General features: G+C 65.4%; 43 protein-coding genes, 1 tRNA gene and 1 pseudogene. 18 read left to right on the top strand and 27 right to left on the bottom strand.

Annotated features, from left to right (window positions below; genetic code table 11):
* Nucleotides 1–426 (top strand): substrate-binding domain-containing protein (locus E3T43_RS10565; RefSeq protein ID WP_134472427.1); only part of this gene is annotated, 426 nt, incomplete at its 5' end.
* A 157-nt stretch (nucleotides 427–583) separates the two neighbouring features.
* Here the strand turns inward: E3T43_RS10565 and rplL are convergent.
* Nucleotides 584–967, bottom strand: a complete 384-nt coding sequence (rplL, locus tag E3T43_RS10560) for a 50S ribosomal protein L7/L12 (RefSeq protein WP_092340409.1) — start codon at nucleotides 965–967, stop codon at nucleotides 584–586.
* A gap of 54 nt (nucleotides 968–1,021) precedes the next feature.
* Entirely contained in the window at nucleotides 1,022–1,537 is a 516-nt protein-coding gene (gene rplJ, locus E3T43_RS10555; protein ID WP_092448362.1) for a 50S ribosomal protein L10, read from the bottom strand.
* A gap of 343 nt (nucleotides 1,538–1,880) precedes the next feature.
* Here rplJ and E3T43_RS10550 point away from each other — a divergent pair, with 343 nt between their 5' ends.
* Nucleotides 1,881–3,635, top strand: coding sequence for an MDR family MFS transporter (locus E3T43_RS10550; protein ID WP_134472426.1), 1,755 nt, complete (start codon nucleotides 1,881–1,883; stop codon nucleotides 3,633–3,635).
* Nucleotides 3,628–4,089: a MarR family winged helix-turn-helix transcriptional regulator gene (locus tag E3T43_RS10545; protein WP_134472425.1), complete on the top strand. Its 462-nt coding sequence runs from the start codon at nucleotides 3,628–3,630 to the stop codon at nucleotides 4,087–4,089. The genes E3T43_RS10550 and E3T43_RS10545 overlap by 8 nt, the downstream gene beginning before the upstream one ends.
* Here E3T43_RS10545 and E3T43_RS10540 read toward each other — a convergent pair.
* Both E3T43_RS10540 and E3T43_RS10535 read right to left on the bottom strand, forming a co-directional pair.
* Complete coding sequence (locus tag E3T43_RS10540; RefSeq protein WP_198414345.1) at nucleotides 4,086–5,603, bottom strand: HAMP domain-containing sensor histidine kinase; 1,518 nt, start codon at nucleotides 5,601–5,603, stop codon at nucleotides 4,086–4,088. The genes E3T43_RS10545 and E3T43_RS10540 overlap by 4 nt on opposite strands.
* On the bottom strand, nucleotides 5,600–6,349 hold the full coding sequence (locus E3T43_RS10535) for a response regulator transcription factor (protein WP_134444113.1): 750 nt from the start codon (nucleotides 6,347–6,349) through the stop codon (nucleotides 5,600–5,602). Before E3T43_RS10535 ends, E3T43_RS10540 begins: the two co-directional genes overlap by 4 nt.
* A gap of 201 nt (nucleotides 6,350–6,550) precedes the next feature.
* On the opposite strand from E3T43_RS10535, the gene E3T43_RS10530 reads away from it, so the two are divergent.
* Nucleotides 6,551–7,420, top strand: coding sequence for a hypothetical protein (locus E3T43_RS10530; RefSeq protein ID WP_134472424.1), 870 nt, complete (start codon nucleotides 6,551–6,553; stop codon nucleotides 7,418–7,420).
* A 13-nt stretch (nucleotides 7,421–7,433) separates the two neighbouring features.
* Here the strand turns inward: E3T43_RS10530 and E3T43_RS10525 are convergent, their stop codons facing one another.
* Entirely contained in the window at nucleotides 7,434–8,549 is a 1,116-nt protein-coding gene (locus E3T43_RS10525) for a hypothetical protein (protein ID WP_134472423.1), read from the bottom strand.
* 271 nt (nucleotides 8,550–8,820) lie between these two features.
* Between E3T43_RS10525 and E3T43_RS10520 the strand changes: the two genes are divergently transcribed.
* Both E3T43_RS10520 and E3T43_RS10515 read left to right on the top strand, forming a co-directional pair.
* The gene (locus E3T43_RS10520) at nucleotides 8,821–9,408 is read left to right on the top strand and encodes a YqaJ viral recombinase family protein (RefSeq protein WP_370449938.1); all 588 of its coding nucleotides are present in this window, start codon (nucleotides 8,821–8,823) and stop codon (nucleotides 9,406–9,408) included.
* A gap of 208 nt (nucleotides 9,409–9,616) precedes the next feature.
* Nucleotides 9,617–10,594, top strand: coding sequence for an NADP-dependent oxidoreductase (locus tag E3T43_RS10515; RefSeq protein WP_241978930.1), 978 nt, complete (start codon nucleotides 9,617–9,619; stop codon nucleotides 10,592–10,594).
* Nucleotides 10,595–10,714: 120 nt separating this feature from the next.
* On the opposite strand, the pseudogene E3T43_RS19240 reads toward E3T43_RS10515, so the two are convergent.
* From E3T43_RS19240 to E3T43_RS10490, 5 genes and pseudogenes are all read right to left on the bottom strand, one after another.
* Nucleotides 10,715–11,107 (bottom strand): annotated as a pseudogene (locus E3T43_RS19240) (signal peptidase I); the annotation flags it as partial.
* A 77-nt stretch (nucleotides 11,108–11,184) separates the two neighbouring features.
* Nucleotides 11,185–11,931 carry a hypothetical protein gene (locus E3T43_RS10505; protein ID WP_134472420.1) on the bottom strand — a complete coding sequence of 249 codons (747 nt, stop codon included), beginning with the start codon at nucleotides 11,929–11,931 and terminating at the stop codon, nucleotides 11,185–11,187.
* Between the two features lie 109 nt (nucleotides 11,932–12,040).
* Nucleotides 12,041–13,240, bottom strand: a complete 1,200-nt coding sequence (locus E3T43_RS10500; RefSeq protein ID WP_134472419.1) for a fibronectin type III domain-containing protein — start codon at nucleotides 13,238–13,240, stop codon at nucleotides 12,041–12,043.
* Between the two features lie 3 nt (nucleotides 13,241–13,243).
* Nucleotides 13,244–13,777, bottom strand: coding sequence for a hypothetical protein (locus E3T43_RS10495; protein WP_134472418.1), 534 nt, complete (start codon nucleotides 13,775–13,777; stop codon nucleotides 13,244–13,246).
* A gap of 91 nt (nucleotides 13,778–13,868) precedes the next feature.
* Entirely contained in the window at nucleotides 13,869–14,486 is a 618-nt protein-coding gene (locus tag E3T43_RS10490) for an alternate-type signal peptide domain-containing protein (RefSeq protein WP_134472417.1), read from the bottom strand.
* Between the two features lie 475 nt (nucleotides 14,487–14,961).
* Between E3T43_RS10490 and E3T43_RS10485 the strand changes: the two genes are divergently transcribed.
* The gene (locus E3T43_RS10485) at nucleotides 14,962–16,383 is read left to right on the top strand and encodes a deoxyribodipyrimidine photo-lyase (RefSeq protein WP_134472416.1); all 1,422 of its coding nucleotides are present in this window, start codon (nucleotides 14,962–14,964) and stop codon (nucleotides 16,381–16,383) included.
* A gap of 313 nt (nucleotides 16,384–16,696) precedes the next feature.
* Here the strand turns inward: E3T43_RS10485 and E3T43_RS10480 are convergent, their stop codons facing one another.
* The 4 genes from E3T43_RS10480 to aceB form a co-directional block, all read right to left on the bottom strand.
* Entirely contained in the window at nucleotides 16,697–17,350 is a 654-nt protein-coding gene (locus E3T43_RS10480; RefSeq protein ID WP_241978929.1) for a signal peptidase I, read from the bottom strand.
* 44 nt (nucleotides 17,351–17,394) lie between these two features.
* Entirely contained in the window at nucleotides 17,395–17,955 is a 561-nt protein-coding gene (locus E3T43_RS10475; RefSeq protein WP_134472415.1) for an alternate-type signal peptide domain-containing protein, read from the bottom strand.
* A 208-nt stretch (nucleotides 17,956–18,163) separates the two neighbouring features.
* Entirely contained in the window at nucleotides 18,164–18,748 is a 585-nt protein-coding gene (locus E3T43_RS10470; protein ID WP_241978931.1) for an alternate-type signal peptide domain-containing protein, read from the bottom strand.
* A 253-nt stretch (nucleotides 18,749–19,001) separates the two neighbouring features.
* Complete coding sequence (aceB, locus tag E3T43_RS10465; protein ID WP_134472413.1) at nucleotides 19,002–20,690, bottom strand: malate synthase A; 1,689 nt, start codon at nucleotides 20,688–20,690, stop codon at nucleotides 19,002–19,004.
* Between the two features lie 268 nt (nucleotides 20,691–20,958).
* Between aceB and E3T43_RS10460 the strand changes: the two genes are divergently transcribed.
* From E3T43_RS10460 to E3T43_RS10450, 3 genes are all read left to right on the top strand, one after another.
* A complete protein-coding gene (locus E3T43_RS10460) occupies nucleotides 20,959–22,440 on the top strand; it encodes an XRE family transcriptional regulator (RefSeq protein ID WP_134472412.1) in 1,482 nt (493 codons plus the stop codon).
* A gap of 259 nt (nucleotides 22,441–22,699) precedes the next feature.
* Nucleotides 22,700–23,677, top strand: a complete 978-nt coding sequence (locus E3T43_RS10455) for an ATP-binding cassette domain-containing protein (protein ID WP_134472411.1) — start codon at nucleotides 22,700–22,702, stop codon at nucleotides 23,675–23,677.
* Nucleotides 23,678–23,781: 104 nt separating this feature from the next.
* Entirely contained in the window at nucleotides 23,782–25,146 is a 1,365-nt protein-coding gene (locus tag E3T43_RS10450; protein WP_134472410.1) for an NAD-dependent succinate-semialdehyde dehydrogenase, read from the top strand.
* A gap of 259 nt (nucleotides 25,147–25,405) precedes the next feature.
* Here E3T43_RS10450 and rplA read toward each other — a convergent pair whose 3' ends face one another.
* The 7 genes from rplA to E3T43_RS10415 all read right to left on the bottom strand — a co-directional run bounded on the left by rplA (nucleotide 25,406) and on the right by E3T43_RS10415 (nucleotide 30,735).
* A complete protein-coding gene (rplA, locus tag E3T43_RS10445) occupies nucleotides 25,406–26,095 on the bottom strand; it encodes a 50S ribosomal protein L1 (protein WP_092448383.1) in 690 nt (229 codons plus the stop codon).
* A 123-nt stretch (nucleotides 26,096–26,218) separates the two neighbouring features.
* A complete protein-coding gene (gene rplK, locus E3T43_RS10440; protein ID WP_092106326.1) occupies nucleotides 26,219–26,650 on the bottom strand; it encodes a 50S ribosomal protein L11 in 432 nt (143 codons plus the stop codon).
* 135 nt (nucleotides 26,651–26,785) lie between these two features.
* Nucleotides 26,786–27,739, bottom strand: a complete 954-nt coding sequence (nusG, locus tag E3T43_RS10435; RefSeq protein ID WP_134472409.1) for a transcription termination/antitermination protein NusG — start codon at nucleotides 27,737–27,739, stop codon at nucleotides 26,786–26,788.
* A gap of 98 nt (nucleotides 27,740–27,837) precedes the next feature.
* A complete protein-coding gene (gene secE / locus E3T43_RS10430; protein WP_092448385.1) occupies nucleotides 27,838–28,110 on the bottom strand; it encodes a preprotein translocase subunit SecE in 273 nt (90 codons plus the stop codon).
* A 42-nt stretch (nucleotides 28,111–28,152) separates the two neighbouring features.
* Nucleotides 28,153–28,225 (bottom strand) — tRNA-Trp (locus E3T43_RS10425).
* Nucleotides 28,226–28,441: 216 nt separating this feature from the next.
* A complete protein-coding gene (locus E3T43_RS10420) occupies nucleotides 28,442–29,896 on the bottom strand; it encodes an NAD(P)/FAD-dependent oxidoreductase (protein ID WP_241978928.1) in 1,455 nt (484 codons plus the stop codon).
* Complete coding sequence (locus tag E3T43_RS10415) at nucleotides 29,893–30,735, bottom strand: UbiA family prenyltransferase (protein ID WP_134444144.1); 843 nt, start codon at nucleotides 30,733–30,735, stop codon at nucleotides 29,893–29,895. The genes E3T43_RS10420 and E3T43_RS10415 overlap by 4 nt, the downstream gene beginning before the upstream one ends.
* A gap of 173 nt (nucleotides 30,736–30,908) precedes the next feature.
* Between E3T43_RS10415 and E3T43_RS10410 the strand changes: the two genes are divergently transcribed.
* From E3T43_RS10410 to E3T43_RS10400, 3 genes are all read left to right on the top strand, one after another.
* Nucleotides 30,909–32,111 carry a pyridoxal phosphate-dependent aminotransferase gene (locus tag E3T43_RS10410; RefSeq protein ID WP_134466977.1) on the top strand — a complete coding sequence of 401 codons (1,203 nt, stop codon included), beginning with the start codon at nucleotides 30,909–30,911 and terminating at the stop codon, nucleotides 32,109–32,111.
* A 79-nt stretch (nucleotides 32,112–32,190) separates the two neighbouring features.
* Nucleotides 32,191–33,135, top strand: a complete 945-nt coding sequence (locus E3T43_RS10405; protein ID WP_134472408.1) for an ABC transporter ATP-binding protein — start codon at nucleotides 32,191–32,193, stop codon at nucleotides 33,133–33,135.
* Nucleotides 33,132–33,986 (top strand): ABC transporter permease, encoded by an 855-nt coding sequence (locus E3T43_RS10400; protein WP_134472407.1) that lies wholly within the window; start codon nucleotides 33,132–33,134, stop codon nucleotides 33,984–33,986. Before E3T43_RS10405 ends, E3T43_RS10400 begins: the two co-directional genes overlap by 4 nt.
* 21 nt (nucleotides 33,987–34,007) lie before the next feature.
* Here the strand turns inward: E3T43_RS10400 and E3T43_RS10395 are convergent, their stop codons facing one another.
* Complete coding sequence (locus tag E3T43_RS10395; protein ID WP_134472406.1) at nucleotides 34,008–34,718, bottom strand: response regulator transcription factor; 711 nt, start codon at nucleotides 34,716–34,718, stop codon at nucleotides 34,008–34,010.
* Nucleotides 34,715–36,157: an ATP-binding protein gene (locus tag E3T43_RS10390; RefSeq protein ID WP_134472405.1), complete on the bottom strand. Its 1,443-nt coding sequence runs from the start codon at nucleotides 36,155–36,157 to the stop codon at nucleotides 34,715–34,717. Before E3T43_RS10390 ends, E3T43_RS10395 begins: the two co-directional genes overlap by 4 nt.
* A 113-nt stretch (nucleotides 36,158–36,270) precedes the next feature.
* Between E3T43_RS10390 and E3T43_RS10385 the strand changes: the two genes are divergently transcribed.
* Together E3T43_RS10385 and E3T43_RS10380 are read left to right on the top strand one after the other, a co-directional pair.
* Nucleotides 36,271–37,803, top strand: a complete 1,533-nt coding sequence (locus E3T43_RS10385) for a PspC domain-containing protein (protein ID WP_166791304.1) — start codon at nucleotides 36,271–36,273, stop codon at nucleotides 37,801–37,803.
* A gap of 9 nt (nucleotides 37,804–37,812) precedes the next feature.
* Nucleotides 37,813–38,226, top strand: coding sequence for a hypothetical protein (locus E3T43_RS10380; RefSeq protein WP_134472403.1), 414 nt, complete (start codon nucleotides 37,813–37,815; stop codon nucleotides 38,224–38,226).
* Nucleotides 38,227–38,368: 142 nt separating this feature from the next.
* Here E3T43_RS10380 and E3T43_RS10375 read toward each other — a convergent pair whose 3' ends face one another.
* Genes E3T43_RS10375 through E3T43_RS10365 form a run of 3 tightly spaced genes read right to left on the bottom strand, consistent with a single transcriptional unit; the run spans nucleotide 38,369 to nucleotide 40,417 of the window.
* The gene (locus E3T43_RS10375) at nucleotides 38,369–39,532 is read right to left on the bottom strand and encodes a UDP-N-acetylmuramate dehydrogenase (RefSeq protein ID WP_134472402.1); all 1,164 of its coding nucleotides are present in this window, start codon (nucleotides 39,530–39,532) and stop codon (nucleotides 38,369–38,371) included.
* Nucleotides 39,533–39,536: 4 nt separating this feature from the next.
* A complete protein-coding gene (locus E3T43_RS10370; protein ID WP_134472401.1) occupies nucleotides 39,537–39,974 on the bottom strand; it encodes a MaoC family dehydratase in 438 nt (145 codons plus the stop codon).
* A complete protein-coding gene (locus tag E3T43_RS10365) occupies nucleotides 39,971–40,417 on the bottom strand; it encodes a MaoC family dehydratase N-terminal domain-containing protein (protein WP_104132140.1) in 447 nt (148 codons plus the stop codon). Before E3T43_RS10365 ends, E3T43_RS10370 begins: the two co-directional genes overlap by 4 nt.
* Before the next feature lie 71 nt (nucleotides 40,418–40,488).
* Between E3T43_RS10365 and E3T43_RS10360 the strand changes: the two genes are divergently transcribed.
* Together E3T43_RS10360 and E3T43_RS10355 are read left to right on the top strand one after the other, a co-directional pair.
* Nucleotides 40,489–40,950: a GNAT family N-acetyltransferase gene (locus tag E3T43_RS10360; protein ID WP_166791303.1), complete on the top strand. Its 462-nt coding sequence runs from the start codon at nucleotides 40,489–40,491 to the stop codon at nucleotides 40,948–40,950.
* A gap of 163 nt (nucleotides 40,951–41,113) precedes the next feature.
* A complete protein-coding gene (locus tag E3T43_RS10355) occupies nucleotides 41,114–41,719 on the top strand; it encodes a HEAT repeat domain-containing protein (protein ID WP_134472399.1) in 606 nt (201 codons plus the stop codon).
* Between the two features lie 53 nt (nucleotides 41,720–41,772).
* Here E3T43_RS10355 and E3T43_RS10350 read toward each other — a convergent pair whose 3' ends face one another.
* Nucleotides 41,773–42,669 carry a carbohydrate kinase family protein gene (locus E3T43_RS10350; RefSeq protein WP_241978927.1) on the bottom strand — a complete coding sequence of 299 codons (897 nt, stop codon included), beginning with the start codon at nucleotides 42,667–42,669 and terminating at the stop codon, nucleotides 41,773–41,775.
* A gap of 239 nt (nucleotides 42,670–42,908) precedes the next feature.
* Between E3T43_RS10350 and E3T43_RS10345 the strand changes: the two genes are divergently transcribed.
* Nucleotides 42,909–43,211 carry a putative quinol monooxygenase gene (locus E3T43_RS10345; RefSeq protein WP_134444162.1) on the top strand — a complete coding sequence of 101 codons (303 nt, stop codon included), beginning with the start codon at nucleotides 42,909–42,911 and terminating at the stop codon, nucleotides 43,209–43,211.
* The last annotated feature ends 178 nt before the right edge of the window (nucleotides 43,212–43,389 follow it).

Genomic DNA, 43,389 nt, shown 5'->3' with positions numbered 1-43,389 from the left:
CTCACAGCAGAGCAGTTCACCGCCCGCCAGCGCTACCGTGTACCCGGAATCGTGCTACCAAGTCACCGGACTGGCGCTACCCACAAGCGCTACTCGCCATTCGGGCTTATCCTCGCCGCGCGAGAACTGGGAATCCGGGTTCCCACCGAGCTCAGCGTGATCGGAATCGACGGCCATCCCTATGCCGAGATGTTCCGGCTGACCACCCTCGCGCAACATCCACGCGCCCAGGGCGAATTGGCCGTGCGCACGCTGCTCGCCGAGCTCGCCGCCCGAAACGGGATGAAACTCCGCACCCACCGCGAGAGCGCCGGAGCCGACCCGACGGACCCGAGCGGCACCGAGGACTCCATCGTGCTGCCGACCAACCTGGTCATTCGCTCGAGCACCAGCGCGCCCCGGGCACGGCTGCGCTCCCGCTCCTGAACGAACTGCCGCAGCTGAGTCTGGGCTGCCACGAGCGTGTCGTTCCCCGTCCACAAAAAAGGGGCGCCGTCTCCTTTCGGAAACGACGCCCCTTGCACGCTGATCAGTCCGAAGACTGGTCGGCTACGCCTCAATCAGAGCCCCTGTGGGGCGTTGATTACTTGAGGGTAACGGTTGCGCCGGCCTCTTCGAGGGAAGCCTTGGCCTTCTCGGCAGCATCCTTGGCAACGCCCTCGAGGACGGCCTTCGGCGCGCCATCGACAACGGCCTTGGCCTCGCCGAGGCCCAGGCTGGTGAGCTCGCGCACAACCTTGATGACCTGGATCTTCTTGTCGCCAACGGCGTCAAGGATGACGTCGAACGCGGTCTGCTCTTCGACCTCTTCAGCAGCAGCGGCGGGGCCAGCGGCTCCGGCAGCGGCGACGGGAGCGGCTGCGGTGACCTCGAAGGTCTCCTCGAACGCCTTGACGAACTCGGAGAGCTCGATGAGGGTCAGGCCCTTGAACTGCTCAAGCAGGTCTTCAGTGGAAAGCTTTGCCATGATGTACTCCTATTAGTTTCTTAAAAATTCGTGAACCGTGAACCAGGCAGGTGCCTAGTTCGCGGACTCCTGCTTCTCACGCAGCGCGTCGATGGTGCGAACAGCCTTCGACAGCGGTGCCTGGAAGAGATAAGCGGCTCCGAACAGCGATGCCTTGAAGGCGCCGGCCAGCTTGGCCAGCAGCACCTCGCGGGACTCGAGGTCGGCAAGCTTGCCAACCTCCGCTGCGGTGAGCGGGTTACCGTCAAAGTAACCGCCCTTTACCACCAGGAGAGGGTTTGCCTTGGTAAAGGCACGCAGGGTCTTCGCGACGGCGACGGGGTCTCCGTGCACGAAGGCGATAGCGGACGGACCGACAAGTTCCTCGTCGAACGAGGTGATGCCGGCATTGTTGGCCGCAATCTTGGTGAGCGTGTTCTTTACCACGGCGTACGTGGCGTCCTCACTGATGGACTTACGCAGGCTCTTGAGCTGCGCAACAGTGAGACCGCGGTACTCGGTGAGCAGAACGGCGGTCGAGCTCTGGAATTTCTCCGTAAGCTCGGCGACCGTTGCTTCCTTGTTCGCCATGGTGCTCCTCATTAATAATCATGTGCCGGGTAGCCCGGGGCGCAGACATGAAAAAAGCTCCAGCGCAGGGCGCCGGAGCTTGGGGAACAATCCAAAAGACTGTAACTGAACTTCGAACACCTGCGCGGGCCGTTCACGTGAATGAACCTTCGTCTGCACTTCTGTCTTTCGACATAGCGCAGCAACCGGCGGTCTGTGGCTGAAGTTCACCCTACGGCAGGTTGCGGGCGCGCGCAAATCAGCATCCGCTTACCAGCCAGTGTCGCGTCTGCCGACGCGAAATGGTTGACATGCATCCACTACCTGCCTATCGTTGATATCTGTCAACCATTTAAGGAGTCGCATGGCCCGCGCCAGTCGAACCGCTCGAGAGCCGGCCCCCGACGGTTCGATGACCCACCGCCAGGTGCTCGAAGCTCTGTCGGGCCTGCTGCTGGGCATGTTCGTGTCGATTCTGGCGAACACCGTCGTGAGCACGTCGCTGCCGCTCATTTTGAGTGACCTCAAGGGCTCGCAGTCGGCCTATACCTGGGTCGTCACGGCGACGCTGCTCGCCACGACGGTGAGCACGCCCATCTGGGGCAAGGTCGCCGACCTGTTCAACCGCAAGCTGCTCATTCAGCTGGCCCTCGCCGTCTTCGTGATCGGCAGCGCCCTCGCCGGTTTCTCGCAGGACTCGGGCACCCTCATCGCGTTCCGGGTGCTGCAGGGCCTCGGCGCCGGCGGCCTGGTCGCCCTCAGCCAGATCATCATGGCCGACATCATCAGCCCCCGCGAGCGCGGCCGCTACGCCGGCCTGTTCGGCTCGGTCATGGCCCTCGGCACCATCGGCGGCCCGCTGCTCGGCGGCGTCATAACGGATGCCTTCGGCTGGCGCTGGAACTTCTTCATCGCCCTGCCGGTGGCAATCGTCGCCATCGTGCTGCTGCAGCGCACCCTGCACCTGCCGGCCCGGCCGAAGCGGGTCGTAAGCATGGATTATCTGGGCGCCGCGCTCATCACGAGCGGCATCTCCCTGCTGCTGATCTGGGTGACCCTGGCCGGTTCGCAGTTTGAGTGGCTGTCGCTGACCTCGTGGGTCATGGTAATCGGTGCCGTCCTGCTGCTCGTAGCGGCCGTCATCGTCGAGATGCGCGCCACGGAGCCGATTATTCCGCTCAGCCTGTTTCGCAATCGCACCTTTACCTTCGCGACGGTCGCGAGCCTCGCGGTCGGCGTCTCCCTGTTCGGAACCTCCGTCTTTCTCAGCCAGTACATGCAGCTCGCCCGCGGCGCGACGCCAACCGAGTCCGGCCTGCTCACCATTCCCATGATGGGCGGCCTGCTCATCTCGTCGACGCTGTGCGGAACCGTGATCAGTCGGCGCGGCACCTGGAAATCGATCATGGTCTCCGGCTCCGTGCTCATGCTCGTCGGCACCACCCTGCTCGGCACGCTCGATGTGCACACCAGCCTCGTCTTCGTCGGCGTCTATATGTTTACCCTCGGAGCCGGCCTGGGCATGGTCATGCAGAACCTCGTTCTGGTCGTGCAGAACACCATTGAGGTGCGACACCTCGGCGTCGCCACCAGCTCGGTCACCTTCTTCCGCAGTCTCGGCGGCGCGGTCGGTGTCTCGGTGATGGGGTCGATTCTGGGCAGTGTCGTCGCCACGCAGATCAGCAGCCGCGTCGGCAATCTCAGCCCCGCCAATCAAGCGGATGCGGGTCGACTGCTGGGCGACGGTGTCATCCCGCAGGTCAATCTGCTGCCCGCCGTGCTGCGCATCATCGTGGAAACGGCCTACGGCTCCGGCGTCGGCCTGATCTTCCTGGTCAGCGCGCCGCTGGTTCTCGTGACCCTTCTCATGGTGTCGCTGCTGCCCAATCATCCGCTCGGCACGGAGACCGGCATCGATCGGGTGCGCTCGGCCACCGTAGAGTCGACTCCGGCGCCGGAATCGACCCGGCTGCGCGAGACGGAAACCGTGGAGGACATCGTGATCGACGTGAGCGCGGCATCCGCTGGACTGCTGCCGGTTGGGCGCGCCCACGATACCCAGTCGATTCGTATCGTGCGGCCCGCCAGCGACAAGACCAGGACAACACGCGATGAGTGACACGGTCACACCGACATTTGTGGATGGCGAGAGCCCTGAACTCGCCCGGGTTGAGGCGCAAATGGCCCTGCTCGCCTCGGGAATCCGGGCCAGCACCCGGTCGACCGCGGCCAGCATCGACCCGGCCCTGGAGCCGTTCGGGCTGGCTGTGCTGCGCGTGCTCGCTCGACGGGGTGAAACCCACGCCGGAGTCGTCGCCGAGGTGCTCGCGGTGGATCGGAGCATGATCAGCCGCCAGGCCAGGCTGCTCTGTGGGCTGGACCTCGTCGGAACCCGGGTCGATCCGCTCGACGGTCGCGCGCGGTTTCTGGCGCTCACCCCGCTCGCCGAGGCGAAGCTGGCCAAGGTGCGCCGCGAGCGCACCGCTCTCGTTCACCGACGCCTCAGCACCTGGACGGCCGCCGAGCTCGACCAGTTCGCCGTTCTGCTGGAGCGGCTGAACGAAGCCGACTAGGCCGCGACGAGCGGAAGCGCCACTCGAAACTGGGTGCGACCGGGAACGCTCTCGACACTGACTTCGCCGTGGTGCGCAGCGACGACCGCTGCCACGATGGCGAGGCCCAGGCCGGTGCTGCCGGTTCCGCGAAAGCGTGAGCTGTCGCCGCGGGCGAACCGTTCGAACAGGGTATTTTTGAGGGCATCCGGAATGCCCGGACCGTTGTCGGTGACCGTGATGACGGCCTGGTCGCCGATGGCGGTGAGCGCGATGACCACGCTGCTGCCGGCATCTGTGTGGATCCGGGCGTTAGCGAGCAGGTTGGCGATGACCTGACGCAGGCGCGGTTCGTCGCCGGTCGCGTCGATCGGTTCTTCGGGCAGCTCGACGTTCCAGCCGTGATCGGGGCCGGCGGCGTGCGCGTCGCTGACGGCGTCGACGAGCAGCATGGTGAGGTCCACCGGCTCCAGTTTGAGTTCGCGGCCCTCGTCGAGGCGGGCCAGCAACAGCAGATCCTCGACCAGCCCGGTCATGCGCACCGACTCCGACTCGATGCGACCGAGCGCGTGCATGGCGTCGGGCGGCAGCTCCTGGCCGCTGCGGCGAGTGAGTTCGGAATACCCGCGAATGGATGCCAGCGGGGTGCGCAGTTCGTGGCTCGCGTCGGCGACGAACTGGCGCACCTTGCGTTCGCTCGCCTGCCGAGCCTCCAGGGCGAGGTCGACGTGGTCGAGCATGCGGTTGAGGGCGGCGCCGACCCGGCCGACCTCGGTGCGCGGATCGGTGTCGCCGGCCGGAACCCGATCATCGAGCGAGACCTCGCCGCGGTCCAGCGGCAGCTGCGCGACCCGGGTGGCGGTCGCGGTGACCCTCTGCAGTGGGCGCAGGGTCAGCCGCACCACCCATGCGGCGATGATGGCGACGATCACGAGTCCGACGAGCGAAACAAGGCCAACGATCAGGGCCAGTTGGGCGGCCGTGGCAGCAACTCCGGAAAGCGGAAGGCCGACCAGATAGAGCGTGCCGGTGCGGGACGTTTCGGCCTGCACCCGGTACTCGCCGAGTTCGCCGCCGAGGTGCACCGTGACCGGCGTCGATTGGTTGACGTGGTCGGCGAGGATCTGCACCTGCTCCGACGTGAGCGCCTCGATCTGTCCGCTCTCGTCGTCGGTGTAGCCGGTCGTGATGCTGGTTCCGTCGTAGACGAGGGCGAGCAGTCCGGGCGGCTGGGCCGGGCCGCTGAGAATGCTGTCGGCCGTCGGAGTGCCGAAGTAGGGGTTGCCGGGCAGGTCGCCGAGACGGTCGCCGTCGTTGTCGCCGACGCCGCCGAGCGCGGCCCCGGAACGGTCAGCGGCCGAGGCGAGCTGTAGGTCTAGCCGGTCGACCAGGGAAGCGCGCAGAATGACGACGCTCACTATGCCGATCGTGATGCTCACGACCGCGAGCAGCCCGACGACGGTGAGCACGAGGCGGCGCTGCAGGGTCCAGGGCGAGCGGGGGCGGCCGCGGCGACGGGGCATCCGCTCAGTCATGAAGCAGTTTTGAGCATGTAACCGGCGCCACGCACCGTGTGGATCATCGGCTCGCGGCCGACATCGACTTTCTTGCGCAGGTACGAGATGTAGATTTCGACGACGCTGGATTTGCCGCCGAAGTCGTAGCTCCAGACCCGGTCGAGAATCTGGGCTTTGCTGAGCACCCGGCGCGGATTGCGCATGAGAAAGCGCAGCAGTTCGAACTCGGTCGCGGTCAGTTCGATGGCGTCGCCGTCGCGAAACACCTCGTAGCTGTCCTCATTGAGGGTGAGGTCGCCGACGGTAATGCGCGGGTCGGTCGAGTCGGCCACGGCGAGGGTGGAGCGGCGGATGAGACCGCGCAGCCGGGCGACGACCTCCTCGAGGCTGAACGGTTTGGTGACGTAGTCGTCGCCGCCGGCGGTGAGGCCATTGATGCGGTCGTCGAGGGAATCCTTGGCGGTCAGAAACAGCACCGGTGTCTCGTAGCCGTCGGCGCGCACCCGCTGCAGCACCTGCAGGCCGTCGATGTCGGGCAGCATGATGTCGAGAACGATGGCGTCGGGGCGGAATTCGCGGGCGATGCTGAGTGCCTGGCGGCCTTCGCCGGCGGTGCGCACCTCCCAGCCCTCGTAGCGCAGGGCCATCGAGAGCAGATCAGTGAGCGTCGGTTCGTCGTCGACGACGAGTACGCGAATGGCACTGCCGTCGGCCTTGGTCAGTCGGGGGCCGTGGCCGGTGTGCGTGCTCTCACGTGTGCTCATAGTAGTAAGTATCGCTACTTTTCTATGAGTCGACTATGCGTTGCCCTAGCCCTCACTGTGAGCAGCCTTGCCCGGGCATGCGAATTTGCCGCGTGCTGGGGCAATCCTTGGGTTTCGTCCCGAATTCTGCCGTAAATCCTGAGGTGGGGCGAGCAAGATCGATCAGACACGAGGTGCGACACGGGGGAACCGGCCACGACCTTGACAGCCCTGCTCCGCCGCCGAGCACTACCTTCGAGCCCTGCTGCACTCGTCGACCACGCCCCGGCCGATGCCCACAATCTGACCGACGTCGGCAAAAAGACCTACTTTCTGGTCTACGGACGAGATGCGCTGTTCTGCTTCGACGGTTCGAGCCTGGCCACCGTGCCTCAGGCCCCGGCAGGAATCACGCGCATCGTCGCCGTGGGCAGCGACCTGTATCTGACGGCCGAGTCCGACCGGCATCCGGGTCTCACGTCGATCCATCGCTATCGCAACGGCCGGTTCACCTTCATCGCCACAACCGAGGCCTCGCAACTGCTCCTGACCAGCTTTCGCGGACGAGCGTACTTTCGCTTACAGTCCGGCCTCTGGTACGTCAACGGCCGTGACCTGGTTCCAGTAGCCGGATCCCCGATCGATATTCTCGCCCTGACGGTGTTTGGTCAGGAACTCTATATCGTTCACCATGACTCAGAGGTGTGCGCCATCTCGAGCTACCGCGGGTCATTGTTTACCCGGCTGGACGGTGTTCCCGCCGACGGGCTGTTCGAGTTCGCCGCCCTTGACGAGGCGCTATATATACGCACGCGCCGTCACGTCTATGTCTGGGCGCGGTCAACCTTCAGCCTCGCATCGAGCGGGCGATTCACCGGTCTGGTCGCCTACAACGAGGTGCTCTATGCCAAGGCCTCCGGAACGAGCAAGCTCGGGGTGCTCGACCGCACCGGCTTCTCTGAGCTCGCGAATACCCCACCGCTAAGTGGGGAGATCAACATCGTTCGGGGTGGTCTGTACTTTCTCGACCGCGCCGGACGGCTGCACACGCATCGCACGGCTGCCCCGCCGCTTCGCGCGTCGATTGGCTGAGCGCGCTCGCGGTTTATTTCAGGATGTTGAGCAGTTCCGGCGCGGGCACGAGCGCGTGGCTGCCGGGCAGGAACAGCCGCTGGCAGCCGTCGAGTTCGACCTGAATCGACGTGTCGAGCCGGGTGCCTGCGCGCTCCGGCCAGAGCACCGCAAACCGGGTCGGGTCGGTGCTGCACTCGGGCGCCTGCGAAGCGGATGCTGCGGCGGCGAGCAGCGCCGCAGCATCCGCTTCAAGGGTGCTCGCGCCGGCAAAGGTGCCGAACTGCAGGTTCATCATTGCGCCGAGAGCGAGGTCATCGATCCCCTCGACGGAGTTGGGCTCGCTGAGGTCGGGGTCCTGCTGCAGATCGACCGTGTAGACGCAGACGCTCGCGCCGTCGACGCCGGCCAAGGACGGAGCCTCGGTCGGCGGCGCCGGAATCATCTGCACGTCCTGCCCGATATCTCCGGGATTTAGGTACGTCTGCAGGCCGGTAGTGCCAAAGAGCAGCGACTGTTCGGGTGCGCCGGTGCTCATCGCGCAATTGGCGTCGAGCGCCTCTCGCGTGACCTGCAACACGAGCGGAAGCAGGGTCGTGTCGGTCAGCTCGAGCTCGTCGAGAGCGGTGTGGGTCGCCGGCTTGGTTTTGCCGCAGGAGGTGCGCGGCCAGGCCGCCCGCAGCGCCTCACCATTGGAGTTTTGCAGCCAGAGTGTGGGCACCAGCTCCATGTCGGCGGTGCAGGCCTGGTTGGGGCCCGCCTGGTCGCTGGGTTCGGCGAGCGCCGACTGCAGCGCACCGAAGTCGCCCTCGAGGGTCTCGACCTGCACGGCCGACCAGCGGCCCTGCGCGTCGTCGAGGCTGCCGAAAAAGGTGCAGCGATAGGCGGTGACGGGGTTGAAGTCGGCCGGAACCCGTCCCGGATCCGGTGCGGCGGGGTGCTCGGCGGTCAGGTCGGTTTGGGTCGGAACACCCTCCTGCACGGCGATGTCGTGATTGAGGTTGGGCGCCTGGCAGTCGACCCCTTCGACGAGGTGCGCGATCGGAGCGTCGGTCGCGGCGGGGAAGCCGGGGAGGCCGGCGCATCCGCTGAGCAAAATGGCGAGCGTGATCGCGACTGCGCCTCCAGCTGTGCGTGCGCGGTGCGACATAGTATTCCCCCGGTTGGTTGCCGTGCACTCACGCTAGCGAACTCAGATCACTTCGCGATAACGATTCTCAGAGTTTCGGGGCTGCCGAGCGGGGCGTGTCGGGTGGAACGCGGCGCGGCGAGCGGCCGCAGCGTGCGCGGCAGCAAACGAGCGGCACTCCGTGGCGGTGGCGCGCCGACCGGGCGCGCGGGCACACAATAGAGGGGTGCCGAATTCAACGCTGTCCCTCTTCGATCTGGACCGGCCTTCAACGCACCTTGCAGCATCCGCTCTGCTGCCGGCACCGCACACGCTGCGCATCGTCGCCGACTCGACCGACCGGGTGGCCTGGCTGCGGGCGCGCAACCAGGGAATCACCGCAACGGATGTCGCGAAACTGTCGACTCCGAAATCCATTCTGAACGCGGCCCACGACAAAATGCACGGCACGAGCTTCACCGGCAACAGCTACACCGACCACGGGCGGGCCCGGGAACCGGTCATCGCCGCCTGGGTGCTGGAGAACTACGGCATTGAGCCGAGCACGAACTTGTTCCGGTCACTCGGGCACCCGCGACATCTGGCCACACCCGACGGAGTCGGCGTGGCGGCCAATGGCGATCTGCACCTGGCCGAGATCAAGACCACGAGCAAGCCGTGGCGCAGCATTCCGCGCAGTTATATGCGGCAGGTGTGGTGGCAGCAATATGTGCTCGGCGCCGACCGCACGCTGCTGGTCTGGGAAGAGCACCGGGGCTTCGTGCCGGTGGCCCCGGTGCCCGAATGTCGCTGGATCGAACGCGACGAAGACCAGATCGCCATACTGGTCGGTCTCGCCAACGCCCTGATCGACAACCTCGACGAGCAGACCCGCCGCTAGCGGTCCGCTTGGCGGGGCCTGCGCGGTGAGGGGTCCTCACCGCGCATCCCTCAGGCGCACCCCTCATCGCGCATCAGGGAGCGAGCAAGTCTCTATGTTTGGACCGGGCCCGGGCCCGCTCCGCGGGCCCACGATAGATCATGGGCCCGCTTTCCGGGCCCGGGCCCGGAACGTGATGGGGTGGGCGCGATGCAGCAGAATGGGGAGCATGGCTACTGAATACGAACTGCCGGAGACCATGCGCGCCCTCATCATCGACGAGACCGGCGCCCCCGAGGTGTTGCACCTGGCCGATCGGCCGCTGCCCCGCCAGATTTCCGACGAGGTGCTCATCAAGGTCGTCGCCGCCGGCCTCAACCCGATCGACGCCAAGACCCGTGCGGGCAAGGGCGTCGCGGCCGCGATCCAGAGCTATCCGACCATTCTTGGCAACGACTTCAGCGGAATCGTCGTGCGCGCCGCCTTCGAGGCGTCGCCGCTGCAGCCCGGCGACGCGGTCTACGGCATGGGCCGCGTGCCGCGCACCAGCGGCAGCTTCGCCGAGTATGTCTCGGTCTCGAGCATGAGCGTTGCGCACAAACCGGCCAGGCTCAGCCACGCCGAAGCGGCCGCCGTTCCGATCGCGGCGTTGACCGCCTGGGGCATGGTCAAGTTGGCCGGGGCAGCTCCCGGGCAGCGGATGCTGGTGCACGCCGGCAGCGGCGGCGTCGGTCACTTCGCGGTGCAGTTTGCCCGGGTACTGGGAGCGCACGTGACCGCGACGGCGTCGACCCGCAACCTCGACTTTCTGCGCGAGCTCGGCGCCGACGAGGTCATCGACTACAGCACGACCCGCTTCGAGGATGTGGTCCACGATCTCGACTCGGTCATCGACCTCATCGGCAACGTGCACGACAACACCGGCACCCGCTCGCTCGCGGCCCTGCGCCCCGGCGGCCTGCTCGTGAACGCACCGACCGGCAGCTGGCCGACCATGGCAGCGGATGCCGCCGCCGCCGGCCGCCGCGCGACCGGTTTCAAGGTATCCCCCGACGCGCGCACGCTCGACGAGATCTCGGCCCTACTCTCCAGCGGAACCGTGCGCGTGCACGTCGACTCCGTGTTCGAACTCGCCGACGGTGCCGCCGCGCACCGACTGCTCGAAGAGGGTCACACCCGCGGCAAGATCGTGCTCCGCGTCTCGTAACCCGAGGGCCGGGGCGTCGGCATCCGCTCTCCGTTTGCGGGTTTTTCGGCGGTCGAGCAGGCCTCCGACGACCATGAAGCAGGCATAGCCGAACAGGGCCACGGTCACCACGGGGATGATCCAGGTCCGGTTTGCCCCGGTGATCACGTTGTTGACGTAGCCGACGAAGGGTACCGCGTACCAGAGCCGACCTTGAATCTGCGCGGCCAGCACGGGGTCGTCGTCGGGCGCACTGTTGTTGTCGCCCTGCACGATGAAGGAACGCGGTCCTTCTGAGCTCGAAACGATCGAGAGGATGCGGTGCGTCACGACCTTGGCGTCGCCGGACACCATTTGATACGTAACGACGTCTCCAATGTGCAGCGCGTTGGCGTCGACCGGGCGCACGATGACGACAGTGCCGGGCGAAAGTCCCGGCTCCATCGAGCTGGTCAGCACGGTCAGCGGGGTCGCACCGGTCGCCTTGGGAATGACCACGAGCACCAGTCCGAGCCCGATGACGAGCAGCAGCACGGCAGCGCTAAGCGCGATCCCCAGAAAACGCCAGAGGCTGGGAGCGGGCGTATCGATCGGCGCGTCAGCCGGCTGCGTCACGGTTCACGCCGGTCACGGCGTCGCCGGGTGACCAGCAGCACGCCAACACCGAGCAGCAGGCCGCCGCCGATAATGGCCGGAACGGGCAGGTCGACGCCGGTGCGCGACAGAGCATCCGCCCGCTGGGGTACTGACGGTTCGGCGATGGCCGGAATGAGCACGCCATCGTCGTCACAGGCCGATGCCGCGAAGGGTCCAGCCTCGGCATCGCGCAGCGCAACGAGAACGCCGAGGTCCGCGCGCGCGTTTTGAGCGGTCAGTCCGTTCACGTTCATCATCTCGATCGTGAGCTCGACCCGCAGGGTGTCACCGGCCGCGAGCGGCTGCTCGGGCGCGAGTACCGCGCAGCCCGCGTCGGCCAGCTGCGGAACGGTGGTCACAGTCTGTCCCGCGGCGTCTTCGACGGTCAGACTGAGGTATTCCCGAAGGTCAGAGACCGTTCGATCAGCGGATGCTCCGCCCGGCTCCCGCAGGCTCACCCGCACGTTCGCGGGCCGGTCGCTCGGGTTCTGAATCCACAGGGTCGATTGCATCGAACCATCCGGAATCAGCAGGCCGTACGATCCGAACAGTCCGACGGGCAGGCTGCTGGCAAAATGTTCGCCATCGCTGCTGACCAAGACGTCGGGAGCGAACTCGGCGCCCGGCGCCGCCAGGGCCGGGGCGGCGGTCCCACTCACGGTCAGCAGGAACACGGCGCCCACGGTCGCTGCGATCCGGGCACGGATCAGGAATCCGGTCATGAAGCCACCTCGTCGAGGGTGAATAGCTGGTTTTCCTGGATGGGTACCGTGGTGTCGCACGTCTTCAAGGTGAGCGTGTTGCCTGACTCAAGGCACTTCGTGTCGTCCTTCACGCTGCGAATCTGAAAGGTGGCACTGCCCAAGCTGATCGGGGCGAGCGTGAAGCGTTGCTTGGCTTTGTCTGCTGGGCCACTCTGCGTGCTGAGCGACAGGGCAGAGGTGCCTTCCGCAGTCCACACCAGGTTCTCGTCAGCGGCGACGATTTCATACTCGGAACCGTTTCTGTCCGCAATGAAGCTGAACCGTGAGGTTGAGGCGGTCGAGCACTCCTTCGTCGCCAGCACTCGTCCCTTTTGTTGCGGGCGGCCGCATCGACACAGGTCCCGGCGGCGGTGACGACGTGGTACCACACGCCAGGAGCCGGTGGCTGCTTGTTCGTAGACACGGCGAGCTCGTTCGAGGCGGCCAGGTGATTGCCGTTCGCATCGACGGCGTAAATCAGGTAGGTGTAGCGCGTGTTCGCCGTCAGGCCGGTGTCGGTGAAGGTGGTGGCGCTTTGTGCGTTTGCAACCCGCGTGCCGTTTCGCCAGACCTCGTAGCGCGTCACGGTTCTGTCTTGGGCAGCGGCCCAGGTCAAGGAGATGGAGCTGTGCGTCTTCCTGACCGCCGCCAGATCGCGTGGCGCGGTGTTGGTGACAGATTGCGCGGCGGTGACGAGCGAGATGGGTGACGTCCAGTTGCCCGTTCGCGCTTGCAATTCCAGTTGCGCCGTTAGGGAGGTGCCGGCCATGGTGCCGGCGGTGGTGTTGGCGATCGACGTCTGCACGCAGTAGCGCACCGAAGCCCTCGCCGCCAGGTCGCCGCTCAGAGTGATTCCCGTCGCCAGGGGGGTGTTCACTGTTCCGGTCGGGGGCGTCATGGGGCAGCTGCCGGTTGCCGCGATCGACCAGGCGAGCACGTTGACCGCAGCGGCAAACGCGGTCGCGGCGGCCGAACTGACTGTCAGGTCGTAGGCGGCAGGCACGGCGCCGTTGGTCAGGGTGACCGGCTTCGTCGCCGTGAGCAGATGGGACGTGTAGTCGGTCGCGAGCGCGGCGAACCCGTCCTGGCTGATGGTCACGGCGCCCGAGACAGCGGATGCCGTGGGATTGACCGCCGCGGCGGTCCAGACGGCCTGGGCAACGCCGGTGCCGGCAAGGGTCAAAAAGACCAGGCTCGCAATTGCCACGGCAGATCGTGCGGCGGGCCAGCGCGCCGGACGCCCAGACCGGCTGCGCAGCCGCAGGGAACGACGACGGTTCGATGTCATGGGCTAGACCTGCCGTCCGTCAATCAGAAGTCCAAAGCCCGTCGCGTTCTGGGATTGGCTGCCGCTCGGGGCATCCGCTGACAGCCTCACTGAGACGCACAGAAGCGCGCTGGATCCGGGCGCCAGGGTCGTACCGAGCTCGTCAGCCGGCGCGTCAGCGAAGGTGCCGGCAATGGTGGGCGTGAGGTTCGACGTACACTCTTGTACCGTCGAAACGGTGCTCACCCCGACGATCAGTGCCTCCGAGAATAGCGTCGAAACGGTCGGCGGCGTCAGGCCGACGAGGCGAAGGGAGAGCGACACCGTGCCGTCGTTGCGCACGTCGACCGTGCCGACGTTGCTTGCTCCGGGATACAGCGGGGTATTCGACATCTCGAGGTCTGACGTGATGCTGAGCTCGGCGGATCCGGCCTGAATCGTGATTGCTGGGCCGGCCGAAGCGCTCGAGTTCAACAGGGCATAGGTTCCGCCCACGGCCGCAGTGGCCAGCAGGGTCGCACCCAGAATCGCCGCACTCGCGAACAGAAATGTTTTCAAGAGATCACCGGCTTTCGCAAATCAAAAGTGGATGCTGCCTGCTGGTCGTTTCCGGGTGCCCACCGTTGGTGGGCACCCGGGCACCGATCGGTTAGATCTGGGTGAGGTTGACCGCCATGTCCTTGAGGTTGACCGAACCGAGCATCATGGTGTTCTCAGCGCCCAGCGCGCCGTTCGGGAAGGTGATCGTGACCTCGACGGTGACGTCTTCCTCGACGATTCCTACTCCGGGTGTGATGGTGTAATCCGTCGGGCCGGTGGTCACTGAACGCTCAGTCTGGGAGAAGTTATCCTTGATGCCGCCATCGGGTGTCACTGTCAAAACTGCGGTTCCGATGAGGTGGGCGGCCAGTGCGTCGTCGGCTTTGTAACCCGGCGTGGTGGCGTTGATGGAGCCCGCATCGAGCGTCAGCTCGGCGACGAGGTTGTCACCCTCGGCCAGGACGTGCATTTTCTTGGTATAGACCAGTACATCGCCGGGCGAGGCCGCGAATGTTTCGAGGTTCAGGACTACATCGTTCTGGTCCGTCCAAACACCGGGAACTTCAACGCCTTCGATGGCGCTGGGAGAAACAACCAGGTTGCCGGCTTCGATCGTGCCGCCGGCCACCTCGGCCGCGGAGTTCCACAGCGCAAAAGTCGTGCCGCCGCCGAGCAGGAGGGTGAGACCGGCGGCGCCGGCAATCGCGCCTTTGGTGAGCTTGTTCATGGTGAGGCCCTTCGGGTACTGGTCTGAAAACTTCGGGTGGTCGCAGGCCAGCAAGCGGCAGGCGTGGAGCAACGGCAAGAAGCCCGCTACGTGATCGCCGCGGGGTAAGCGCGACGGTGATGCGGCCGGTCGTCCACAACCCTGGGTATTGGGCCATGAATTTGCTACAGTCCGATGGTGTTTTCTGGGGCTGCAGCTCCATCCGCGATTCACACACTAGATGGGACAGACAAATTTGTCTGTCCTGCTCCAACCCCCAGAATGGGGAATTGAGTTTTTGCGCAAAGGGCGACGATTTGGTCTGTTCGCACAAAGATTTACGCCGTTTAGCTCTATTTTCCGCAGACATACCGATGTTTCGACGTGTGGCTCAGTTGGTCGAACCTCGGCCGACGCTGGCGCGACGAACCGTTCTACCTCCGAATTGGTCTCATCCGCGGCAGGGTACACACTGGAGTTCTCACGAGGAGAGCCCATGACTTCACTTCCCTTTACCCCGGCAGAGTCCAACGAGCACGCCGGCCCCTCGGTCGTCTGGTTTCGCGACGACCTGCGCGTCGGCGACAACCCGGCGCTGCACGCAGCCCTCGCCCGACACCGGCCGATCGTGGCCGTGTATGTGTTCGACGACGAGTCCCCCGGAGTGCGCCCGCTCGGCGGCGCCGCCCGTTGGTGGCTTCACCAGAGTCTCAGATCGCTCGGTGCAACGCTCGAGGCGCTCGGCGGCCGGCTCATTCTGCGCCGCGGCCCGGCCGCACCGATCATCACCGAAATCGCCCGTGAAACGGATGCCGCTGCCGTCTTCTGGAATCGCCGCTACGGCTCCGCAGAACGCATGATCGATACCGCGATCAAGGCCGAGCTGCGCGCCGACGGCGTCGATGCCCACAGCTTCGCGGGTTCGCTCCTGTTCGAACCGTGGACCATCCAAACCGGTCAGGGCGGCTCCTACTCGGTGTTCACGCCGTTCTGGCGTGCCTGCCAGGCCGGTCCGCCGCCGCGCGCGCCCTACCCCTCCCCCGACACCGTCTCCGGGTGGTCGGGCAGCCTCGCCACCGACAGCCTCGACGATTGGGGCCTCGAGCCGAGCGCGCCCGACTGGGCTGACGGGCTGCGCGCGGCTTGGCAGCCGGGCGAGACATCCGCTCAGCAAATGCTTGGGCGCTTTCTGGCCGAATCACTCCCCCGCTATGGGGCCGAACGTGACGAACCGGCCCAGAACGCGACGTCGCGTCTGTCGCCGTACCTGCGGTGGGGGGAGATCAGCCCGCACCAGGTCTGGGCGGCCACCCAGGAGGCGCAACGCTCACTCTCCGGGCCGGCGCTCGCGAGTGCGACCCGGTTTCTCACCGAGGTCGGCTGGCGGGAGTTCGCCTACCACGTGCTGTTTCACGCCCCCGAGCTCGCGACCAAGAACTTGCGGCCCGCCTTCGACGCCTTCCCTTGGCCCGAGCTCGACCACGAAGCCGTGACCGCGTGGCAACAAGGCCGCACCGGCTTCGCCCTGGTCGATGCCGGCATGCGCGAGCTTTGGCGAACCGGAAGTATGCACAACCGGGTACGCATGGTCACCGCTTCATTCCTGATCAAGAATATGTTGGTCGACTGGCGGGTGGGCGAGCGCTGGTTCTGGGACACCCTCGTCGATGCCGATGCCGCCAGCAACCCCTTCGGCTGGCAGTGGGTAGCCGGCTCCGGCGCGGATGCTGCGCCCTACTTTCGCATCTTCAATCCCGAACTGCAGGCGGCCAAGTTCGACCCGCACCAGCAGTACATCCGCGCCAACGTGCCCGAATACGGCACGGATGCCTACCCGGCGCCCCTGGTAGACCTCGGCGAAACCCGCCGAGCCGCCCTCGCCGCCTACGACCAGGTGAAAGCCCAGTCGGCAAGCTAGGCGACCCGAACGGCCGCGCCTCACCTCTTCATTCGATTTGCCGTGCCGAGCTTGGACTTCGTCGGGGAGATGGCCCGAACGTCGCTACCCGACAGCGATGTCCGGGCCACGGATCCACGACTCATCGCCCGACGCTTGACCAACCCCGTGGCCACGATCCAGTGGGGAACGCCACGGTGAAATAGTTGAATGTTCCCCCTATTTCTATTCAAACCCTAGAGATGAATAACGCTCACGTGCCTTCATTGGGCATATCCACCTCCCCCCTGCGGGGATGGAACACCGATTGGACCGTTAATCGAAAACGAGCAAACTAGATTTTGGAGTCGCCCAGCGAGCCGGGATCTGCGTTTTCGGATTCAACAATGCACCCGCTGAATTCACGTGCTCGTCGGCGCTTGCGCACGCCGGCCACGACGCCGACCAGGATCATGTAGCCCGCGTAGGCGAACAGCAATGAAACGGCCACCGGAATGAGCCAAGCCCGATTGGAACCATTGACCGCACTGTTGACATACCCAATCAGCGGAACGGAATACCAGAGCCGACCCTGCACCTGCGCTTCGAGCACGGCGTCCGCATCGGCCGCCCCGTTGTTGTCACCCTTCGTGACGAACGTGCGCTCACCCGCCGAGGTATTGATGGCGATGATGCGGTGGGTGATGACGCCGCGTTTTCCGGTCTCCATTTGGTAGGTGATGACATCACCCAGCACCAGGGCATCCACTTCAACCGGCCGAACGATGATCAACGTGCCGGGCGGAAAGCCCGGCTCCATCGAGCTGGTGAGTACGGTCAGTGGGATCGATCCGGTGAACTTTGGGATCACGATCAGCACCACGGCGAGCGCGATAACGAGCAGCAACACGGCCAGACTCAGGGCAAACCTGATCTGACGCCACAGACCAGCGGACTTTCTGGCCGGTTTGGGCAGCGGATGCTGATCGGCCGGGAGAGTCGCGCTCAAAGCTTCACTCTTCACGCGACTCTCCATTCTGGGCACAGGGGCAGTTACAGCGTCTGCGAAAGGATCACCGCGAGGCCGGACAGGTAAACCGCCCCGGTCTTCGCATCATCGTCATCCGCGGCGTCTTCTGGGAATGCGATCGTGACGGTAACGAGAAGCTCATGCTCGCCAGCAGTCAGGTCGAAGCCGGTGCGACCAACGCCAACACTGGCACCAACTCCGCTGCCGTCAACCACCTCGACAGTGGTCTCCTTCTTGAGCAGCTCTTCCAGCGCCACGTTCGCTTCCACGTCGTCGGAAATGATCGAGCCCTGGTCGACGACGATTTGTGCCTGGATATTGTCGCCCACTGCGTCCACGTTGAGTACCGTCTCGTAGGTGAGGGTGTCACCCGGAACAATGAGGTAGTCGTCGATACTTTCGATCGTGACGTCATTCTGGTCGGACCAGGTACTTGTCCCCGTCTCGACCGTCAGCGTTCCAGCCGTGATGGTTGCACCAGGAATAACCACGGTGTCATTCCACAGCGCGAACGTCCCGGCCCCGCCGAGAAGAAGTACGATACCGGCCGCACCGGCTATTGATCCCGTGAGGATTTTGTTCATGAAGTTCTTCCTTTACAAAAGTCGAGGGAAACGAGAAGAGATGGACCCCTTAGCGTCTTGCGCCGACGTTTAGGACAGGATCGGCGACATCCGTTCAAAGGCCGAATCAGCCTGCTCCTGGGCAGACCTGGCGACACGGCCAACAGGGAGAGTCGCGCGCTCGAATGTAAATTTCACGCGACTCTCCGCTCGCTGGCCTGCCGAGGAGCTAGTTCAGGGTCTGCGTCAGGAGCACCGCGAGTTCAGAGAGATCAACTGCTCCGGTCTTCGCCGGGTTCTCCTTGCCTCCGTCGACGCCACCCTTGAAGTTGACCGTGACGGTCACGAGGTACTCCGTGTCACCGGCTGGCACTACCATCTCAAGGGATTCCTCGCCGACGGGCGGGCCGACAGGACCTTTAAGGCTCGGCACACCGTCTTCCAACTCCACCGCGGTCAACGTGGTGCCTTCCTTGAGGAGTTTCTCAAGCGCCACATCTGCCTCAGAGTCGCTGCCGGCGGTGAGCTGGCCCTTGGTAACTGAGAGCAGCGCCTTAATGTTGTCACCGTGAGCTGCCACGCTGAGAACCGTCTGGTAGGTGAGCTTGTCACCCGGAACGATGAGGAACTCGTCCATGTCGAGCACGGTCTCCATCTGGTCAGTCCAGACACCGTCGGCAGCGTCTACCGTCAGCGTTCCAGCCTTGATTTCCGCACCGGCGACCGCCGCATCGTCATTCCAGAGCGCGAAGGTTCCCGCGCCACCGAGGAGAAGAGCCACACCAGCAGCGCCAGCGATGGATCCTTTGAGCATTTTGTTCACGATTGTGCCTCTCAATTGTCAGTCCCGAAGTGAGATGATGGATTTTCTTCATCATCTATATTCAAAAACTGTAGAGATGAGATCTGCTCATGTATGCCCCCCATTGGGCGGCCGCGTCCCCCCAGACTGGGGGATGGAACGAGGGGTCTTCCGAAAATGAAAAAACGGGCAAATGGATGCTTCACCCCTGTGATGATGCCGGGGTGAAGCATCCATTTGCCCGCTTTCGCGAACGCCGAATGAGTTATAAGAAGCGGGCGTACGCTCCGACCGTCAAGAAGGTCGGGAACTCGGGCTCGAGCGCCGACGTGCGCAGCACCGTGAGGGCGTCGTCGAAGCGGTCGGTGGGCGTGCGCTCGAGGCCGTCCACGATCTCGTCGAGCACCTCTTCGACCCAGTCGGAGTCGATTCGGCGGCCCTCGACGGTGACCGAGTTCTCGTGGATCCACTGCCAGAGCTGCGAGCGGGAGATCTCCGCGGTAGCGGCGTCTTCCATCAGGTTGTCGATTGCCGCAGCACCAACGCCGCGCAGCCAGGACTCGATGTAGCGGAGCGCTATGAGCACGTTGCCGCGCACGCCGGCCTCGGTGATCTGACCGCCGACCGAGGCGACGTCGAGTAGCTGGGCCGCCGTCACGCTCACCTCGGGGCGGGTGCGCTCGAGCTGGTTCGGCCGGTCGCCGAGCACCTTGTCGAATTCGTACCTAGCGGTCGGGATCAGGTCGGGGTGCGCCACCCAGGAGCCGTCGAAGCCGTCGGTGGCCTCACGCTTCTTGTCGGCGGCGACCTGGGCGAGCGCCTGCTCGGTGACGGCCGGGTCGCGACGGTTCGGGATGAACGCGCTCATGCCGCCGATGGCGAAAGCTCCGCGGCGGTGGCAGGTCGCCACGAGCAGCTCGGTGTAGGCCCGCATGAACGGCACCGTCATGGTGATCTGCTTGCGGTCGGGAAAGACGAAGCGACTGCCACGAGACCGAAACGTCTTGATAATGCTGAAGATGTAGTCCCAGCGGCCGGCGTTCAGCCCGGCGCAGTGGTCGCGCAGCTCGTAGAGAATCTCGTCCATCTCGAACCCGGCCTGAATCGTCTCGATCAGCACGGTGGCACGCACGGTGCCGTACGGGATTCCGAGACGCTCTTCGGCATAGGTGAAGATGTCATTCCACAGGCGGGCTTCCTTGTGACTCTCCAGCTTGGCGAGGTAGAAGTACGGGCCGGTGCCATTCTCGATGAGCTTCTTGGCGTTGTGGAAGAAGTACAGGCCGAAGTCGATCAGGCTGCCCGAGGACTTCATGCGACGGTTGGCGGCATCAACGAAGGTCACGTGCTTCTCGACCAGGTGCCAGCCACGCGGACGCATCACGATGGTCGGCGTGGTCTTGTTCGTGATCTCGTACTTTTTGCCCTCGGGGCTCGTGTAGCTCAGCTGGCCGCGCACCTGGTCGAACAGGGTCAGCTGGCCCTCGATGACGTTGGTCCAGGTCGGGCTGGTGGCGTCTTCCTGGTCGGCGAGCCACACCTTGGCGCTCGAGTTGAGCGCGTTGATGGCCATCTTGCGGTCGGTCGGACCGGTGATCTCCACGCGGCGGTCTTCCAGACCGGGTCCGGCTCCCGCAACACTCCAGGTTGAATCCAAGCGGATGCTCTCGGTAGCGCTTAGAAATTTGGGGTCGCGACCATTCGCGGCATCCACTCGAGTCTGCAGCCGGGCAGCGAGCAGGTCGTGCCGAGTGCCGGCAAAACGCTCGTGCAGCTCGGCGAGAAATTCGAGGGCGTCCGGCGTGAGGATCTCGTCGTAGCGGTCTGCGAGCGGGCCGGTCACCTCGAGGTGCGGGCGAATGGTGGCGAAGCTGCCGGTCGTGGTCTTCACCTTGTCGGTCTTGATCGGCGCGGAGGTGACCGTCTGATCAATGGTCGGGTTTGGGGTGTTCATGGTCTGGCTCCTTGCGAAAGTAGGTGAAACCGACAGGGGGCGAACCTAAAATTGCGGTGCGCCCGATCTCAGGCTGAATGGTGGTGGTACGGTTCTGCTTCGGTCGAACCGATGAGCGCGAGGGTGGATGCGTTCAGTGTTCAAATCGTCGTTACTGGCCTGTGTTCATACTCTGCCGGGTCTGCACGGTAGAAAACCAAAATATATCGGCAGAAGAAACCCTGTTCTTCTGATTGTGGAAACTTTTGAATCGTGTGACACTGTGTGAATGGTTCCCGCTGAAGCCCTCGCCGCCCTGTCGTCCCTCGCCGTCGATGAACCCGAGCTCGACGCTCTCACCCTCGGGCGGCGCATCCGCGAGCTGCGCACCATTCGCCGTATGACGCTCGACACCCTCGCCGCCGCCATCGACCGCGCGCCGTCGCAGGTGTCGATGATGGAGAACGGCAAGCGCGAACCGCGCCTGTCCATGCTGCGCACGATCGCCCTAGCCCTCGGCACGACCGTTGATGAATTGATGCGAACGGATGCCCCCTCCGAGCGAGCCGCACTGGAAATCTCGGTCGAACGCGCCCAGCGCGGCCCGGTGTTTCAGGCGTTGGGCCTCCCCCGCATCCGTGTGAGCAAGGGGCAGAGCGACGAAACACTGCACACCATTCTGAGCCTGCACAACGAGATCGACCGGCTCAACCGGGAACGAGCCGCGACCCCGGAGGAAGCCCGGCGGGCTAACTCGGCCCTGCGCCAGATCATGCGGCAGCAGGACAATTATTTTCCCGAGCTCGAGGCCCAGGCCCTCGAAATTCTCACCGCGGTGGGGCATTCCGGCGGCCCGGTATCGCAGCAGCTCGTCGCCGACATGGCCACCCATCTGGGCTTCTCACTGCACTACGTGAACGATCTGCCGCACTCCACCCGGTCGGTCACGGACAAACGCAACGGGCGGATTTACCTGCCGACCAACCGCTCGGCCTCGCGGGATTCCCGCTCCCCGATCGTGCAGGCCTTCGCCAGCGAACTGTGCGCACACGAGGAACCGAAAAATTATGCAGAATTTCTGCGTCAGCGGGTGGAGACGAACTATCTCACCGCCGCCATTCTGCTGCCGGAGCGTGATGCCGTACGCATGCTGACCGAAGCGAAGACCCTGCGGCGCATCTCGATGGAAGACCTGCGCGACGCCTTCGCCGTCTCCTACGAAATGGCCGCACATCGCTTCACCAACCTCGCCACCGCCCGGCTCGAAATTCCGGTGCACTTCATGAAGGTGCACGAGTCGGGCACCATCATCAAGGCCTACGAGAACGACAATGTGCGCTTTCCCAGCGATGCGCTCGGCGCGGTCGAGGGCACCACGGTTTGCCGCAGCTGGACCGCCCGCACCGTATTCGACGTTGCCGATCGCTTCAGCGCCTGGTACCAGTACACCGACATGCCAGCCGGAAGCTTCTGGTGTACCTCACGCGTCGAGAAGGCCAAGGAGGGCCAATACTCGGTGAGTGTGGGCGTTCCCTTCGCCCACGTGAAGTGGTTTCGCGGGCGTGAAACGTCAAACCGCGCCGTGTCGCTTTGCCCGGACGAGTCGTGCTGCCGCCGGGCGCCCGACAACCTGGCCGACCGCTGGGCCGGGCAATCCTGGCCGGCCGCGCGCACGCCGACCAGCCTGCTCGCCGCGCTGCCCACCGGAACATTTCCCGGCGTCGACCAGACCGAGGTCTACCAGTTTCTCGAAGCCCACTCGCCGCACTGAGCACCACGATGACCCGGCGGCGGAATTACTGGATTACTGGGATTATTACTGGAAGACTATTGGGGTGTGAGCATCCGCTCAAAAAAAGAAAAACAAACCGGTACGTTGTTGGCACCGGTATTAGCTAGCATTGGGTAGACTTGGGGGTGCTGTCGAGTCTGGCGCACGCTCACAGCCCCATGCACCAGAGAGTTTCGGTTGTGAGCGTCAGTTCCACGTTTCAGTCCCTGCTCTCGCCCTACTGAAATGCGAGCTGACCATGACTGATGCTCGCGCCGTTCTTCGTCGGATCAATCTCGCCGTGCGGGCAGGAATCCCCTCGGCCGAGTCGGCACTCACGCCGCCGGACGAGTCGCTCGATCGCGCCGCGCCGACTGCGCCGACTGCACCGACCGCGGAGACCACGGCTCCGCTGCCGTCGCACTGGTTTCGCTCGGCGGCCGTGCTGGACGTGCGCGGACTGCGCGTTGCTGCGGGAGCCCGCCCCGACGCACCGCTGCTGGTCAATGGCATCTCACTTTCTATAACCCGCGGCGAAGTGATCGGGCTGGTCGGCGACGCCAATTCCGGCGCCCTCGAGATCGCCCAGTGCATCGCCGGTCTGCTGCCGGCTCCGGCGGTCATCCGTTCCGGGTCGATTCTGTTCAACGGCGGGGAACTGGTTGGGCTGCCCCCGCGACCGCGCGACCGGCCGCGGGACGCAAGGATCGCCTACCTGCCGCGCGATCCACTCGGCAGTCTCGACCACGGAGTGACCGTTGGAACGCAGCTGACCGCACCGCTGCGTTACCTCGGCCTGGCCAAGACGGCCGCCTATGAGCGTTCGCTGGCCCTGCTGGATCAGGCTGGCGTCGAGCGCCCGGAGGACACGTTCATGTCCTACCCGCACCAGCTGTCGCACGTGGTCGCCCAGCGCGTACACATTGCCGCTTCACTCGCGGGCAAGCCCGACCTCGTCGTGGCCGATAACCCCACAGACGCCCTGGACTCGTCAGACAGCTCAGACATTTTGGACCTGCTGCGGATGTTGCAGCGCGACAACGGGCTGACGATGATCATGGTGACGCGCTCGATCAGCGTGGCGGCGCTAACCTGCCAGCGGGTCGCCGTTGTTCGATCCGGCACAATCGTGGAATATGCCTCGGTCGCCGAACTCTTCGGCTCGCCGAAGCATCCGCATACCCGCGAACTGCTGCATGCGGAGCAGAATCAGTGGCCAGGGAGCCCCGCGCTGTAGCTCCTGCGGCTGCGTCGTCTTTAATCATCCGCTGCTATATCTTTGACAAACCAGAGTTTGCATCGGCGCCGGTATTTGGTGCCTGACCAGTGAAGGATAAGCCTATGACCAGCTACGCAGTCATCAACCCGGCCACCGGGGCGACAGTAAAGACCTACGACACAATCTCGGATGCTGAGCTCACCACCGCGATCACCGCCGCAGACGACGCCCACACCTGGTCGCGCTCCGTCAGCGTCGATGATCGCGCAGCGCTCATCCGCCGCGTGGCCGAACTGCACCGCGAGCGCCGCCAGGAGCTTGCCGAGATCATCGTGCGCGAAATGGGTAAGCCCATGGATCAGGCCCTCGGCGAGGTCGACTTCAGCGCCGACATCTACGCCTATTACGCCGACAACGCGACGGACCTGCTGAAGGACGAAGCCATCACCCTGCTCGCCGGCGAAGGTTCGGCGCTCATACGTCGCAGCTCGCTCGGTGTGCTGCTCGGAATCATGCCGTGGAACTTTCCCTACTACCAGGTTGCCCGTTTCGCCGGACCAAACCTGATCATCGGCAACACCATCCTGCTCAAGCACGCCGAGCAGTGCCCAGAATCGGCCGCCGCGATCGCGCAGATCATGCTCGACGCAGGCTTCCCCGAGGGTGCGTACACCAACCTCTACGCTTCCCATGATCAGATCGCCACGATCATCGCCGACAAGCGCCTGCAGGGTGTCTCGCTCACCGGTTCGGAACGCGCCGGAGCGGCGATTGCTGAGCTGGCCGGACGCAACTTGAAGAAGGTCGTGCTCGAGCTCGGCGGCTCAGACCCGTTCATCCTGCTGTCCACCGACGACCTGGATGAGACCGTCAGTGCCGCCGTGGCTGCTCGCATCGACAACAATGGCCAGGCCTGCAATGCTGCCAAGCGCTTCATCGTCATCGAGGAGCTGTACCAGCCCTTCCTCGAAAAGTTCACGGCGGCAATCAATGCCGTCGAGCTGGGCGACCCGACCAAAGACGGCACCGGACTCGGGCCGCTTTCCTCGAAAAAGACCACCGAGACTCTGACCGAGCAGGTTGCGCGCGCGGTGGCTCAGGGTGCCACCCTCGTCACGGGCGGAACCGCTGAGGGCAACTTCTTCGCCGCAACCGTGCTCACCAACGTGTTGCCCGAGTCCGATGCCTTCCACGAAGAATTCTTCGGCCCGGTCGCACAGATCTTCAGCGTCCCCGACGAGGCCGCAGCACTAGCATTGGCCAACAACACTCCGTTCGGCCTGGGTTCCTACGTCTTCACGACCGACCCAGAGCAGGCACTGCGCGTGGCCGACGGCATTGAGGCCGGCATGGTCTTCATCAATTTGGTCGGTGCCGACGGTGCCGAGCTGCCCTTCGGCGGCGTCAAACGTTCCGGCTCGGGGCGCGAACTGGGCCGTTTCGGTGCCGACGAATTCGTCAACAAAAAGATGATCCGTATCGGCTGACCCGTCCGCTGCCGCAGCCTCTCAGCGGATGCGGGCGCCCTCTACGGCTGCGCGCTACGCCAGTTACCGTAGCCCGTACCCGACTGGGCGCGGCCGAGACCAGCGATGGCGGCGGGTTGCTCGCGGGGTGTCGAGTGCTGAGCTGAGGAGCAAGTGCTCCCTCCCAGGGCGACCCACGGAGAACTAACCCGGCCATCAGCATCCGCTTAAATGAAGCAGGGCCCGTCCGAAGACGGGCCCTGCTCAGTGAAGCGGATGCTTAGATGCTGTTGACGTCCAGCTGGATGCCAGGACCGAAGGTGGTCGAGACGACGCCCTTCGTGATGTAACGGCCCTTGGACGAGCTCGGCTTGAGGCGAACGATCTCTTCGAGCGCTGCGGAGATGTTCTCGTTGAGCTGCTCGGCGGAGAAGGATGCCTTGCCAACGACGAAGTGCACGTTGGAGTGCTTGTCGACGCGGAATTCGATCTTTCCACCCTTGATGTCGGATACGGCCTTGGCGACGTCGGGCGTCACGGTTCCGGTCTTCGGGTTCGGCATGAGGCCACGCGGGCCGAGAACCTTTCCGAGACGACCGACCTTACCCATGAGCTCGGGGGTCGAGACGGCGGAGTCGAACGAGGTGTAACCAGCGGCTACCTTCTCGATGAGCTCGTCGCCACCGACCTCGTCGGCGCCCGCTGCGATAGCGGCTTCGGCGGCGGGGCCGGTTGCGAAGACGATGACGCGGGCGGTGCGGCCGGTGCCGTGCGGGAGGATGACTGTTCCACGAACCATCTGGTCGGCCTTGCGCGGGTCGACTCCGAGGCGGAGGGCGACCTCAACCGTGGAGTTGAACTTCGCGGAGCCGGTCTCCTTGGCGAGGGTGACGGCTTCGACGGGCGTGTAGAAGTTGTCTTCGCCGATTTTCGCGGCGGAGGCGCGGTACGCCTTTGACTTGGTTGCCATGTGAAATCTCCTGTATGTACTTCAGAGTGTGGTGCGAGCCTGGCAGGCTCTTCCACTAATTGCTTAGGGTGCTCAGGCGCCGTGTGGAGCCGAAGCGAGGGGGTGTTCGCGCAGTTGTTGTTGTTAGGCGCTGACCGTGATGCCCATGGAGCGGGCGGTTCCGGCGATGATCTTCGCGGCGGCGTCGATGTCGTTGGCGTTGAGGTCAACCATCTTCGCTTCAGCGATCTCGCGAACCTGAGCCTGCGTAAGGTTGGCAACCTTGACGGTGTGCGGGGTTCCGCTGCCCTTGGCGACGCCGGCAGCCTTCTTGATGAGCTCCGCTGCGGGCGGGGTCTTCAAGATGAAGGTGAACGAACGGTCGTCGTAGACGGTGATCTCAACGGGGATGACGTTGCCGCGCTGGGCTTCGGTCGCTGCGTTGTAGGCCTTGCAGAACTCCATGATGTTAACGCCGTGCTGACCCAGTGCCGGCCCGATGGGCGGTGCGGGGTTGGCTGCGCCGGCCTTGATCTGAAGCTTGATCAGACCGGTAACCTTCTTCTTCGGTGCCATTGTATTGTCCTTCGTATTGATGTGCGAGCTGCCCCGAGGGGATGCTCTCCCGGTGGCCCGGATGGGCCCCGGTGGTTTGGGAACCAGCGTGGATGACCCGCGCGGGTCATCCGTTCTGCCGGTAAGAGGTGCTGGTTAGAGCTTGGTGACCTGGTCGAAGCTGAGCTCGACCGGCGTCTCACGCTCGAACAGGGAGACGAGCACGATGAGCTTGCCGCTCTCCGGCTTGATCTCGCTGATCGAACCGGGCAGGCCCGCGAACGAGCCTTCCTTGATCGTGATGGTCTCGCCGATTTCGTAGTCGACCTCGGCAGCGATGACGCGCTGCGCCGACTTTCCGGGGGCGCCCCCAGCTTTGGTCGGGGCTTCGACGATTTCGACGAGTCCCTTGAGCATGCCGAAGGCCTCTTCGAAGCGCAGCGGCGTGGGGTTGTGGGCGTTGCCGACGAAGCCGGTCACACCGGGGGTGTGGCGAACAACCGACCAGCTGTCTTCGTCGAGGTCCATGCGCACGAGCACGTAGCCCGGGATGCGCACGCGGGTGACCATCTTGCGCTGGCCATTCTTGATCTCGACGACATCTTCCATGGGAACTTCGCACTGGTAGATGAAATCTTCCATCGCCATCGACTGCTTGCGGTTCTCAATGTTCGACTTCACGCGACGCTCGAAACCGGCGTAGGAGTGAATGACGTACCACTTACCCGGCAGAAAGCGCAGTTCCTTGCGGAAGGCTTCGTAGGGGTCGATCTCGGCGTCGTCTTCTGCGTCTTCGGCGTTGACGAGCTTGCCTTCGTCTTCGACGGCTTCGACGGAGGCGTCGGCCTCTTCGGCGGAATCAATGTCGAGGGCGTCGTCGACAATGGCGTCAGCTTCGGGATCCGCGGACTCTGCCAGGGCGTCGAGAGCGGCGTCGAGGTTGACCTCAACGTCGTCGTTCTCGTCGATGACGTGCAGGGCAACCTGCTCTGCGGCCTCTACGGAGTCTTCGTCGGCCGCGAGGGTGTTGCCCTCTTGCGCTTCGTCGTCCTCGGAGGACTGCTCAGCGGCAGTGGCCCAGTCGACATCGTCGTGCTTCGTCTCAGTCACTAAATCTCAATCCTTATTTGTTCTACGTGTTCAAGTGTGCGGGCACGGGTGCCAGTAATGCTTGGCGGTCCGATCAAAGCGGATGCCGGTGGCGGGAGTTATCCCGGCGTTCCGAAGACGTAGAGAACGGCGAGGCCGAACACCCAGTCCAGGAGCGACACGATGCCCATCATGATGACAACGAAGACGAGCACGACGCCGGTGTAGCTCAGCAGCTCTTTACGAGTCGGAGTGACCACCTTGCGCAGTTCTGCAAAGACCTGCTTGATAAACAGGGACAGCCGAGCGAAAGGTCCGCGACTTGACTCGCGTGCCATTCGTGCGTTCGCGACGATTTCCTCACCGGGTTCGTCGACAACTTTTCGGGCCACCTGTTTACACCTCTCATGGTCGGCGGACTAACCACCGATGTGCAGGGCGGACAGGACTCGAACCTGCAACCTGCGGTTTTGGAGACCGCTGCTCTACCAATTGAGCCACCACCCTATGGAAGTAAATTCACCCTGCAGTTCTACGTTCTCCGGCGATTTACCACTCAGAAAAAGGCGCAGAAAAGCACGGCAGAATTCAACTACCTTGAACCAGTCTAGGTCACGGACCGGCCACTGTAAAGCTGAGACGAGTTCGCGCCGAAGTACGATCCTTGTTCCAGTGCTAGCTTGGCACACTCTCGCGGTCGGCGGGATTGCGACCGGCGACGGGTCAGTGGCCGTCCAGCCGGCCGATCAGCTTGTGCATCGCGGTCATGGCTCCCCCGAGCACGGCCGGGATACCGCCGCCGGGGTGCACCGAGGCGCCCACCCGCCAGAGCCACGGGTGCGCCCGGCTGGTATACCCGGGTCGGTGGAACGGGCCGCTCTGCCAGAGTGGAGTGGTCGCGCCATACAGCGCACCCCCCGCGGAGCCCCAGCCGGCGAAGTAGCGCGGGTCGAGCACGACGTGGTCTCGGAACAGCTCGGTGATGGGCCGGTCCAGTCCCACTGCGGAGCTGACCCGGGCCATCTCGTTGGCGACCCAGGGAGTGTCGAGATCGTAGTGTCGGCCGTCGGCAGGCGCGGTGAGGAGCACGGCTACCGTCGGCCGATCGTTGGGATAGATCTCGTTCGGGCGGTAATAGTTCAGGAACGCCATGGTCTGCTCCGGAGCGACGCCGGCGTCCAGGCTGCGGTGCAGCGCGGCCGGGTCGTCGGGCAGCACCACAGAATGGGTGGCCGTCCCTGCGGGCAGGGGCGTTGCGAGTGACGCGTAGACGGCCACTCCGGAGCAGGACAGCGACCGCGGTCGCGCTTTCGGCCGTCCAAGGAGCTCGTCGAGCACGCCCCGGTCAAGCCCGCTCACGATCACGTCTGCCGGGTAGGTCGCCGAAGTCGTCGACACGAGTCCGTTGCGCACAGCCGTGACGGGCTCGCCCGTGTGCACCTGTGCGCCCGCGTGGAGTGCCAGCCGATGCAGCGCCAGCGGAAGCTCATTGACTCCGCCTTCGGGGACCCAGACGCCATCGGTGGCCATGATGGCCGGCATGCTCGCATACAGCGCGAGGGTCTGCCGGGGCGAGACGCCCGCGTTAAGGGTGTGGATGGCGATGACCTCACGCAGTCCGTCGGGCATCCAGGTCAAGCCATCGAGAAAGCCCCGAGTGGTCAGCCGTCTGCCGTAGAGGCGGAATACCCGGCGCACGGCCGGGAGCGACGCCGGGCTGGCTGGGTCGGCGGTGAGCATGCTCGTGACTTCGGGTCCCAACCCACCGTGCTCGCGTTCGAACCGGGTCCAGGCCGCATGCCACGGATGCCCCGGCGGCACCGGCAGGGTGACGCTGTCACCGGCATAGAAATACCGACCGACTTCGGGCAGTTTCTTCAGGGTCAGCGCGGCGACCGCCGCGGCCTCGGCGGGAGCGGCCCGCCGGGCGCCGATGGCGTCGTAACGGGCAAGCAATTCCTCCCACACCGGGGGGAAGGTGACCAGAGCCGGCCCTGTATCCACGCGCTGCCCGTCGATCTCTAGGCGTCGGCTCTTTCCTCCGATCCAGTCGGATCCTTCCAGCACGGTCACCGAGTGCCCGGCGCGGGCCAGCAGAGCGGCGGCGGTCAATCCACCAATGCCGGCACCGAGCACGACGATGCGCCGGGGAGTCGGTGGCATGCGGGATCGCTTCATGGATACGTTCCTAACAGAATGGCGGCCACGACCTGGGCTCCGGCGACGGAACCAGCAACGTAGGGGAAGATGATCGAGTACCGATAAAGTCTGTGCGCCGTGGCGGGTGTTGGGTCACGCCCCAACGACCACACCAGCCAGCCGGCGATGAGCGCGTTCACCAGCGCTACCGGCCAGTTGATGAGGGCGAAACCGACGGTGGACAGTGCCCACCAGATGGCGCTCCACACCGTGGCGCCGCGCGCGCCGAGATGCACCGCAGTGGTGTGAATACGCGCAGCGCGGTCCTCGTCGATGTCCTGCACCGCGTCGTAGGTGTGTTTGGCGACGCTCCAGGCCATCAGCCCGATCGCCGCCCACCAGATCGGCTGCTCACCGACGGCGAGCGGCACGAACACCAGCGGAAAGGCATACGCGGCGTTACTCAGCGAATCCAAGTAGCGCCGAGCTTTGAAGCGCAGCGGGGGCATCGAGTAGAAGACGAAGATGACCGAGTACGCCGCGATCCAGGCCAGCGCTGCAGGCGGCAGCGTGACCATAAAAAAGACCAGGAAGGGCACGTTGGTCAGGAGGACGCCGAGCACGATCGGGCGGGTCTCCGAGCCGAGGATTCGAGCACCCTCGTGTCCACCCTTGCGGGCGTTCTGGGCATCCGTTTCTTGGTCGAAGATGTCGTTCACGCCGTAGATCAGCAGGTTGAACGGCAGGGTCACCCAGAGCAGAAGGGGCAGCACGTCCCAGCGCCATAAATCGCCGAGGAGCCACATTCCGATGACGGTGGTGCCGATGGTGTTCACCCACAGCACCGGTCGGGAGATTTGAACCAGGCGCGTAAGCATTTTCTCACTCTAGCTAGCTCGGCGAGAGATCTCGCTACGAGGCCACACGCCGCCCCGCCGAAACGATGGTCGAGCAGCACCGCGGCCCCGTCAGGACTTCAGAAGGAGCGGATCGGCCGACCAAGAGTGCTCCCACTGACCGACTCCCGGGAGGGGATGGCTAAACTCAACGTGTGGCTCACGAACTCAAGCGAATTTCTACCCGCATCGGCTCGATCGCGGAGTCGGCGACCCTCAAGGTCGACGGCAAGGCCAAGGCGTTACAGGCGGCCGGACGGCCGGTGATCAGCTTCGCGGCGGGGGAACCCGACTTTCTGACGCCCGAGCACATCGTCGAGGCCGCTTTGGTCGCCGTGCGTGACCCGAAGAACTACCGCTACACCCCGGCAGCCGGTCTTCCCGATTTGCGCGAGGCCATTGCGGCGAAAACCCTGCGCGACAGCGGACTCGCGGTATCGCCGAGCCAGGTCGTGGTGACCAACGGTGGCAAGCAGGCCGTCTATCAGGCCTTCGCCACCCTGCTCGATCCGGGCGACGAGGTCATTGTGCCGACTCCGTACTGGACCACCTACCCCGAGGCCATCCGCCTGGCCGGTGGCGTGCAGATCGACGTATTCGCCGGCAGCGACCAGGGCTACCTGGTGACCGTCGAACAGCTCGAGGCCGCGCGCACCCCGCGCAGCAAGGTGCTGTTGTTCGTCTCACCGTCGAACCCCACCGGAGCGGTCTACTCCCCGGAGCAAACCCGAGCCATCGGTCAGTGGGCCGAGGACAACGGGCTCTGGGTCATCTCCGACGAGATCTACCAGAACCTCACCTATGACGGCGTGCGTGCGGTCTCGATCGTCGAGGCTGTTCCGGCCTTGGCCGACCGCACCATTCTGGTCAACGGGGTCGCCAAAACCTACGCCATGACCGGCTGGCGCCTGGGGTGGATGGTTGGCCCCGCTGACGCCATCAAGGCCGCGGCGAACCTGCAGTCGCATCTCTCCTCGAACGTGTCGAACATCTCGCAGCGCGCCGGCATCGCTGCGCTGAACGGCCCCCAGGAGGCCGCTGAGGCTATGCGCGTTGCCTTCGATCGCCGCCGCAAGCTCATCGTCGCCGAGCTGAACAAGATCCCCGGTGTGGTTACCCCCACCCCGCAGGGCGCCTTCTACGTCTACCCCGACGTCACCGGCCTGCTCGGCCGCTCGTGGGGCGGAGCCACACCGACGTCCTCGCTCGAACTGGCCGACCTCATCCTCGATCAGGCCGAGGTGGCGGTCGTTCCCGGTGAGGCCTTCGGACCGAGCGGGTTCCTGCGCATGTCCTACGCGCTCGGCGACGATGCCCTCCTCGAGGGAATCCAGCGTCTGCAGCGGCTGTTCGCCTAGTACGGCATCCGTCGACTGATGAATGAGGGAGACAACCATCGGAGGAGGTACCGGGGCGCGGAAGTGAGATCATGAATCCATGACAGCCACACCCCCGGTCGTGCAGGTGCGCGACCTGCAGAAATCGTATGGCAGTGTCGAGGCCGTGCGCGGCGTGAGCTTCTCGATCGAGGCCGGGGAAACCTTCGCCCTGCTCGGCCCGAATGGCGCCGGCAAGAGCACGACGATCGAGATTCTCGAGGGCTACCGTGACCGTTCCGGCGGTGAGGTGAGCGTGCTAGGCATTGATCCGCACCGCGGCGGCCTGGATTGGAAGGCCCGCATCGGCATTGTGCTGCAGACCAGCAACGAGAGCGGCAATGCGACCGTGACCGAGCAGCTGCGCCACTTCGCCGGGTTCTATCCCCATCCCCGCGACGTCGACGAGGTCATCGACGCGGCGGGTCTGCGCGAGAAGGCGAAAACCCGCATCAGCAAGCTTTCCGGCGGGCAGCGCCGCCGAGTGGATGTCGCCCTCGGCATTATCGGACGCCCCGAGCTGCTGTTTCTCGACGAACCGACCACAGGCTTCGACCCCGAAGCCCGGCATCAGTTTTGGAACCTGATTCGCGGACTCAAGGCGGAAGGCACCACCATCCTGCTGACAACCCACTACCTCGACGAGGCCGCGCAACTGGGTGACCGTGCCGGAATCATCGTCGGTGGCCGGCTCATCGACATCGGCCCGCTCGACACAATCGGCGGAGCGGATGCCCGCGTTCCGGTCGTGCGCTGGCGTGACGGCAACGGATTGGTGCGCGAGGAGCGCACGAGCCGCCCGGCGCAGGTCGTGGCGGACCTGGTCGCCAGCGGCAAGGGCGCCGAACTCGAAGGTCTTGAGGTGATCCGACCAAGCCTCGAAGACGTGTACCTGTCCCTCGTGCGCGGTCACGAAGCGACGGCCGCCGGGAACGAAGCTGCCACATCCGCCCCTGAGGTTCGGCCCGATCCAAGCCGGCTCACCGACAAGGACCTGCGAGCATGAGCGCCACGATGATGAGCACCCTCCCGCAGCACACAGCTCCGAGCACGCTCGCGCTGGGCCTGTCCCGCATTGGCTATGAAACACGCCTGTACTTTCGCTCCCCCGACACCCTGTTGTTCACGTTCTTTTTCCCCTTCATCATGCTTGGCATTTTCACTGCCGCGTTCAGCTCCTCCGGAAATATCGGTGCCAATCCCGACGGTACCGGCGGCGTCAGCGTGGGCGCCTACTACCTGCCCGGAATGCTCGCCGCCGGCATGCTTCTCTCCGGTGTGCAGAACCTCGCCGTCGATATCGCCGGCGAGAAAAGCGACGGCACCCTCAAACGCCTGGGCGGCACGCCGCTGTCCCCGCTGAGCTATTTCCTCGGCAAGATCGGACAGGTGTTCGTCACCGCAATTCTTCAGGCCGGCCTCCTGCTTCTCGTGGCGCGGCTGGTGTTCGATATCGCACTGCCGAGCGAACCGGAGAAGTGGGCAACCTTCGCCTGGGTTTTTGTGTTCGGCGTGATCACGAGTGCGTTTCTCGGCATCGCTCTGTCGGCGGTGCCTCGGTCGGGGCGCAGCGCCACGGCCGTTGTGGCTCCCGTGGTGCTCGTGCTGCAGTTCATCTCGGGCGTCTACCTGCAGTTCACGACGCTGCCCGAGTGGATGCAGAACCTGGCGAGCATTTTTCCGCTCAAATGGATGGCGCAGGGCATGCGTTCTGTCTTTCTTCCGGAAAGCTTCGCTGCTGCCGAGCAGAGCGGCACCTGGGATTTGCCCTGGGTGGCCGGCGCCCTCGGCGTCTGGCTGGTGCTGGGGCTCGTGCTGAGCCGGGTGACGTTTCGTTGGATTCGACGCGACGCGTGAGCCTGGCCTGACGCCCGGGCGCTACAGCAGTTTGCGCGCGAGCGCCCAGGCCGTCAGTTCGTGGCGGCTGGACAGTTGCAATTTGCGCAGCACGGCGGACACGTGGGTTTCCACGGTCTTGGCGGCGATGAAGAGGGTGCTCGCGACTTCTTTGTAGCTGTAGCCGCGGGCGATGAGGCGCATCACCTCGGTCTCGCGGGCGGAGAGCCGGTCGAGTTCCTCCGTGGTTTCGGCGGTCTCGCCGGCGACGGCGCCGAAGGCGTCGAGCACGAACCCGGCCAGGCGCGGCGAGAACACGGCATCACCCTCGGCGACGCGGCGGGCGGCCTCGGAGACCTCGGCCCCGGAGGCGCTCTTGGTGATGTAGCCGCGGGCACCGGCCCGAATGACGCTCACCACGTCGTCGGCGGCATCCGACACACTGAGCGCCAGAAACAGGGTGTGCAGGGCGTGCGGCGCCGCCTCGCGAATGACTTCGGCGCCGCCCCCGCCGCGGCCGCCGGGCAGGTGCACGTCGAGCAGCACGACTCGCGGCTGAAGTTCGATCACGCTCAAGATCGCGGCGTCGACCGTCGCCGCCTCACCAAGCACGACGATGTTCGCGTCGAGCTCGGCGCGCAGCCCCGAACGGAAGATGGAGTGATCGTCGACGATGAGTACGGGCAGGCCAGCGGATGCCGCGGCCGGCGTTGTGGCCGCAGGGCCGCTTTGGCTCGGGTCATGGTTGGTCATCGCACGCTCGTTTCGGTGTGCTGCTCATCATTCGTCTGCGTGGCGGCCGCAGCGGGCAGGGTCAGCAGAATCTCGGTTCCGGTGCCGCCGGGGCCCGGGCGCACGGCGGCGTTGCCACCAGCCCGGCGCATCCGCCCGAGAATGGATTCGCGCACGCCGAGCCGATCTTTGGAAATCTGGTCAAGCCGAAAGCCTGGCCCGCGGTCGGTCACGCTGAGTTCAACACCCCGGGCGCCGGTCTCGAGATACACCGATACCGCTCCGCCGGCATGCCGAGCCGCATTGAGCATGGCCTCACGGGCGGCGGCGGCGAGTGCTTCTCGGGCGTCGGCAGACGGCGAGTCGGAGCTGCCGGCCGATCCCACGCCCATACCCGCTCCGACCGTCACCACCTCGAAATGCACTGCGAAGTCCTCTTCGATCTCGCCCGCGATGCGGCGCAGCGCGGTGGCAAGGTCGGTCTCCGGTTCGCCGCTGCCGCCGCGAGTTCCGGTGAACAGCCACTCGCGCAGTTCGCGTTCCTGAGCCCGAGCGAGCCGCGCGACGTCACTGTGCGGGCCAGCCTTCTGCTGAATGAGCGCGAGAGTCTGCAGCACGGAGTCGTGCAGGTGCGCGGCAATGTCGGCCCGCTCGGCCTCGCGCGCCCGCGCGGCGCGTTCGTCGGCGAGGTCGCTCCACAGGCGCAGCAGCCACGGAGCGGTCACCACTGCCACTCCCAGCAAAACGGATGCCGCCGCCAAAATAACCGTCCACGCGTTCGGGTTGGTGCCGGTCACGAAAAATAACAGAATGCCGACGGCGACCAGCACGAGCGCCCCGAGAATGCGCACGAGCAACGCCGAGGATTGCTGCGCCGCACCACTGCGAATGTCAGCGAACTGGCGCCAGGCCAGCGCGGTTCCGGCGAGTACGACAATCGCGGGAACCACCACGGCGAGCGGAATGTCGGCGCCGAGGCGGCTCGCTACGAGGGCACCGCCGGCGGCCAGCAGGGCGAGCCCGAGCAGGATTTCGGTGACGGGCGCGGCGCGCGCGGAGTCGGCATCCGTTTTAACGGCGGGCCCAACGGGACTGGCGAACCGGGAGCCGCCGGGTGACACAGCATAGGGTGACACAACATAGGGCGACACAACATAGGGCGACACGACACCGGGAACCGCGGCGGAGCTGGCCAGGGGCGCCAGGCCGCCGGGTGACACCGACGAGACGCGACTTGCTCGGGCCAGGCTCGACTTGGGCAGCGGGTCGGCGTCCACCCCGCCCGACGGAACCGTGCCCCAGAGCCACGCATAGAGCAGCACGCCGAAACCGCCGCAGAGGCTCAGCAGCACGGTCAGCAACCGAACGGTGGCCACCGGAAAACCGGTGTGCTCGGCGAACCCCGCGCACACGCCGCCCACCAGGCGCAGCCGGGGCCGAGTCATCCGTTCTGTTCTCACGTGTTTATCCAAGCACGCCCCACCGACACCACGGAACCCGCGCAGAATCAATCAGGGTTCAATCAGGGTCATCCCCCATGGCCGCGGTTTGGGCGCGCTGCCAGACTCGAATCATGACCGACGCACCGAGGGCCCAAACACCTCACCCCGACCAAATCACCCGATTCTTCGACTGGATTCGCGGAAGCGGACTGGGCCGTGACGGCGACCGCTGGATCGCCGGCGTCTGCGGTGGCATCGCCGCCCGCACCGGGCTTGACCCACTGATCGTGCGCGGCATCGCCGTCGTGATCGCCATCCTCGGCGGCCCCGTCGTTTTCGCCTACGCCGTGGGCTGGGCGCTCATGCCGCGCGGCGCCGGCCGCATCTACGCCGAAGAGGCCCTCCGCGGCCGGTTCCAACCCGCAATGATCGCCATCGGAGCGCTGCTCCTGGTCACGGTCGTGCCGCTGTTCCGCGGCTTGTGGTGGAACGGCCCGACCGGATTCTGGGCCGTCCCCGACTGGCTCAACGGCATCTTCTCCTTCGGCTGGGGCCTGGCCGTTCTGACCGGCATCGTCTGGCTGATCGTGTATCTGGTGCGCCGCGCCAGGAAACCCGGCAGCACTGGCCCCGGGTTCGGCCCGTTCGCTCCCCCGGCCGGCCCGTTCGGCCCGGGCAGTGTCTACGATCCGAAACCGCCGTCGGGCACCGGCTACAGCCCGCAAACGGATGCCCCGGCCCCGCCGACAGCGACCAGCGCGTCCACCGAAACCGACCAGAGCAGCGCCCCGAGCACCGCAACGGCAACCGCGCCGACGCTCGCCTTCGCGGCCACGCCGGCTTCGACCCAGAACCCGTTCGTCACCGGCGCAGCCCCGGTCGGTGCAACTTATCCGCCGGCCAACCCGTACGCATCGGACTCGGCCCAGAACATCCGCTCGCAGCAGAATCGGGACTGGCAGGAGCAGAACCGCGCCCGCCAGGCTGCCCACCGTGCCCGGGTGCGTGCCCGCCGTCCCGGCGCCGGCTACAGCGCCATCGTGCTGGGGCTTGCTCTGGCCACGGGCGCGGTTGCCGCCGGTGTGTACTCGACCGGCGTCTGGTCGCAGGATGCAATTTTGCTCGGTGTCGCCTTCGCCCTCGGAGTGCTCGCGCTCGGCATCGTGATCGCCGGAATCCGCGGCCGCACCGACGGCGCCATGGGCGGGTTCGCCTTTCTGGCCGCGGCCACCCTGGTCGTGCTCGGCGTGTTTCCGCAGGGCACCCAATTCACTGCGGTCGGCGACACCGTCTGGCCGCTCAGCACCAATGACGCCGCCGTTGACTCGTCGACGAGCTACGTCATGGTTGCCGGGGAGTCCACGCTCGACCTGAGTGATTTCGACAACCCGGGGCTGGACGAGGATCGCATCTTCGACGTCTGGCTCGTGGCCGGCGTCACCAATATTCAACTCCCGACGGATGCCCCGGTGCGCGTCGAAACGCACTCACTGGTCGGCGGCGTGGAGTACTCGGGTCGGGCGGTGGACGCGGAGAACGGTGAGCGCACCGGAGTATTCGCCTCCGATCAGCGCACCTTCAACGCGAGCAGCCGCAGCGACGGCCCGCTGCTGCGCATCTGGACCATCGCCGGCGTCGTCACGCTCGATTCCTCCAACAACTAGGACCTCACAATGACCACTCCACTTTCTCCCGCGAACTCCGGATCCGACCACTCTGACGCACCGACCGAGGTCTTCGCCGCAAATTCGCCGGCAGGCGACACGCCCGCCACCGAAGCAAACCCGACCGCGCCTTACGCCGCCGCGGCCAGCCCCGCACCGGAGTCCGACCCGACGCCGAGCTTCTTCAGCCCGAACCAGGCCGCGCCGTTCGGCGAGGCGACACCATCCGCTCCCCGCTTGCGCCCCCGCTTCGGCACGATCCTCTGGGGCATTCTGCTGCTGGCGTTCGCGACTTACATGGTCGTGTTCACCCTGCTTCCGGTGCCGCCGGATCCCACGCTGTGGCTCCTCGGCGGCGTGATCGCGGTCGGGCTGGGCCTCGTCGTGGCCGGCATCGCGGCCGCAGCGCGTCGCGCCGACTGACCGGCCGCGTAAGGCGCCCTCACATCACCGAGCCGTGAGTTCACGTCACCCAGCCGTGAGTTTGAGCCCGTTTTTCGCGCAGAATGGGCTCAAACTCACGGCTCGGTGGAAGAAGGGGCGGCCGCCCCTGGCCGACTCGAAGCTAGAGCGTCAGGCCGACCAGAACCGGTTCGGGCTGCAGATTCACGCCGAATTCGGCCTGCACCCGGCCGAGTACGTAGCGGGCCAGTTGGGCCACCTCTTCGGCGGTCGCGCCGCCCGTGTTCGTCAAGGCGAGGGTGTGTTTGCTCGACACGGCCGCCTTCGACCCGGGCAGCCGGAACCCGCGGGAAACGCCGGACTGCTCGATCAGCCAGGCAGCACTGAGCTTGACCAGGCGTACCGGTTCCGCGCCGGGAATCGGCCCGACACCCAGATATTCCTCAATGGGAATAACTCGGTCCGGCAGCTCCGTCGTCATCGGCCACTGGGGCGCCGTTGCCGGCAGGGAACGCGCAAACGCCTCGGTCACGATCGGGTTGGTGAAAAAGGATCCGGCGCTATGCGTGTCGGGGTCACTCGGGTCGAGAACCATACCCTTGCCGGCCCGCAGGGCCAGCACCGTGTCGCGCACGGTCTGCAGCGGCACGCGATCGCCGAGCTGCACCCCGAGCGCACCGGCGAGTTGGGCATATTTCAGCGGCTGACCGAGCGTACTGCCCAAAACGGATGCCTCGGCGGCGGTATCGTGCAGCTCCAGTTCAATCGCCAGGACAACTCCGCGCAAGCCCTGTTTGAGCACCGAGGTGCGGTAGCCGAGGCCGAGCTCGGCCCGTTCGAGGCGTTCGACCTCGCCGGTTTCATAGGAGAGAAAGTCAATCGCGACGAGGCTGTCCGAGATTTCCTGCCCGTAGGCACCGATGTTCTGCACCGGCGCGGCACCACACGATCCGGGAATGCCAGAGAGCGCCTCAATACCGGCCCAGCCGTGCTGGACGGCATAGGCGACCAGCTCGTCCCAGGGCTCGCCGGCCTGCACGCGCAGCCGCACGCGGTCTGCGGGACCGGCGCCAGCGGCATCCGCTTCGATGGAATCATCGAGCACCTGGATGCCGCGGGTCACCACGTGAATGACGATGCCGTCGAAGCCGTCGTCGGCGACGACGGTGTTGGATCCGCCACCGAGCAGCAGCCAGTTTTCGTCCATGCCCCAAACAACGAGGGTTTCGTTGATGAGGTCCTGCTCGGTGACCGGTGCCACCCGTGCTGCGGGCGGGCCGCCAACACGAAAGGTGGTGAGCGTGCTCAGGGCAACAGGTTCAATCATGCGTTCAGGCCAGGTTGACGCGCGCCTGCGCCTTGCCGAGAACGGTCGCGCCGTTGAAGGTCACGGTCAGGTCGATACGGGCCACACTCGCCTCGACATCGAGCGCGCCGACTTTGGCGACCACCATCACGACGGCGCCGACGGTGGCGTCAACGAAGACCGGACGGGTGAATCGCACCTGATAATCGACGACGCGGGCCGGGTCGCCAGCCCAGTCGACGACGGGCTGCACGGCCAGACCCATGGTGAGCATGCCGTGGGCGAGCACGCCCGACAGACCCACCGACTGCGCCACATCGTCGCGGTAATGAATGGGGTTGAAATCGCCGGATGCCCCGGCGTAACGCACGAGCGAATCGCGCGTCAGCGAGAAACTCGCCTCGGCGACGACGCTGCCGACCTCGAGGTCGGCCACTGACCTGATAGATGAGGCGGGGATCATTCGTCTCCCCTGACGACGAGGGTGGAGGTGGCGGTCACAACGTGGCCGCCGGTCGCATCGACGATGGTGGACTCGGCCGTCACCATCGAATGACCGCCCAGCGACTTGATGCTCGTGACCGCGAGGGTCGCCGTGAGCTCATCACCGGCCACGATCGGCCGGGTGTAGCTGAAGCGCTGATCGCCGTGCACGACCCGGGTGAAGTCGATGCCGCCATCCGGTTCGGCCAACAGCTGGGCCAGGGTGGCCTCCTGCAGGACCACAGCGAACGTGGGCGGGGCGACGACGTCGGCGTGGCCGGCCGCGCGGGCCGCTTCGGGATCGTGGTTGATCGGGTTGGTCGCGAACACGGCGCGGGAGAATTCGCGCACCTTTTCGCGGCCGACAAGATACGGTGCGACCGGCGGAAAGACCCGCCCCTGCAACTCTGGGTTCACTGACACCCGTCGAGTCTACTAAGTACACTCCCGCGGCCGGTCACGAGCACGCCTCGCCAGGGCGCACACTTGTAACCGTGAAATGTGTATCCGTGCGCCTCGGTGATCCCGAGGTTGCCCCCCTTCTGCTTGACCTGCACCGTGAATATGAAACCCGATACGGCACGGGCGATTCCGTGCACGACGTCGACGGCACCGAGTTTGATCCACCCTTCGGCGGCTTCCTTGTGCTGGTCGACGGCGACACGACCGTCGCCGGTGGCGGCCTGCACCGGTTCAACGCCACGACCGCCGAGGTCAAGCGCATGTGGACCAACCCCTCCTTTCGCCGCCAGGGCCACGCGAAAACAATTCTGCGCGAACTCGCGATTCTGGCGCTCGGCCTCGGCTATGAGCGGATGCGCCTGGAAACCGGCTACGCCCAGCCCGAAGCGCTCGCCCTCTACCGCGGCCTCGGCTTCACCGAGATCGGCAACTACGGCATCTACGAGCACGCTTCCGGCTTCGAGCTCGACCTTTGCCCCGAACCGGCGTCGTAGCGCCCAACGTCGCGGGCCGACAGAAGTCCGCCCGCGGAATCCTGTGCTTGTCGACGAGGACCGCCCACCACCGACGCCGGTTCCGCACGATTCGCCGGTAGATCGCCGTCAGGGAACGGTTTCGATGGCTCAGGGCGCGCCGGGGAGGTAGCGTTAGAGGGCTATGCAAAACAAATTGACTCCGCACCCCGACCTTCCGATCGACAGCCCGACCGAGGAACGCATTCGCGCCGCCGTCGCGCACTACGGCGAGAGCGTCGTCATCGACAATTCCGTGGCCCTGCTTCGCGCCAAGAACGCCGGAAAAGACTTTCTGCTCTACGCCGGCGGGCGCCACGCTCTCGGCATCCTCGAAGGCGCTCCGGCCCTGTACTGGCCTGAGCTGTGGGGCGCCCGCGCTCTGCTGCACGTCTGGGGCGAGCAGGCGGCGCCGTACATCGTCGTCGGACTCAACAACCAGGCCTGGCGGGTGCGCGAAATGTGCGCCAAAGTCGTGCTGCTGCGCGGCCTTCAGGTCGTGCCCAAGCTCGTGCGCCTCACGACCGACGAGCACCCCCGCGTGCGCGCCGCCGCCCTGCACGCCCTCGCCGACCAGGGCACCACCGCCAACATTGCCACGATCGAGGTGCGCCTGCGCGACCCCGACAAGGAGGTGCGCCGCGCGGCCCAGCAGGCCCGCGACGCGATTCGCACCCGGCTGAAGTTCACCGATCCGGTTCCTGAGACGAGCACCGAAACGAGCGCGCCTAAAACAAGCACCGAGGCGTAAGCGCGGCGCGGCGCCGAACGAGCAGTCCGTCGCAGCATCCGCTCTGCCGGAGGTCACGGGCGTCGGAGCAGGGCGCCCTCCTGCCGGCAGGTCGCCGCGGCGGTGAACATGGCGTCGGTCAGCAGAGCCTGCCAGCCGGCGGCATCCTGTGGCACACCGCCGTGAACGATGGTGCAAACGGATGCCGCGAGCGTCGCGTCCCCGGCACCCATCGTGTCGACGATCGGGCCGTCAAGCTCAGCGATCGGCACACTGACCAGCTCATGTTGGCCGACGGCCACCGACGCGCCGAGGCGCCCGGCCGTCGCGAGCACGGTACCCGCCCCGGCGTCAACTAGGCGGGCCCGCAGCTCCTCGAGGCTGCTGTCGTAGAGCAGGTCGGCGTCTTCGTCGCCCACCTTCACGAGCAGGCTGCGAGCAGCGAGTGCCTCGAAGTTACGCACAAACCGCGGCCCGTCGCGCAGCATGCCGGCGCGGGGATTGGGGTCGATCACGAGGCGCTTCTTCGGGTCGCTCACACAGGCTGCGAACGCCTCGGTCTGATCGGTATCGTCGAACGGAAAACAGCTCACGACGACCAGCTCGGCGTCGTCGAGCGCGGCCCGCTCGGCAGCCCCGAACTCGATGCGGCGCGCTTTCGCGGCGTCGTTGAAGAAGTAACGCGGTTCGCCGTCGGTGCGGTCCGAAACCGCCCGGGACGATCCGAGCGGGCCCGGTGTCGCGATCAGTTGCACCCCATGCTGTTCCAAAAACGCCCGGATCACGGCGCCATCGGCATCCTCACCGACCATCGCGATCAGAGTCGTGGGCACGCCGAGCACGGCCAGCCCGACCGCCACATTGAGAGCGGCGCCCCCGGCAAACTCGCGGCTCGCCTCCGAATCACGCAGCACGTCGATCAGCGCGTCGCCAACGACGACGACACGGGTGGGAGCGTTCAGTCCAGGCACGAGGTCCAATCTTGTCGCACGCCGCAGACGGCGAGCGCACAGGGAGGTGGTCGCACCGATTGTCAGGGGCAATCCACCGTGATTTTGCGTGCCTTGACTCTATAGTAAAAGTTCTGCCCTGATTGATTGAGTGGCGGCCGAGGCAGGTCCGGGCCGCTCACACCGCTAACCCCCTGGAAAGTTACACCCATGATTCTCACAACGGATGCCGCGACGACAGTGACCGAAGCGAGCGCGGCATGAGCGGTGCCGTGATCGCCCTCTACGCCGAGTTCACAGCCCTGCCCGGTCAAGAGACGGAAGTCGCTCATTTGCTGCGCGAGCTCACCGCGCACGTGCGCCGGGAAGCCGGTTGCGTCCGCTTCGACCCGCATCAGCTGGAAACCAATCCGGCGGCGTTCTTCGTCTATGAGGAATACCGCGACCTCGCCGCGTTCGACGCCCACCGTGCCGCCGCCTATGGCGCCGAGTTCAACCGCGCGCTCGGACCGATCATCGAGGGCGACGGCTCGACCCTGACCTTTCTGGCCCCACTGGTCTGAATCCCGGCCCGGGCGTCACACAAAAACAGCCGACAGAAGGAGTCAGTCTCCTTCTGCCGGCTGGTGTCGATGCTACTGGCTAGGAGTCTGCTGAACAACTTTGGGTGTGGTTTCGCCTTTTTAAGGCGCGCCTGCCGGGGGTTGGCTCGTGGTCGTTAAGACTGGGGTGATGCAGGGT

It is taken from the genome of Cryobacterium sp. Hh7, assembly GCF_004403155.1.
In the GTDB taxonomy this organism is placed as follows: domain Bacteria; phylum Actinomycetota; class Actinomycetes; order Actinomycetales; family Microbacteriaceae; genus Cryobacterium; species Cryobacterium levicorallinum.
This window is presented reverse-complemented; position numbering and strand designations above follow the sequence as displayed.

Coding starts and splice junctions, on each gene's coding strand:
- E3T43_RS10490 (WP_134472417.1), bottom strand. CDS start 14,486: ATGAACAAGCTCACCAAAGGCGCGATTGCCGGCGCCGCCGGTCTCACC.
- rplJ (WP_092448362.1), bottom strand. CDS start 1,537: ATGGCGAACAAGGAAGCAACGGTCGCCGAGCTTACGGAGAAATTCCAG.
- E3T43_RS10385 (WP_166791304.1), top strand. CDS start 36,271: ATGACCGACGCACCGAGGGCCCAAACACCTCACCCCGACCAAATCACC.
- E3T43_RS10455 (WP_134472411.1), top strand. CDS start 22,700: ATGACTGATGCTCGCGCCGTTCTTCGTCGGATCAATCTCGCCGTGCGG.
- E3T43_RS10370 (WP_134472401.1), bottom strand. CDS start 39,974: ATGATCCCCGCCTCATCTATCAGGTCAGTGGCCGACCTCGAGGTCGGC.
- E3T43_RS10415 (WP_134444144.1), bottom strand. CDS start 30,735: ATGCTTACGCGCCTGGTTCAAATCTCCCGACCGGTGCTGTGGGTGAAC.
- rplK (WP_092106326.1), bottom strand. CDS start 26,650: ATGGCACCGAAGAAGAAGGTTACCGGTCTGATCAAGCTTCAGATCAAG.
- E3T43_RS10395 (WP_134472406.1), bottom strand. CDS start 34,718: ATGACCAACCATGACCCGAGCCAAAGCGGCCCTGCGGCCACAACGCCG.
- rplL (WP_092340409.1), bottom strand. CDS start 967: ATGGCAAAGCTTTCCACTGAAGACCTGCTTGAGCAGTTCAAGGGCCTG.
- E3T43_RS10475 (WP_134472415.1), bottom strand. CDS start 17,955: ATGAACAAAATCCTCACGGGATCAATAGCCGGTGCGGCCGGTATCGTA.
- E3T43_RS10525 (WP_134472423.1), bottom strand. CDS start 8,549: ATGTCGCACCGCGCACGCACAGCTGGAGGCGCAGTCGCGATCACGCTC.
- E3T43_RS10535 (WP_134444113.1), bottom strand. CDS start 6,349: ATGAGCACACGTGAGAGCACGCACACCGGCCACGGCCCCCGACTGACC.
- E3T43_RS10545 (WP_134472425.1), top strand. CDS start 3,628: ATGAGTGACACGGTCACACCGACATTTGTGGATGGCGAGAGCCCTGAA.
- E3T43_RS10515 (WP_241978930.1), top strand. CDS start 9,617: ATGGCTACTGAATACGAACTGCCGGAGACCATGCGCGCCCTCATCATC.
- E3T43_RS10380 (WP_134472403.1), top strand. CDS start 37,813: ATGACCACTCCACTTTCTCCCGCGAACTCCGGATCCGACCACTCTGAC.
- E3T43_RS10345 (WP_134444162.1), top strand. CDS start 42,909: ATGAGCGGTGCCGTGATCGCCCTCTACGCCGAGTTCACAGCCCTGCCC.
- E3T43_RS10460 (WP_134472412.1), top strand. CDS start 20,959: ATGGTTCCCGCTGAAGCCCTCGCCGCCCTGTCGTCCCTCGCCGTCGAT.
- E3T43_RS10355 (WP_134472399.1), top strand. CDS start 41,114: ATGCAAAACAAATTGACTCCGCACCCCGACCTTCCGATCGACAGCCCG.
- E3T43_RS10470 (WP_241978931.1), bottom strand. CDS start 18,748: ATGCTCAAAGGATCCATCGCTGGCGCTGCTGGTGTGGCTCTTCTCCTC.
- E3T43_RS10405 (WP_134472408.1), top strand. CDS start 32,191: ATGACAGCCACACCCCCGGTCGTGCAGGTGCGCGACCTGCAGAAATCG.
- E3T43_RS10420 (WP_241978928.1), bottom strand. CDS start 29,896: ATGAAGCGATCCCGCATGCCACCGACTCCCCGGCGCATCGTCGTGCTC.
- E3T43_RS10550 (WP_134472426.1), top strand. CDS start 1,881: ATGGCCCGCGCCAGTCGAACCGCTCGAGAGCCGGCCCCCGACGGTTCG.
- rplA (WP_092448383.1), bottom strand. CDS start 26,095: ATGGCAACCAAGTCAAAGGCGTACCGCGCCTCCGCCGCGAAAATCGGC.
- E3T43_RS10500 (WP_134472419.1), bottom strand. CDS start 13,240: ATGACATCGAACCGTCGTCGTTCCCTGCGGCTGCGCAGCCGGTCTGGG.
- E3T43_RS10505 (WP_134472420.1), bottom strand. CDS start 11,931: ATGACCGGATTCCTGATCCGTGCCCGGATCGCAGCGACCGTGGGCGCC.
- E3T43_RS10540 (WP_198414345.1), bottom strand. CDS start 5,603: ATGACTGAGCGGATGCCCCGTCGCCGCGGCCGCCCCCGCTCGCCCTGG.
- E3T43_RS10450 (WP_134472410.1), top strand. CDS start 23,782: ATGACCAGCTACGCAGTCATCAACCCGGCCACCGGGGCGACAGTAAAG.
- E3T43_RS10400 (WP_134472407.1), top strand. CDS start 33,132: ATGAGCGCCACGATGATGAGCACCCTCCCGCAGCACACAGCTCCGAGC.
- E3T43_RS10485 (WP_134472416.1), top strand. CDS start 14,962: ATGACTTCACTTCCCTTTACCCCGGCAGAGTCCAACGAGCACGCCGGC.
- E3T43_RS10375 (WP_134472402.1), bottom strand. CDS start 39,532: ATGATTGAACCTGTTGCCCTGAGCACGCTCACCACCTTTCGTGTTGGC.
- aceB (WP_134472413.1), bottom strand. CDS start 20,690: ATGAACACCCCAAACCCGACCATTGATCAGACGGTCACCTCCGCGCCG.